At 28.2% G+C, this 57671-nt stretch carries 34 protein-coding genes and 1 pseudogene (1 of these 35 running past the window's edge); 13 read left to right on the top strand and 22 right to left on the bottom strand.

Features of this window, described 5'->3' with window-relative positions:
• Positions 1–95: 95 nt before the first annotated feature.
• Both yihA and V3255_RS02785 read left to right on the top strand, forming a co-directional pair.
• Entirely contained in the window at positions 96–638 is a 543-nt protein-coding gene (yihA, locus tag V3255_RS02790) for a ribosome biogenesis GTP-binding protein YihA/YsxC (RefSeq protein WP_318046497.1), read from the top strand.
• Between the two features lie 60 nt (positions 639–698).
• A complete protein-coding gene (locus V3255_RS02785; RefSeq protein WP_333503710.1) occupies positions 699–1649 on the top strand; it encodes a nucleotidyltransferase in 951 nt (316 codons plus the stop codon).
• Here the strand turns inward: V3255_RS02785 and V3255_RS02780 are convergent, their stop codons facing one another.
• Positions 1650–4265, bottom strand: coding sequence for a cation-translocating P-type ATPase (locus V3255_RS02780; protein ID WP_333503711.1), 2616 nt, complete (start codon positions 4263–4265; stop codon positions 1650–1652).
• Between the two features lie 61 nt (positions 4266–4326).
• Between V3255_RS02780 and smpB the strand changes: the two genes are divergently transcribed.
• Positions 4327–4764: an SsrA-binding protein SmpB gene (gene smpB, locus V3255_RS02775; RefSeq protein ID WP_303438451.1), complete on the top strand. Its 438-nt coding sequence runs from the start codon at positions 4327–4329 to the stop codon at positions 4762–4764.
• A gap of 11 nt (positions 4765–4775) precedes the next feature.
• Positions 4776–5390, top strand: a complete 615-nt coding sequence (locus V3255_RS02770; protein WP_333503712.1) for a thermonuclease family protein — start codon at positions 4776–4778, stop codon at positions 5388–5390.
• A gap of 570 nt (positions 5391–5960) precedes the next feature.
• On the opposite strand, the gene V3255_RS02765 is transcribed toward V3255_RS02770, so the two are convergent.
• The 6 genes from V3255_RS02765 to V3255_RS02740 all read right to left on the bottom strand — a co-directional run bounded on the left by V3255_RS02765 (position 5961) and on the right by V3255_RS02740 (position 13928).
• Positions 5961–7139, bottom strand: a complete 1179-nt coding sequence (locus V3255_RS02765; protein WP_333503664.1) for an IS3 family transposase — start codon at positions 7137–7139, stop codon at positions 5961–5963.
• A 235-nt stretch (positions 7140–7374) separates the two neighbouring features.
• Positions 7375–9675 (bottom strand): ABC transporter ATP-binding protein, encoded by a 2301-nt coding sequence (locus V3255_RS02760; RefSeq protein WP_303438455.1) that lies wholly within the window; start codon positions 9673–9675, stop codon positions 7375–7377.
• A gap of 777 nt (positions 9676–10452) precedes the next feature.
• Positions 10453–11019 carry a YigZ family protein gene (locus V3255_RS02755; protein WP_333503603.1) on the bottom strand — a complete coding sequence of 189 codons (567 nt, stop codon included), beginning with the start codon at positions 11017–11019 and terminating at the stop codon, positions 10453–10455.
• Between the two features lie 9 nt (positions 11020–11028).
• Positions 11029–11868, bottom strand: a complete 840-nt coding sequence (locus V3255_RS02750) for a carbohydrate ABC transporter permease (protein WP_337897087.1) — start codon at positions 11866–11868, stop codon at positions 11029–11031.
• Complete coding sequence (locus V3255_RS02745; protein ID WP_333503600.1) at positions 11852–12775, bottom strand: sugar ABC transporter permease; 924 nt, start codon at positions 12773–12775, stop codon at positions 11852–11854. Before V3255_RS02745 ends, V3255_RS02750 begins: the two co-directional genes overlap by 17 nt.
• Positions 12768–13928, bottom strand: a complete 1161-nt coding sequence (locus V3255_RS02740; RefSeq protein ID WP_333503599.1) for an ABC transporter ATP-binding protein — start codon at positions 13926–13928, stop codon at positions 12768–12770. The genes V3255_RS02745 and V3255_RS02740 overlap by 8 nt, the downstream gene beginning before the upstream one ends.
• A gap of 139 nt (positions 13929–14067) precedes the next feature.
• Here V3255_RS02740 and V3255_RS02735 point away from each other — a divergent pair, with 139 nt between their 5' ends.
• The 5 genes from V3255_RS02735 to V3255_RS02715 all read left to right on the top strand — a co-directional run bounded on the left by V3255_RS02735 (position 14068) and on the right by V3255_RS02715 (position 21281).
• Positions 14068–15900 carry a P68 family surface lipoprotein gene (locus V3255_RS02735; RefSeq protein WP_333503598.1) on the top strand — a complete coding sequence of 611 codons (1833 nt, stop codon included), beginning with the start codon at positions 14068–14070 and terminating at the stop codon, positions 15898–15900.
• Positions 15901–16804: 904 nt separating this feature from the next.
• The gene (locus V3255_RS02730; protein ID WP_044286188.1) at positions 16805–17866 is read left to right on the top strand and encodes a phospho-furanose lactonase; all 1062 of its coding nucleotides are present in this window, start codon (positions 16805–16807) and stop codon (positions 17864–17866) included.
• A gap of 67 nt (positions 17867–17933) precedes the next feature.
• A complete protein-coding gene (locus tag V3255_RS02725) occupies positions 17934–19703 on the top strand; it encodes a PTS ascorbate transporter subunit IIC (protein ID WP_333503597.1) in 1770 nt (589 codons plus the stop codon).
• Between the two features lie 775 nt (positions 19704–20478).
• Positions 20479–20769, top strand: coding sequence for a PTS sugar transporter subunit IIB (locus tag V3255_RS02720; RefSeq protein WP_069099495.1), 291 nt, complete (start codon positions 20479–20481; stop codon positions 20767–20769).
• 32 nt (positions 20770–20801) lie between these two features.
• Positions 20802–21281, top strand: a complete 480-nt coding sequence (locus V3255_RS02715) for a PTS sugar transporter subunit IIA (protein ID WP_333503596.1) — start codon at positions 20802–20804, stop codon at positions 21279–21281.
• Positions 21282–22001: 720 nt separating this feature from the next.
• Here the strand turns inward: V3255_RS02715 and V3255_RS02710 are convergent.
• The 6 genes from V3255_RS02710 to V3255_RS02685 all read right to left on the bottom strand — a co-directional run bounded on the left by V3255_RS02710 (position 22002) and on the right by V3255_RS02685 (position 32174).
• Positions 22002–24347 (bottom strand): MSC_0775 family lipoprotein, encoded by a 2346-nt coding sequence (locus V3255_RS02710; protein ID WP_333503595.1) that lies wholly within the window; start codon positions 24345–24347, stop codon positions 22002–22004.
• Between the two features lie 20 nt (positions 24348–24367).
• Complete coding sequence (locus tag V3255_RS02705) at positions 24368–25180, bottom strand: MAG4940 family membrane protein (RefSeq protein ID WP_333503594.1); 813 nt, start codon at positions 25178–25180, stop codon at positions 24368–24370.
• Between the two features lie 46 nt (positions 25181–25226).
• On the bottom strand, positions 25227–25835 hold the full coding sequence (locus V3255_RS02700) for a hypothetical protein (protein WP_333503593.1): 609 nt from the start codon (positions 25833–25835) through the stop codon (positions 25227–25229).
• 438 nt (positions 25836–26273) lie between these two features.
• Positions 26274–29117 (bottom strand): excinuclease ABC subunit UvrA, encoded by a 2844-nt coding sequence (gene uvrA, locus V3255_RS02695; protein ID WP_333503592.1) that lies wholly within the window; start codon positions 29115–29117, stop codon positions 26274–26276.
• Between the two features lie 3 nt (positions 29118–29120).
• On the bottom strand, positions 29121–31637 hold the full coding sequence (locus tag V3255_RS02690; protein WP_333503591.1) for an RNase J family beta-CASP ribonuclease: 2517 nt from the start codon (positions 31635–31637) through the stop codon (positions 29121–29123).
• Positions 31638–31838: 201 nt separating this feature from the next.
• Positions 31839–32174, bottom strand: coding sequence for a hypothetical protein (locus V3255_RS02685; protein ID WP_258824900.1), 336 nt, complete (start codon positions 32172–32174; stop codon positions 31839–31841).
• A gap of 138 nt (positions 32175–32312) precedes the next feature.
• Here V3255_RS02685 and V3255_RS02680 point away from each other — a divergent pair, with 138 nt between their 5' ends.
• The 4 genes from V3255_RS02680 (at position 32313) to V3255_RS02665 (ending at position 47087) form a co-directional block, all read left to right on the top strand.
• Complete coding sequence (locus V3255_RS02680) at positions 32313–33695, top strand: DUF2130 domain-containing protein (RefSeq protein ID WP_258824901.1); 1383 nt, start codon at positions 32313–32315, stop codon at positions 33693–33695.
• A gap of 1205 nt (positions 33696–34900) precedes the next feature.
• Positions 34901–40942, top strand: coding sequence for an SGNH/GDSL hydrolase family protein (locus V3255_RS02675; protein WP_341516233.1), 6042 nt, complete (start codon positions 34901–34903; stop codon positions 40940–40942).
• A 318-nt stretch (positions 40943–41260) separates the two neighbouring features.
• Positions 41261–44146 (top strand): P97 family adhesin, encoded by a 2886-nt coding sequence (locus tag V3255_RS02670; RefSeq protein WP_341516232.1) that lies wholly within the window; start codon positions 41261–41263, stop codon positions 44144–44146.
• 22 nt (positions 44147–44168) lie between these two features.
• Positions 44169–47087, top strand: a complete 2919-nt coding sequence (locus V3255_RS02665; RefSeq protein ID WP_333503587.1) for a P110/LppT family adhesin N-terminal domain — start codon at positions 44169–44171, stop codon at positions 47085–47087.
• Positions 47088–47209: 122 nt separating this feature from the next.
• On the opposite strand, the gene V3255_RS02660 is transcribed toward V3255_RS02665, so the two are convergent.
• The 9 genes and pseudogenes from V3255_RS02660 to V3255_RS02620 all read right to left on the bottom strand — a co-directional run.
• Complete coding sequence (locus V3255_RS02660; protein ID WP_333503586.1) at positions 47210–48328, bottom strand: IS256 family transposase; 1119 nt, start codon at positions 48326–48328, stop codon at positions 47210–47212.
• Between the two features lie 280 nt (positions 48329–48608).
• Positions 48609–49523 carry a hypothetical protein gene (locus tag V3255_RS02655; RefSeq protein ID WP_333503585.1) on the bottom strand — a complete coding sequence of 305 codons (915 nt, stop codon included), beginning with the start codon at positions 49521–49523 and terminating at the stop codon, positions 48609–48611.
• Between the two features lie 112 nt (positions 49524–49635).
• Positions 49636–50199, bottom strand: a complete 564-nt coding sequence (locus tag V3255_RS02650; RefSeq protein WP_337896401.1) for a hypothetical protein — start codon at positions 50197–50199, stop codon at positions 49636–49638.
• Positions 50200–50667: 468 nt separating this feature from the next.
• The gene (locus tag V3255_RS02645) at positions 50668–51234 is read right to left on the bottom strand and encodes a hypothetical protein (RefSeq protein WP_333503583.1); all 567 of its coding nucleotides are present in this window, start codon (positions 51232–51234) and stop codon (positions 50668–50670) included.
• A 557-nt stretch (positions 51235–51791) separates the two neighbouring features.
• Complete coding sequence (locus V3255_RS02640; RefSeq protein ID WP_333503582.1) at positions 51792–53711, bottom strand: transketolase; 1920 nt, start codon at positions 53709–53711, stop codon at positions 51792–51794.
• A 1-nt stretch (position 53712) separates the two neighbouring features.
• Positions 53713–54276, bottom strand: a complete 564-nt coding sequence (efp, locus tag V3255_RS02635) for an elongation factor P (RefSeq protein WP_044283931.1) — start codon at positions 54274–54276, stop codon at positions 53713–53715.
• Positions 54277–55391: 1115 nt separating this feature from the next.
• Complete coding sequence (locus V3255_RS02630) at positions 55392–56456, bottom strand: DUF3137 domain-containing protein (protein ID WP_341516231.1); 1065 nt, start codon at positions 56454–56456, stop codon at positions 55392–55394.
• A gap of 412 nt (positions 56457–56868) precedes the next feature.
• Positions 56869–57516 carry a LemA family protein gene (locus V3255_RS02625; RefSeq protein WP_044283922.1) on the bottom strand — a complete coding sequence of 216 codons (648 nt, stop codon included), beginning with the start codon at positions 57514–57516 and terminating at the stop codon, positions 56869–56871.
• A gap of 69 nt (positions 57517–57585) precedes the next feature.
• A pseudogene (locus V3255_RS02620) lies at positions 57586–57671 on the bottom strand (DUF3137 domain-containing protein); its annotated part runs 722 nt beyond the window's last position; the annotation flags it as partial.

The following is a 57671-nucleotide window of genomic DNA, read 5'->3' as shown; positions in this document are numbered from 1 at the left end:
ACAATGGTAAATAATCAAAATATTAGAGTTATCACTCAAACTGGTGGTCGTTTTGTTTAAAATTTTATAACAATTTTTAATTCTAAAGTGTTACAATGTGAAAATTTCTTAAATCATGTCCAGAGCAGTGTTTTTCTGAAGATCAATTTGCTTTTATTGGGCGTTCAAATGTTGGTAAATCCTCGCTAATTAATGCGCTAGCAAGGCAAAAAATTGCCCGTATTTCGTCTACTCCTGGAAAAACTCAGCTTTTAAATTATTACCAAACTAGCCAAAATAAGTTAATTGTTGACCTTCCAGGATATGGTTATGCTCGCCTTTCTCATGCAAAGAAAGATCAAATTGAATCGATGATTTTTAATTATTTTAGTAAAAATAGCAATATTTTATTAGTTTTTTTGCTAATTGACAGTCAAATCGGTTTTACTGATCTTGATTTTAGTATGATTGAATTTTTGGTTTCATTAAATATAAAGGTGCAAATTTTAGCTAATAAAATTGATAAAACAAATCAGTCCCAGCGATCAAAACTGTTAAAAGTGTGTAAAAATTTATCACTTGAGTGTTTGAATGTTTCGGCAAAAAATGGCACAAATTTAGATAAAATTCATCAAATAATTAATCAAGAAAAAAATTAACCTATAAATTCATAGGTTTTTTAAATTAAAAAGTAAAACTATTTTTAAAAAAGAGGAAAAATGGCAATTGCAATTATCGCTGAGTACAATCCTTTTCATAATGGTCATATTTATCAGCTTGAGTATGTTAAAAAAAACTTTCCTAACGACAAAATTTACATAATTTTAGGCGGGAATTTCACCCAACGTGGTGAGATTAGTCTCGCTAATTTTGAAACAAAAAGGAAAATAGCACTAAAATATGGGGCTGATTTTGTAATTAGATTGCCTTTCGAATATACAAGTCAAGCCGCTCATATTTTTGCCCAAGGTGCACTAAAATTAATTTTTGACCATAAAATCGACAAAATTATTTTTGGATCAGAATCAAATGATGTTCAAAATCTATATAATTTAGCAAATTTGTGGAAAAATAACATTGATGAATATAATATTTATCTCAAAAAAGCTTTAAAATTAGGTAATTCTTTTCCAAATGCAGCAGCAATTGCCCTTGAAAAAATCAGTTCGCAAAAAATTATTTACCCTAATGATATTCTTGGATTTGAATATGTTAAGCAAATTGTGCTAAATAATTACCCAATTCAAGCATATAGTCTTAAAAGAACTGTTGATTATAATGAAACAACACCAACTGGAAAATTTGCTTCAGCAACATATTTGCGAAAATTAATTAGCCAAAATAAGTCAATTTCTCAGTTTTCGCCAATGGAATTTAGCCAACCAGTTTGTTCGTTAGCCTTGTTATATCCAAAATTTCAGGAAATTATTCGACAAAAGTCGCCTGAATCACTAAGAAAAATTTGACTAGTAAAAGAAGGAATTGAAAATTTATTCAAAAAACATATCGACCAACCTGACTTAGATAGTTTTTTGAGTGCCACTAATTCAAAACGTTACACTAATTCACGCATAAAACGAACAATGTTGTATATTTTATTTAATATTGAAGACCCATCTAAATTTGACGAAAGCACAGTTGATCTTGATTGTTGAAAAAATCAAAATTAATTAAAATTTTTTAAAGTATGTTTTAAAAAATTTTAAAATTTGGTCTAATACAAACGGTGCAAAAATTGTTAAAAGTAACAGATAATTATAATTATTCTTTAAAATAAGATAGTTTGAATTGCTAAAATCATTTTGGGAAAAAACAAAATTTATTCCGGGAATAAAGGAAACAATTAGAATTGAAGTAAAACTAGCTAAAAAACCAAGGTGTAAAAATTTTAGATCTGCAAATTTATATTTAAAAATATTCTCATCGGCGGCAAGTATATAAGAAAGACTTGAAAGGCTAATACTGATAATTAAAAAGGAAAAAGTTTGTGAATTTGTGATTCAAAAACTTAGCAGTGCTAAAAATGAGATGAATATCGCTCAAAACATTATGTTAAAAATCAGTTTTTTGTTAAAAAGTGATTTATTTTCGTTTAAAAAGCTTTTATTCATAACGTTTTTTGAAATATTTGTAAGACCAAGGGCGATTCCCCCGAAAGTTTCAGAAACAACATTTATTCAAAGTATTTGTAGCGATGTAAAAATTTGTTCCTTAAAAAGTAAAGTTGCAAAAATAACTGATAAAAGCATTGAAAAATTAGCAACTAGTAAAAAAACAAACAGTTTTTTAATATTCGCAACAATATTACGGCCAATTTTTATTGCTTGATAAAGAGTTTTAAAATTATCATCGGCTAAAACAACATTTGCAACTTGTTTTGAAACTTGTGAGCCAGTTATTCCCATTGCAAAGCCAACATCGGCTTTTTTTAATGAAGGAGCATCGTTAACTCCGTCACCTAACATAGCAACAACATGTTTTTTTGTCTGTAGCGCGCCGACAATTTCTAGTTTATCTTCAGGTTGAACTCTTGAATAAAGGTGGAATTTTTCAACATTTTCACGTCAAAAGTCATCTTTTTTTCAATCAGGGTTCCCTGTTGCAAGTGATTCTGGACCTAAAATTTCAACATTTTTTGCAATTGTTGCGGCAGTGTGGAAATTATCTCCTGTTATCATTATGGTTTTAATTTCTGCATCTAAAAGATCTTTGACAATTGGTTTAATTTCTTTTCGCGGCGGGTCTTGAAAACATACAAGACCTGAAATATTTATGTTTTTTACATAATTTTCTAGATTTTCATTAGGTTGAAGTTCATTTTCAATTTCACGATATCCAAATGCAAAAATACGGTATCCTAAATTTTGCATTTGGGTTAATTTTTCTTCTAAAATAGGGTCTAAATTGTCTGCCTTTTTAAAAATAATTTCAGGCGCCCCTTTGATAAAAAGAAACTTTTTGTTGTCAATTTCATAAAAAGTAGCTGAAAATTTGAGCTTGGAACTAAAGACAATTTTGTCTAAAAATTTGTGTTGTTTTTCAACTGATTCTTTTTGAATTTCAAAAGTTTTTGCCTTTTGTAAAATTAAAATTTCCTCAGGATCACCGTAGTATTTTTCAACTGACTTATCAAAAAAACTATATGCGGTTGTGTTTAAAACAGCTTGTGTCCAGAAATTTTTTGATTCAATTTGGTGATAATAAATTTCTTTAATTTGCATTTTATTTTCAGTTATTGTTCCAGTTTTATCTGAACAAACAATTGAAACGGCTCCAAGAGTTTCAATTGTTTTTAAATCTTTTACAATAGCATTATTTTTTGCTAATTTTTTAACACCAATAATTAAATTTATAGTAACAAGCGGAATCAAACCCTCGGGAATAAAGCCAATTGCTAGTGAAAGTGATATTATAACTGCATGTTTTGACTGGTTAAAATCGCCATTTTCAACTAAAAATATATAAATAAAAAAGAAAGAAATTGCTAAAAATGCGGCAATAAAAGTGATAATTTTCGAAAATTTAGCAATTTTTTTCTGAAGTGGAGATTCTAATTCGTCTGTTTTTGTTACAAGTGAAGCAATTTTTCCAAGTTCAGTATTCTGACCAACATCTGAGACTAAAATTTTTGCCTGTCCATTTAAGACGCTTGTTCCACTGTAAACTTTTGCGGATTTATCATCCCAATTTTTAAATTCATCTTTAAAAATTGACGTTGACTCACCAGTAAGAATTGCTTCAGATACGGATAATTCTTTATTTTCAATGACAAATCCATCGGCGCTAATTAAATCACCAGAACTAACTTCAAGAATATCTCCTACTAAAATCTCATCAGATTTTAGGCTTATTTTTTTTCCATTACGAATTAGTGTTGAAACTGGCGAGTTAAGATCTGAAATTGCATCTATCGCTTTTTTTGATTTAGTTTCTTGAACCAAAGAGAAAAAAACATTAATTGCAATAATTAAAGCAATAACTACTGGCTCAAGATACGAAATTAATTTAGCTCAAAAAGGCAAATCATGTTCAAAAACCGAACTAATGATAACCGAAATAATAATAACAAAAATTAAAACTAAGGTAAGAGGCTCTTTTAGTTGCAATAAAATACGGAAAAATAATGATTTTTCCGGAATTTTTGGTAGTCTGTTTTCGCCAAAAAAATTTTTTGATTTTTGGATCTGTTCTTGATTAAGCCCCCTTTTTTTGTCAACTTCCTCTAAAAATGTTATTTTATCGGTATTTTTATAGTCAATTTTCTCTTTTTTTTCTTTTTTGATCATTTTTGCCTTTTTTTATATAAAATTATTTTGAATATAATTATATAATTTTTTAGGTTCAAAGATGAAAATTTTAATTGAAAATAAAAGAGCTTATTTCGACTATGAAATAATTAGCAAATTTACAGCGGGAATTGTCTTAGAGGGATGAGAAGTTAAATCTGTTCAGGCGAAAAATATATCGCTTGTAGGTTCTTTTTGTTATTTTAAGGGTTTAGAACTTTATTTGTCAAATGCAACAATTAGCGCTTATAAAGGATCCCGAGGTCAAACTGATCGCTCAAGAAAACTTTTATTACACAAACACGAGTTAAAAAAAATTTTTAAAGAAAAAGTTACACAAAAATTAACTATTATTCCACTTTTTGTTGGTCTAAAAAACCGTAGAATCAAAATCGAAATTGCACTTGCAAAAGGGAAAACTAAGGTTGATAAAAGAAACGCCATAAAAGAACGAGATCAAAAAAGGGAGACACAAAAATTTTTAAAAAATTACTATTAGTTCCAGGGTTTTTGCCACTTTTTTCGCTTACAAGTTGTTATGACTATCTTTCAGAAATTATTTCAGAAAAAACAGTTCCAACTGATGGCTTAAATCCAATAAAAAAACTACCTATTTTTTCTAAAAATTCACGAATTAAACAAGGTTTAACTTATACAACATTTATAAAAAGTGTTTATGACGGCGACACTTTCACCGATAAAAACGGTATGCGTTTTCGAATTTTTGGGATTGACACTCCTGAACTTGAACTTAGCCGTCCAAATCGTTTGATTAACGTAAAAACTATGAAATTTCATGGTTTAAGAGCCAAAAAACGTCTAGAACAGCTAATTTTAAATCGTTGAATTTCATTTGAAATTGTCGGGCATGACCCCTATGAACGGATTATTGTTATTCTAAAAAACGAAAAAGGCGAGATTATTAATATCAAAATGGTTAGCGAAGGTCTTGCAATTCATCGTTATGCCCAATATCAAAATCCTAAAAAAACTTATTATTATCCTGAATATAAAAGTTTAATTGACCAAATTTTAAAAGCCCAACAATCTGCCAAAAAAAGTAAATTTATGCTCTGACAAGAAGATATTTCAACAATTTATGGTCTTAAAAAGTTAAAGAAATAAAAATGAAAGGCAATTACACCCCGAGTTTCCTAGTGTGATAAGATAATCTTAAAAAGTGTCCGGTTTTTTGGGCACTTTTTTAACTTTTTTGGCAAAAGTTAATTACCTATTTTAAAACACTGGCAAAAATCAATTTATGGATAAAACAACAAAAATCATAAAAAAATATAACTGTTATTTAAACTCAATGCAAATAGAAAACTCATTTTTATTTAAATTGAGTTTAAAAAAAAATATGTGAAGTTTTGAAAGAACAATAATTAAAAGCCCTAAATTTATATAGATTTCTAAACGGTTAAATTTAAGGCATTCCATCATATTTAAAAATATAATGGATAAATCGCATTTTCTGATTTTTTTATGCAAAAAACATTACTAATTCCCCCTTAATTCAATATCAAAATTTATTAATTATTCTTAAGTGATGTTTATTATAACATAATTTTTTCTTAGACCAAGCATTTTTTTTTTTTTTGCAAAAGGCTAATTTCAAAATTATAAAAATTAAGATTTTGGCTCAAAAAACACGGATTTTAAACTAGGACAAAGAAAAGTAACAGTTTAATATTATTATAACATCATAGCATATTGCTGTGGTGTTTTTCAATTTAAAATCGATTGAATTCTATAATTGTTGTATCAAAATATATAATCTGCAATTATTTTTTTCAGATCTTCAAAAGTTATTTTGCTATAGTTTAACTCGTTTAAGCATTCACTTTTTATAATTGAAAATCAATATTCAGCCTCCCTATTATCCAAAGAATTTCCTATGCGAGACAACGAAACAGTTCCTCCCATTTTATTTATTTTGTCAATATAGACTTTTGAAGTGTATTGAAATCCATGGTCTGAATGAATAACAAAATCTTTATCAATAGACCTAAATGTCTTTATATTATCCATAACTAAATTAAGATCATTGTTTATAGATAATTTAAAATCTCTGATTTTTTTAGTTTTATGCTCAATTATTACAGACAAAAATACATGGTTTTCCTTAACATCTCTGGGAGCTTTTATATATGTAACATCAGTAGCAAAAATATTTCTATTTAATTTATCATTGTAGTCGCGTTTAACAATATCCGGCAGTGCGAATTTGGTGTTCTTAATTTCGCTCTTTCTTCTTCGTTTTCTAATTTTGCATACTAAATTCAATCTTTTTAAATGTCTTCCAAGACTTCGAGGGTTAATGTAAATATTATATTTTATATAAATATAAGCACTCAACCTTAGGCGACCGTATCTACCTTTGTTATCAAGAAAGGATTTTTTAATTATTGCATCATTTTTGTGCTCCTTTACTTTTATAACTCTAGTTTTAGATTTTGCCACTGATTGTCTACATACATTAAAAATTTTTGCAGATTTGCTGTAGGGAATATTTAGTGTTTTGGCTTCACTAAGTTTTCCTGATTTTGATTTATCTTTGTTGGTTTCGTAATATCTCTTAGCTATTTCTATTAATTCTTCTTTTGTAAATTCGTTTCAATCGGGTTCAATTTGTTTTTTAGGTTTGCCACTCCCTGGCTTTCTCCTTGCACCCTTTTTATCTAATAATTGGTCTTGCATACCATTATTATAATATCTAATAATTTTTTTGATTCTTCGAACTAGTTGATCTCTGGTTATAAAATTTGTATCTGGCGAAATATCATTTATATAATTTATTGTTTGTTTTAATCCAAATTCATTGTAAATTTTATAAATCATATCAAACTCGTCCTTTTTAAAGTGTCTTGACATTAGTATTCTCCTTTTTGTTGAATTTGAAAATTTAAAAAAGCTAACACTTTTGGTGTTAGCCTCCTCCTAAAATCGGACAAAAAAAGCCAACACCTTAGTGTTACTTTTCTTTGTCCTAGTTTATTTACCGGTATTTTTGCATTTTTATATTCGCTAAAAAGTGAATTTTTGCCATCAAATTGATAAACTCAGGATTAAAGAAATAAAAAATGAAAGGCATTTACACCTTTCATTTTTATTTTAATAACTGTTGAGTGGTCTTTTTGTAAGTAATTAACGACATTAAAACATAAATTAGAATAAAAGCAGCTGAAAGTCCGGCTCAAGAGGATAATAAAATCAGGGCTAAATTTTCTTGAGAAGCGGCAGGAAAATCATTGCCAACTATTAAAATATGAATCGATTCCATTGACGGGAAAATGATTACAAAACTTAAAATTAGAACAACAATCGATATCAAAACAATATTTAAAGTATGATAAAAAAGTGTTAATAAAGTCGAACCACCAAGCGATTTTAGAATTCCAATCATTCTCTGTTTTGATTCAGAAATTGTTTTGGCATAAACTAAAATGAACGAAATTAATATAATAACAAAAATTATAAACACTGCAAAAGTAACTTTGTTAACTATCGAAATAATCGCTAAAGATTGGCTAGTTATTACCCGAATTAAGCTTGAAGGTGGAGTAATTCTAAGGTCAAATTTAGCATTTTTTGCCTCTAAATCAAGGTTGTTTTGTTCGTCAGTTGTTGTTAAATAAGCAGTAAGATTGGCTGGTTGGAACCTGGTATAAAATTCTTTGGCATCTTCGTGATAATATAATTCTGAATCTGGCGAGTCAAAAATTCCAACAACAAGTAAATTAAATGTTTGATTTAAAGGTGAGTTTGTTTGAATTATATCGCCAACTTTTAATTTATATTTAGCATTTGAATCAATTGCTGTTGTTGAAAGTAGAATTTCATCGACTTTTCTTGGAAATGTTCCAGTTATTAATTCTAGATTGTTTTGCGGGAAAACTTTTGTGTTTTTTAGCGGAATTTTGAATGGTTCAAGCGCGGAGCTTTGGGCATTTTCACTAGGAATATAGGAGTTAATTTCCTTAAAAAGTTGAGGGTTTTGGTCTTTGTTTTCTTCAACTGTATTTTGCTTAACTAAATTTTCAAGATCTTTAATTGATTGAGTGCTAATAAAAGATGGAAAACTAATTAAATTAAAAGTATCTAATCTGGCAACGGAACTTTTAATTCCATTATTAATTCCGACAATTTTTAGTTCAATTTTATTTTGATTTTCCTCAATTTCTTTATTAGAATCATAAACCAAATGAATTGTTTTTCCTATTGGATTTTCAATTTTAAGTATGTCAATTGCTGATTTTGAAAGGATAATTTCCCGAGAATTTTCAATGAATTTTCCTTCAAAATTAACAAGATCATTTTCAATTCTGTTTTTGAAAAAGCTATTAATTTCAACTTGATCAACATCTCTAAGATTAATTTTTCGATTTTCATAGTGCAAGTTTATATTTGTCGTTGGCCTATTTGCAACAAGCGCGTTGATTGATTCAAGCTCACTAATTTTTTTAATTTCATCCTGGTTAAAAGCAGCATTTGATTTTTTTTCAATTAAGTTTTTGTCAAGTGAGAGCGTATATTTTTGCTGCCGTTCGACTTTTGCCGTTCCAAGATTTAATTCAAAAGCAAAACTAATCGAAAATACGGCCGCTAAAAAAGCTATTATAATTAAAATACTAAGCGTTAATTTTTTGCTAATATCAGCAATAACAAAAATCGGCGAAATATTTAATTTATTCTTATATTGAACTACTTTTGCAACTTTTTTATGTTTAGTTTCGCTAGTTTGTTCAGAATTTTGGTCTTCTATTATATTAGTGTCGTTAATTTTAATAATTGGTGGCTTGTCTTTTTGTAAAAAAATTATTTGATCAGCATATTTGTGAATCATTTCAGTATTATGGCTTATAACCACAACTGTGTGATTTTTTGACATTTGCTTAATTTTTTCAAAGATAATTTGCTCATTTTCTTTATCAAGTGCGGCAGTTGGCTCATCAAACAAAATAAATTCTGAACCCCGATTTAGAGAACGAAGAATTGCGATTCTTTGTTTTTCACCACCAGAGAGATTTTCCATTTTTGTTTTAAAAACACTTTGGTCAAGATTTAAAAAATTTGCATTTTTACTAAATTCATCTTGTTTAAATTTATAACCCAAAATACTTGTCCCAATTCGAACATTGTCAATAGCTGAAATATTTTCAATAAGATTGACATCTTGAAAAAAAATGTCAACATTTGGGTTTTTTAAAACTTGTTGATTTTTATCAAAAAAGGAAATTTGCCCGCTGTCAGCTTTGGCAATTTTGGCAATAATATGCAAAAGCGTCGTTTTTCCAACACCAGATTGACCAGAAATGAACGTTAATTTATTAGTTGGAATATCAAAACTAATGTTATTTAAAATTATTTTTGTTCCGAGTCTTTTTGTGATGTTACGAATTTGAATCATCTTTGCACCTAGATAGCTTTTTTAATATTGTGTATATTTTAATATAAAAAAATTTTTTCAACCAAATTATTTTACTATTTCTTTAAGATTTAGCTCAAAATTTTCTTCTAATTTTAAAGGATGGCTGAATTCAATTTTTAATTTTAGTACAAATTCTTTTTTTCCACGACTTTCCCAGTTTGATGAGATAATCCTAAAAACTGTCTGGTTTTCCGTGCTTTTTTAACTTAAAAAGCAAAATATGAAATATTTAAACTAGCTTTTTTAGTTAAAACACTGACAAAAATCAATTTATGGATAAAACAACAAAAATCATAAAAAAATACAACTACTATTTAAACTCAATGCAAATAGAAAACTCGTTTTTACTTACATTGAGCCTAAAAACAAAATGTGAAGTTTTGAAAGAACAATAACTAAAAGCCCTAAATTTATAGATTTCTAAACGGTTAAATTTAAGGCATTCCATCATATTTAAAAATATAATGGATAATTCGCATTTTCTGATTTTATCATGCAAAAAACATAACTAATTCCCCCTTAATTCAATATTAAAAATTTATTAATTTATTCTTAGTGAAGGTTATTATAACATATTTTTTTCTTAGACCAAACATTTTTTTTTTTTTTTTGCAAATGGTTAATTTTAAAATAATAAAAATTAAAATTTTAGGTCAAAAAACCCGGATTTAGCGGTATTTTTGCATATTTATATTCACTAAAAAGTGAATTTTAGCCATCAAACTGTCAAACTCAGAAAATAATTTTTTTAACAAATTATTTTATAATTTCCTTAAGGTTAAGTTCAAAATTTTCTTCTAATTTTAAAGGACACTTAAATTCAATTTTTAATTTTAGCCCAAATTCCTTTTTTTGGACTGTACAGCCATTTTTCTTTATTAATTGAAGTACCCAGTTCATTTTTTCCAAGTCAACTTCGCACAAATAGTGATAAGAAATTTTAAAATCATCAACCAAACTAAGATTTAAGACTTCAATTGCCGCTTTTTTGTAACTATTTTGTAACAGACCTAGCCCTAATTTGGCCCCGTACATATATCTGACAACAATAATTAATGAATTAGTAATTTTTTTTGTTCTTAAAATGTTAAAAATTTGTCATCCTGCTGAACCTTTTGGCTCGTTTGCATCACTGAATTTACAATTATATAAATCAAAACAAACTGCATAAACAATATGACTTGCATGTTTATTTTCTTGTTGAATTTTTGTTAGTACCGCTTCTGAGTGTTCCTTTGATTCTACTAGAAAACTATAAGAAATAAATTTAGATTTTTTGATTTCTAATTCAAAAACAGCTTCTTTTGTGATAATTTTTTGCATTTTTCAAAATTATTTAATATTGTTTGCCGTTGCATTATTAATAAATTTGGAAAAAATTATATAAGAAAATAACGGAACAATTATTGTAAAAAGTGAGCCTGCTGCTTGAATGTTTTGCAAAAATCCAAGGCTACTTTGACCTGAATACTGAAATCAAGTTGAAATTGTCTGGTATGAGCGGTTTGAAAAAATGTAATTTGGTCATAAAAAGTCGTTTCAAGCTTGAATTGTTGTAAAAATAATTAATAAATAATAGGAAATTTTTATTTTTGGAAAAATTATCAATTTAATCTTTGAAAACAGTGATAAATTGTCAATTCTTGCAAGTAAAAGTTGCTTTTTATCAATTTTGTTAATACTTTTATAAAGGTAAAAAAAGTTAAAAAAGGAAAAAATTTGGTTAACTGTCAGTGCAAAAACTGGCGAATTTGTTACTAATTGATTGCTGTTTAGAATTCTTGCAAGGGGAATATAAGTGCTAATTTCCGGAATAAAAGAAATTGCTACAAAAAGAGAAATAAACGTTAATTTCAGTCTTTTTTTTGCCATTCAAAGTCCAAAAGATGCTAGTGAATACAGGAGAATTCTAAAAAAATTAATGAGCATAATTACTAAAATTGAAGTGGTAATTCCAATTCAAAAATTATCATTAATAGAATTTTTAAAGTTCTCAAGTAAATTTGAGCCTATTTTCAAAGTCAAATTAGGATTATCTTGCAATTCATTAGGCAGCGAAGCATTTACAATTAAATAATATAAAGGAAACAAGAAAAAAATAAGTACTATTATTAAAAAGGAAAATAGCAAAAATTGTAGAAAAAAACTATTTAAATTAAATTTTAATGACATTTTTACCCCTTTTATTTTTAATAAGTTTTGCTATTTTTTTCCATGTTTTTGGTCTAAAAATAATAAAAGTTGAAAAAACTGCTATAAGATAAAAGAAAGTCATTAAACTCACGGCAGATTGGAGTCCTGAATTATCGCTTGAAGATAAAATATATGAAGCAAGAGTGTGGCCTCTATTTAGATCCAAATTTATGTCGCCTGTAATGACATTTGGATATAGCATTGTTGCAAAAATGAAGTTTGTGTAGGCAATAACTAAAAATTGATTGCCAATTTCCTTAAAATAAAGGTTAAAAATCTTATCTTTTAGGTTAATTCTGTCAATTTGTAAATTTTTTTGATATTTTGTGTGAATGCTCGAAATTGCAAAGAAAAAAAGCACTGAATTAAAAGGGATTGCCCTTCAGAGTTGATAAATTAAATATAGTCAAATTAAATCAATTTTATTGTCTCCGCCGACAAATGAAAAATTTAGATTGAGCATTTTTGCAAAGACATTTTTTTGACCAAAAAGGAAAGAAAAAGCTGTCCCGATTGCAAAAGATGAAATAAAAAACTGGGAATAAAGTCCAGTTATTATTAACATTCTAAGAAATTTACTCTTAAGTTTTGAGAGCAAAATTGCAATAACAAAACCTAGAAAAAGTGCAATCGGTGAGCTAATAAAAAATAATAAAGTACTGTTTCTTAGTGCGTCATTAAAATTTGATTTTGCAAATAATTGTCTAAAATTGTCAAATCCTAAATGCGTATTTTGGCCAGATCCAACATTAAAAGAGTTAAATAATGAATCCAGAATCGGGTAGACTGAAAAAATAAAAAGAAAAATAAAAAGTGGACCTATAAGTAAGATTGCTTTTGTATTTTTGTGAAAAAACACTGATTTTATGGACTCTTTATTAACCATTAACACGATTTCCGCCTTTATCAAAAGCAAAAATTTTATCTTTATTATATTCTATTTTTACATTTTGGCCTTGAATATCAATAGGACTTATAATTTCAAGGTCAATATTTTTTTCATTATCATGAATTTGGTAATAAAAATTATCTGCAATATTTTTTTTATAAAAAACTTTTCCATTTGTTGGTTCAGATGTTGATGAAATTTTAATGTATTTAGAACGGATATAATATTCAATTTCTCCCTTTTTTTCAATAAAATTGATTTCTGGCATTCCAATAAATTTTGCAGCAAAAATAGACTGAGGATTTTCAAAAAGTTCTTCTGGATTAGAATATTGCAAAATTTCCCCTTTATTTAAAAGAATAATTTTGTCGCTAATTTTCATTGCATCAGTTTGGTCGTGAGTTACTAAAACGATTGTCATGTTAAATTCTTGTTTGATTTTAAGTAATAATTTAATAGTTGATTCCTTAATTTTTGCATCAAGTGATGAAAAAGGTTCATCCATTAAAACTAAATTATCCCCTTTTATAATTGATTTTGCAAAAGCCACGCGTTGTTGCTGACCCCCACTAATATTTTTGGCTTTTTTTAAAAAAATGTCGTCAATTTCTAAGGCTTTTAACACATTTAGGACTTCTTTTTCGAAATATTTTTTTCTAAATTTTAGGAAAAAAATATAAAATTTTATATTTTTCAATATATAAAAGTAAAATTTGAATTTTTTTATAACCTTTTGTACGCCTAAAGTAGATTTGTTTGAAAGCAAATTTCCGAGAGAGTCGCTAAAATCTTGACTATTTTTATCTTTTTTGAAATTTTCCCAGCTTAATTTTCATACTTTTGAGGTTCATTCAGGCGAATTTTTAGCACTAATCCAAAGATTTTTCTTTACAGAAATTTCTTCATATAAGTTGTTTTTTTGCATTATATAGCCAAAGTTTTTGAATTTTTCATGGTATTCAATACCTGTCTTTACTGGCAAAAAACCTGCTAAAATATTAAGGAAAGTGGACTTTCCTGCACCTGAGGGTCCTAAAATTGTAATAATATTATTTGCTGGTATTTCGAGGTCATTAATTTTAAGAAAAGCCTTTTTATCATACGAAAATATAAGGTTTTTAATACTTATAGCAATTGTTAAGTGATTCATATTAAAAAATTTTACCTTTTTTTCAAAATTTTTTTTGTAAATGTTGTATAGTTATTTTTATTAAAATTATAAATAACTAATATTTAATTATTGATATTTCTGAAAAAAATTTCATAAAATTAGAAAAAGTGAGAAATATATGAATTTTAAAAAATTTTTTAAACCTTTATTACTTCTCTCTCCAAGTCTTTTCTTAGTTGCGAGTGCTTGTGGAGTAAGTGAGAATACAATTGATCCAAAAACTCAAGTTGTTATGACAACAAGTCAAGGTCCTTTTTGACCATTAATTTTTGGACTTAATGTTTATGGCAAAAATCAAAAAGGATTAATCCCTTATTACAACCAAAAGTTTAAAGATGATCCTGATTTTGCGCCAGTTAGACTTGTTTTGGATTTTGAGTCAAAAGCAAAAACTCAACAACAAACAACCGAAAACATTAAAAAATTACTGGACACAAATTCAGATCAACTTCCATCAATTGTTTTAGGGGATTCTTCAACTGCGAGTGTTTTACAAGAACGTAATCGACTTTTAGAAATAACAAGTGATAAATTGAAGCCAGGAATATTCACTGATCAAATTGTAGGAAAATACAATTCATTTAATTTTGGCGAAAATAAGTTTTATAACATTCCTTTTAACGTAAATGATGTTGATGCACTTGGATTTAACCTTGATAATTTACGGATTATTTTTGACTTAGTAAAAAAAGGTGGCGGAAAAGTTGATGAGTCAGCCGAAATTTACAAAAAAGCACAAGAATCAGCTCAAAAAGGAAACTCGACTCCTGCAAACAGTTTTTTTAGCAATCTTGAAGTAAAATCTGCCGAAATTTTCAAAGATTTAAACGTAAATTATGATACTTTTTCAAATATTGAAGAAGCACTTGAGTTTTCAACTAAATTTATTGACGGTGTAAAATTAAAAGCTGATGCAAAAATTGATGAAAATACAGAAAATGCGTCTATTTTTGATATTGACTATTCAGGTCTAGTTTTCCACAAAAATATTATTTCAAAATCAGGTAAAAAATTCTGAGAAGCAAAAGGTAAAGATTTAACTTTTAATATTGCGACAGATATATCCTTGCAAGATGAATTTAAAAAAACTTACGAAAAATTTACAAAAACTAACAAAAAAATCGAACAAAAAGTAGGTCAAAAAAACAAAATTTTGCAAGCGTTTCAGTTTAAAAACTTTAAGAAAAAAGACAGCATTGGTGAATGAGGAAGTCATGATATTCTTCAATATCGTACCGTTTTTGGCTATGTTCCTGGAGTTGGGATTAAGCAATCAATTGACACAGCAACAACCCGTAGCTTATTCGCAAAAAGCAACTCTGAACTTGCCAAAGGTTTTGCAACATTTAATGACGTATTCACAACAAACCAACCATTAAAGTCACGCAAAGATTCTCAATTTTTTGTCTATAACTCAGGTGGATCATCCCTAATTCCAATTAAAACTGACACAGAAAAAATTAATAAAGCAGCAATTAAATTTTTAGAATGACTCTTTACTGGTCAAAATGATATTGACAAACCCGGAACAATGGTCGATAATACTGATTATTTAATGGAAAATACTGGTTATTTCCTTCCTACAAAAGCGGTTGTAACTCAAGAAAAATTGGAACAAGTAAAGAAAAAATATAAAGAATACTATGATAAAATTGTTGAATTTGAATCTAATAACAAAAAAAGTATTGAACTAGTTGGCGAAGATGCTAAAAAAATCGACTGAAGTTTGTATGAAAAAATGGCAAATCTCAGATCAGTTATAATTTCAATGGAATCAATGCTTAATGCTTTTAAAGAAGATGCATCCAAAGTTAAAATTCTAAGTGATAATGGTAATTTTAAAGAAGCAAAAATTTCGGCAACAATTACAGATTCACTAATTGAATCAACAAAATTCGAAAATAGTAAAGCCGAAACTCCTGAAAAATTACTAACCTTAATTAATCAATAAAAACTTAAATTAGCGGTAATTTTAAAAAAAATAGAAATTCTGCTGCTTGTAAAAACTAAAAATTCGCAAAATTTTTAGTTTTTATTTTTTTCTTAAAATAATACGCATTTTATATATTTTCCCGAGTTTCTCAGTTTGGTGAGGTAATCTTAAAAAAATTGTCCGGTTTTTAGCTTTTTAACTTTTTTGGCAAAAGTAAATTACCTACTTTAAAACACTGGCAAAATCATAAAAAAATACAACTGCTATTTAAACTCAATGCAAATAGAAAACTCGTTTTTATTTAAACTGAGCCTAAAAAAATATATGAAGTTTTGAAAGAACAATAATTAAAAGCCATAAATTTTAGATTTCTAAACGGGTAAATTTAAGGCATTCCATCATATTTAAAAATATAATGGATAATCCGCACTATCTGATTTTAGTATGGCAAAAAACATAAGTAATTCCTCCTTAATTCTAATATTCATTTATTAATTATTCTTAAGTGAGAGTTATTATAACATAATTTTATTTTTGACAAAGCATTTTTTTTTTTTTTGCAAAAGGGTAATTTTAAATAATAAAGATTAAGGTCTTACTGTCAAAAAACACGAATTTAACGGTATTTTTTTGATATTTATACTCAATAAAAAGTCAATTTTTGCCATCAAACTGTGCAGCTCAGGAAAATTCCAAAAATTTTTAGTTTTTATTTTTTATTTTTTTGTTAAAATAATACGGATTTTATATTTTCAAAGAAGCTTAACGAAGCTTAATATAGTTATTTATAATCGCAAAACATTTTTTGTTTTGCTTTTTTCACATTCCGTTAAAAAAGTGGTATAATAAAAAATATATTTTAAAAACAAATTTTATTTGTTAAGTGTTGACTTTAAAACTAAAGAAAGGAAAAAAATTTTTAATGCAAAATACGGAAAAATTTTCTAGAACTGTTTTAGGAGATATTTGTCCCTCAGAATTAGGGGTCGTTGACTGTCATGACCATTTAATTAAAAATTATGGTCCTGAAGCTCATGAACACCCTGATTTTGTGATGCTTTCAAACGAAGCTGCAATTGCCGAATCACTCGAATTTGCAGCTCGTGGCGGGAAAACATTGGTAACAATGGACCCGCCAAATGTTGGTAGAGATGTTTATCGCATGCTCGAAATCGCCCAGGAATTAGCTGGTAAAGTTCATATTATTATGTCCACCGGTTTTCATAAGGCCGCTTTTTATGACAAAGGCGCTTCCTGACTCGCGCTTGTTCCAACTGATGAAATTACCAAAATGGTTGTTGCCGAAATAACCCAAGGAATGGATGAGTATAATTATTCTGGCCCAGTTGTTAAACGTTCAAAGGCAAAAGCAGGAATAATTAAAGCCGGAACAGGTTATGGGGCGATTGATCGTTTGGAATTAAAATCACTCGAAGTTGCCGCAAGAGCCTCAATTGAAACCGGTGCGCCAATTTTGGTTCACACCCAACTAGGAACAATGGCTTATGAGGCCGCTAAATATTTAATTGATTTTGGCGCTAATCCGCGTAAAATTCAACTTTCACACTTAAATAAAAATCCTGATAAATATTATTATGCAAAAATAATTAAGGAATTAGGTGTAACTTTGTGTTTTGATGGTCCTGATCGTGTTAAGTATTATACTGATGCAACTCTGGCTGAAAACATTAAATACCTAGTTGATCTTGGTCTCCAAAAGCATATAACTTTATCGCTTGATGCAGGACGGGTTTTATATCAAAAAAACTACGGAATGCTAAAAGGGAAAATGAGCCATGGATTTGCTTATCTTTTTGATCGGTTTATTCCACTTTTAAGACAAGTTGGTGTTAGTCAAGAAGCAATTGATGATATTTTGATTAACAATCCAGCGGAAATATTGACCTTTGATCAGCCGCGAAAATTTGATCCGTCAATTCTTCCTGAGTACATATTGGAACTCAAAAAAACCTTTAAAATCTAGCGATTTTAAATTCTAAATAACTATTTATTAGTTAAAATTTTAAAAAAATTTTAAGAAAGGAAATAAAATGTCGCTTAGTAAAAAAAATAATAAATTACTTTTTGGCCTACTTATTTTCTTGTTTGTTAACCTTTTAATTATCGGGATCACCCTCGGTGTTCGAATGGGTCATAATGGCGAGAGTTTTTCAACCGCCTTGGTTTTTCTTGTTCGAGTAGTTTATCTTGATAACTATTTAAGACAAAATCCACTTTTGCTTGGATCTTTGGTTCTTGTTGGTTATCTTGTTTTAGGCCGTGGTGGTCGCGATGCATTTCTTGGGGCGCTCAAGACAGCTATTGGAGTTTTCCTTTTAGGAATTGGAGCAAGTATTCTAGTTGGTCTGGCTGCTCCAGTTTTTCGCGCAATTGGAGATATTAAATCCGGTGGTGTTGTTCCGCTTGATCCTTATTTAGGTTGGACTTCTGCTGAGAATTTTCTTCAAACAAGCTTTGGAAAAGCAAATAACTTTCTTACCTTAGCATCATTCACCTTCATTGCTGCTTTTATTGTTAATATTTTAATGGTTTTAGCAAAAAGGTTTACTAACACAAATTCAATTGTGATTACCGGACATATTATGCTCCAGCAGTCAACAATTGTTACCGCACTTTTATATGTAATTTTATTCCGTTCAATTCCGCTTCTTGATGATGGGGCAATTTCTACCGGATCTCAGGTCGGACTTGTACTTATTTCAGGTCTGTTTTTAGGAATTTACTGGGCAACTTCATCGGTTGCAACGCTAAAAATAACTAACCTTGTCACCCAAAATGCTGGTTTTGCCGTTGGTCACCAACAAATGCTTACTTTATTTACTAGCTACAAAATGGGTCGCTTTTTTGGAAACAAAGAACACAGTGCTGAAAATCGTAAACTACCTGAGTCACTCAAAATTTTTGAAGACAATATTTTTACCCAAACAATAATTATGCTATTTCTCTTTGCAATTTTATTTGCGATAATTATTGGATACCATGGATTAGAAAGTACCATTAATTCTACTTACAGTGGCTTTACTGGGGCTGCAGAGAAAATCGGAGCTACTTGAAATGGATCATATAGTGGCGCAAACTTTGTTCTCATAATTTTTGGTGGAGTACTCAGAATGATTGCTGCCTTAATTGCAATTATGACTGGTGTTCGAATGTTTGTTACTGAATTACAACAGTCTTTCCATGGAATTTCTGAAAAAGTAATTCCTGGTGCTGTTGTTGCTGTTGACATTGCCGCTACTTATGGATTTTCAATTAATGCCGTTACTTACGGATTCCTTGGCGGCGTTTTCGGACAATTTTTGGCCGTATTTATTACTGTCGGACTTGCTGCAATTCCAGGAAATAATTATTCCTTAGTTGCAATTCCACTCTTTATTACACTATTTTTCAACTCAGGAGCAATGGGAGTTTATGCTAATGCCTCTGGAGGTTGAAGAGCAGCCTTTATTGTTCCGGCAATTATAGGATTTTTTGAAATTATTGTAATTTCATTTGGTCTAAAACTGGTGCAAAATATTGTCGATGTTGGAATTCCTGTTCTTCAAGATAATGCTGGAAATCCAGTTCTTCAAAATCCAGTTACAACCGGATTTTTAGGAATGGGTGACTGAAACCTTTTCTTCGGACTTAGTCTAATTATCGGTCAATTCCACTATGTTTTAGGATGAATTACTGTTTTTGTTGGAATGATTGGCCTAATTCTTTTAGCCCAAGGCGTTGACTCAACAAAACAAACTAAAAAAACATGACTGCAAAAATTACTCAAAGTCAATGTTGATTTAGTTCAAAAAGAGGCCTAATTATTTAGTTTTTCAAATTTTTATACTTTTTGTATAAAAAATCTCGGTTCTAACAAAAACCGGGATTTTTTTATTCGCTTTTTTGTAAAATTAAAATACCCGAGCTTCCCAGTTTGATGAGATAATCTTAAAAAGTATCCCGTTTTGTGGGCTTTTTTAACTTTTTTGGCAAAAGTTAATTACCTATTTTAAGACACTGGCAAAAATAAATTTATTGGCTAAACAACAAAAATCATAAAAAAAACAACTACTATTTAAACTCAATGTAAAAAGAAAACTCGTTTTTATTTAAATTGAGCCTAAAAAAATATATGAAGTTTTGAAAGAACAATAACCAAAATCCCTAAATTTTTAAGATTTCTAAACGGGTAAATTTAAGGCATTCCATTATATTTAAAAACATAATGGATAATTCGCGTTTTCTGATTTTTTTAGACAAAAAACATAACAAGTCCCCCTTAATTCAATACAAAATTTATTAATTCATTCTTAGTGAGATTTATTATAACATAATTTTATTTTAAGCCAAACATTTTTTTTTTTTTTTTGTAGAGGGTTAAATTTAAAATAATCAAATTAAGGTTTTTACATCAAAAATACCTGTAAATCCGGGTATTTTTTGCATATTTTTATTCAATAAAAAGTGAATTTTTGCCATCAAACTGGGAAACACAAGAGATTTTTTTATTTGCTTTTTGCAAAATTGTTATATAATTTTAAAATAGCATTAAAAATTATTTTTGTTTGTCTGTTTGTACTAAAAAAAGGAGTAATTATGTCATTAAAAATTGTTGCTGCATGTGGAAATGGAATGGGAACTTCAATGATAATTAAGTTGAAAGTTCAAAAAATAGTAAAGGAATTAGGGGTTGAAGCTTCTGTTGAGGCTCTTTCAATGGGTCAGTCAAAAGGGCTAACCAATTCAGTAGATATAATTATCGCCTCAAAACATCTTGTTAGTGAGTTTAATCCAAACCAAAAAGCTAAAATTGTTGGTGTAACTAATTTAATGGACGAAAATGAAATTAAAACCGCACTAAGTCCAGTTCTTGAGCAACTTGTTTAGATTTATCTTTTTTTGATTTAGGAGAAAATCTTATGTCAGTTAATTTACTCACAAATTTAATTGAGAATGATTCAATTTTAATTAATCAAAAAGCCCAAACTTGGCAAGAAGCAATTGCAATCTCATGCAAGCCGCTTATTGAAAAAAATTTAATAAGCTCAAATTATGTTGAGTCAATAGTCAACTCAACAATCGAACACGGACCTTATTATATATTGGCACCTTTTTTGGCAATGCCTCATGCTGAAGCTGGAAAAGACGTATTTAAAGACTGTTTTTCACTTGTGGTTTTTGATAAGCCTTTTTATTTTGACCAAGACAGCCGTCCTGTTCAAATTTTAATAACTCTTGGAGCAACAAGTGCTGATATTCACACCGCAGTTGCCCTGCCCCAAATAGTTGCCGCTTTTGAAGATGTTGATAATATTGACAAAATTATTAAAGCTACATCAAAAGAAGAAATAATCGCCATCCTTGAAAAAGTTGATTTTTCAAAATACCTTAATTCATAACTTTTTCTTTAAAATTTGAAGCTAAAAACCCACGAATTTGTGGGTTTTTAGATAAAAAGCCCCTTTGAGTTTCAGCCAGAGGGGCTTTTTATTATTTTAAAGTTGACCGTTTGCAAAAAGAAAAAAAAATGTTTGGTTTAAAAAAATTTTTTGCTATAATTGAGTCACTAAGAATAATTAATAAATTTTGAAATTAGAATTAAGGGGGAATTAGTAATGTTTTTTGCATAAAAAAATCAGTTAGCTCGAATTATCCATTATATTTTTAAATATGATGGAATGTCTTAAATTTACCCGTTTAGAAATCTATAAATTTAAGGATTTTGGTTATTGTTCTTTCAAAACTTCATATGTTTTTTTAGGCTCAATTTAAATAAAAACGAGTTTTCTATTTGCATTGAGTTTAAATAGTAGTTGTATTTTTTTATTGTTTTTGTCAGCTTTTAACTAAAAAAGGTAGTTTAAACATTTCATAATTTTGCTTTTAAGTTAAAATTTAGCCTTTTTTAGTTTGCCTTATTTTATCAATAAGTAGATTTTGGATTCATGAGTGGTAGATTTAAAATTTAGTTTTTTTGCTTTGATAGTTATTTTTTCTGGGTTTGCCAAAAAAGTTAAAAAAGTGCCCAAAAAACAGACACTTTTTTAAGATTATCACATTAAACGGGGAACTCGGGATAAAAATTCAACAGCGAACTTTGTGTTTTTATCTTTTAGTTTTTAACTATTTTGTTTTGCCTTTGTAAATAAGTTATCCAGTCTTACTCGCGAGGATTTATCATCACGAAATTGGAAAAATATATTTGGATCTAATGCCTGATTTCTAATAAATAAATCCTCGATTGATTTAGTGTAATCTCTGTTTTTATAGCCCTTAAATTGTGTGTCAAGCTTTTTAGTATCTTTTCCACTATTATCAACTAAGTTAATGTCTTTGCTTTGATCAATTTGTACACCCGCAGCTTTAAGACTGGTTAAGCTAATAATTTGCTTATTTTGCTCGTCTACATTGATATATTTATTAATACGGTTTGGTGCTATTCTAATATTTCTTTGTGGTTCAAGCAAATATTTCTGATTTAAAAATTTCTCGGCAAATACTTTTTTACCATTTTTGATTTCATATCGAATTGGATAAGCTTCGATGTGAACGTGCGGTGATCAACCACCATTGTTAGTCATTTGTCCAATTGTACCAAAAGTAGTATTTTTTTCTAATTCTTTTGGATTAATCGGACTAGCATCTTTTAGATAAGTTGCTATTCTTGAAGTATTTTTATTACCTTGTTCAACCTGTGCTGTTTGACCTAAAAGTGAAAGTGTATTATTGTCTAGGTGGATAAAAAAGAAAACAACAGCATCTACATTACGCAAATATTTGTCCTTAATTTCTTGGCTAATTTCTAAGTCCTTAACATCAACTTGTAATGCAACGGTAGTTCCAATTCCTTCAGCGGCCCCTTGATTTGGTAAGTAGTAAGCCCCTAGTAATTTTGATTTTGAAAAAGTTTTTAGCGGTAGACCACTTGGTACTAAGACATCTTCACCATAGTGAACGGCCTGAGTTAATTTATTATCAGTGTAGAAAGTACGAAATTCTTTGTAACCACCAGAAGTCACAAAAGATTTACTCTCTTCGTTAATACTGTTACTGATTTCGCCAATATTTCTTCTTTCTAATTCTGGTATATAAACTGAAGCATTATAAGGTGAAAAAATTTGATTTTTATTTAATAATGAGGTTGATGAATCAAATAAAGGAACAAATTTTGGCACTCCAATATTAAAATCGTCAATATCAAAATCTTGGAAAATAGAACTTTTTGATTTAAAGCTAATTTTAGCCTTAGTTGTGTATGGAGCTAAACTAGTATCGTTAGTTTTTTCTAAAATATTAATTTTAATATCAAAAAAGCTATTTTGATCAAAATTAGTTACAAAATCATCTTTATTGACATTGGCAAAATCATAGTTAAAAAAACTAATTCCACCTTTGAGTTGAACTTTTAGATATTTTTTAAATAGTTGCTGGACTTCTTGTTGATCCAGTTGCTTAAAGTCTTTAATTTTATAGACTTTTTCTGTACTGTAAGCATTTTGTCCACTGCCTGTAGTTGTCACAACAGTAACTAAAATAGACTTTAGATCTTCACCTAGCTTTGCATCTTTTAGATAATATTGACTTTTAGTATTTTCAGGAATTTCTACTGTAAACAAATCAATATTTTTTAGCTGTTTATCAAGATATTTAGTTCTAATTAAAGTATCAGTCTCACCTTTGATTTCTTCTTTAGAATTTAAATTTTCTAGAGCGCTATAAATAGAAACATTAGCCTTATTTTTATAGTTAATTTTACTAATCATTTTGGCTTTATTAATATTATCTTGCTTTGCTTTATTTGGAGCAAAACCACTAATTTGTTTATAAATTGTAATGAAATTTTCTCGTTTATAAGGGTTTTGTTTGTCATCGGCATTATAATATCTAATAGTGATAGGAATATCTAAAATTCTTGTGTCATCATTATTTTCTTGAATTTGATTATAGTTTATTTCATAATAGAAATTATTTAAGTCCATATTGATTTGTTTAGCTTTGGATTCTAGGCCTTGCACATCTAAATTTAATTTGATAAAGCGATTTGCCAATTTATTTTGCTTGAAATTTTTGATTTCAACTTTTGCTTGATCTAAAGTTAAAGTATTATTTTCAACAGTTGGTTGAACTATTTGATTGCTAGAATTAATTTGTTGTAAGTCTGAAATATGTGATACTTGAAAGTCTTGATTAATGTTAATTAATTTGGAGTTAGAATTTTGCACTTGATAAGGCACTTTAGCAAACTCTGCTGTTAAAAATTGTTCTAAATTATTCGCTTTAAACAAATCAATATTAAATTGTGGCTCATAAATTGAATAGTAAGGGTTGTTTTTGTTTAACTCTAAATTAGTAGAACTCGTAAATACATTAGCGTCATTGGTTATTCCACAAGAAATAACAACTGAGACGGACAAAGCAGAAGTTAGTACACCTAAAAATAGTTTTTTGTATTTTTTTCTAAACATTTTCTTTCCTTTGTTAGATTTTATAAATTGAAACTTAAGTTTGAAGAACTGGCAATGCCTAAAAATATTAGACTTAAAATCGCAGGTATTAAAATAGTTGTCAGTACGTTAATAATGATTTGCCACAAATAAAGTCTAATATTAAAATTATTAACTTTTCTTATTGCTAAGTAAGGTATGATCACTAAAGTTGACCATAAATTAAAATTGATAAAACCGGTATTGGTGTTAATAATAAAGAAAAATAGCAACAAGATAAATAAAACAATCTGATGATCAAATAAAGTTAAATTTGCGCTAAAAGGAATTCTTGGAACACTCATTAAAATAGAGACAAATAATGAACCAAAAAAGATCTCTTTTTGTAAATAAGTAACAATTTTAGGTGCTTTTTCGACCATAACTATTTTGTGAAAATCTTCTTTATATTTTGTGATGTTTTTCACCATTTTTGTATATAAAAAGAAGGCCAAATAACCAAAAATAACGCCTAAAATTTGACTGCCAAAAATGTAAAAATAACCCTGATAAAGTAATGTTCCTGTAAAAGAATTTGTCAGGCCTTTGATAATTGATTCAAATATGACAATTTGTGGTATTAAAAAGGGTTTAATATCTGAATTTGATAAAAATCCAGAAGTTGCTTGCGCGATAAAAAGTGCTGAAAAAAACGAAAGAGTATAGAGAAAACTTGAAACAAAAATATTTGACTTTAGTTGATGTACAATATGTTTTGATGTCAAAAAGAAAAATATTAAAAGCAGTGATCCTAAAAACTCAATAAAGGCAACTCTAGTATTTCAAAAGACAGAAAGCATTTCAAATTTTGTCATTAGCCAACCTTATAAGTTAATCATTTTTCATAAAAAGTGTCTATTTTTATAGACTTTTTTGACTAATAAGTAGATTTTGTACTACCGTCAATTGTTCTAGAATTTTATTGCTTTTAGTAATCATTGGATTTTTAAGCCCAGTATTTTGAACTAAGCCATCTTTAATTTTGTTAGAAATTTGTGCTATACTTTTGTTTTTAGTTTCTCAGACAAGTCTAGTATTTTGTGATTTAAGAAAATTCAATATTGATTTCAGCCAAATAATAACTGAATTTTCTAAATTGATCGTTTTTAAATAAGGATTTCAGTGAATCTTACTACTGTCTGTTTGTTTTACACTGATTCCTTTTTTGTTTTGTCGGATATTAATTTCTTGCAAATATTTTTGCTCTAATTTTTTTAGTTTTTTAAGATTTTCTTGGTTAACTTGAGATTTAAGTGCCAAAAAATCTTGATCATTTTTCAAGATTTTTTTATAATATGTTACCAATTGATTTTTTCCTGTCAAAGCTTGCATAAATGGTCTTGGCAAACCTTGAGAAGCTTTAAAAAGGATTTTATCATCATTATTACTTTGAACTTTACAAGCAACCAAAAAAGATATAGGAGCTAGTATCATGCTAGAACCTATGAAAATTTTTAATTTTACTTTCAAATATTCTCCTATTTTTTATTAAAAAAGTAGTAAGCAAATAAAATTATAACAAAATAATTATGCAAGTATTGCTATATTTTTCTATTAAATTTTCATTTTGTTAACCAAAAAGTAAAAAATAATCACTTTTTAATATTATATAGTCTCAAGTTGGCATTCTTTTACCACCAGCAAGAATATTGGCTGTGTAAATCCAGTCTAAAAATTTGATAGTTGCTTTATCAATTTGACATCATCAAAATTGCTCTAAAAAAAAAAAAAAAATTATTTTTTAAATTTTAAAAATAATGTATAATTACCTTTGAGCTACCTTTTTAGGTATGGTATGCTTTGGTTATGTTCAAACCGCTCAAATGAACTTCTCTGACTTTGCAGTTGTAGTTAAAGCAAAAAACTGTACCACCAAAATACTTTTTGGTGGTTTTTCTATTAAGGGGCTTATTTAACGTTTAAAATCTTTTTCAAATAAGCGCCAGTGTAGGATTTTTCTACCTTTGCAACAGCCTCCGGAGTTCCTTTTGCAACGATATTTCCTCCCTCTTGTCCGCCTTCAGGACCTAGGTCAATAATATAATCTGCAACTTTAATTACATCCAAGTTGTGCTCTATAATCACGACGCTATCGCCATTATCCACTATTCTATCAAGTACTTTAATTAAATTTGCAACGTCATAATTATGTAGCCCTGTTGTTGGCTCATCAAGAACAAAAAGTGACTTTCCTGTTGGTTTTTTTTGTAAAAATGTCGCTAATTTAATTCTTTGAGCCTCGCCGCCTGAAAGTGTTGTGGCTGACTGACCTAATTTTATATATCCAAGACCAACGTCAACTAAAGTTTGCAATTTTGTTACAATTTTTGGCCAGTTACTAAAAAACTCAAGTGCTGCTGAGACTGTTAATTCGAGAATATCTGCGATAGTTTTACCGTGAAAACGAATTTGCAGAACATCAGGTTTATACCTTTTTCCTTGACAGTTATCACATAAAACATATATATCGGGCATAAAATGCATTTCAATTTTTATTTGCCCATCGCCTTGACATTTGTCGCATCTTCCGGATTGCAAGTTAAAAGAGAATTTTGACTTAGAAAATCCAAGCGATCTTGCTTGCTCGGTGTTTGCGAAAATCTCGCGAATATCATCAAAAACAGATGTATATGTTGCTGGATTTGAGCGAGGTGTCCTTCCAATTGGACTTTGATTGACAGCAACTAGTTTGTCAATATTAAAAAGTCCCCTAATTTCATCACATTTTCCAACACGAATATTTGTCGCACCAAGGTGTTTTGCAATCCCATTAACCAAAATTTGATTGACCAATGTTGATTTACCTGAACCTGATACCCCTGTTATAACAACAAATTTACCTAAAGGAATGTTTATACTGATTTTTTTTAAATTATTTTCTCTTGCTTTTTCGATAATTATAAATTTACCATTGCCACTGCGACGTTTTTTAGGAACTGGAATTGCTAATTTATTAGTTAAAAATTGCCCTGTAATTGATTTTGGTTCGTTTTCAATGTCCTCAAGTTTTCCGACAGCAACTAAATATCCACCGTTTTCACCAGCATTAGCACCTATATCAACTAAATAGTCAGCAGCTAAAATAGTCTCAAGATCATGCTCTACAACTATTAAACTATTACCAATTTCAACCATTTTTTTCAAAGTTGTAATTAATCTGTCATTATCTTTTTGATGTAATCCAATTGAAGGTTCGTCAAGAACATAAAGTACCCCAGTTAATTGCGATCCTACTTGACTTGCAAGCCGAATTCTTTGCGATTCTCCTCCAGAAAGTGTTGCCGCTGACCTGCTTAAATTCAAATATGAAAGTCCAACATTATCTAAAAAAGAAAGCCGATCGCGAATTTCTGAAAGAATTAATTTAGAAACTTGTTGATCAAAATCAGATAAATTTAAGTTCTTAAAAAACTCAATTAGATTTTTAATAGACAGCTGTGATAATTCAAAAATATTATAATTTTCAATTTTTACCGCAAGAGCATAATTATTTAGTCTAGCTCCTTGACACGCGCTGCACAAAAATTCAGACATCATTTTTTTAAATCAAAGACGAAGATCTTCGCTTGTTGTGTCCCAAAATTTACGCTGAATTCGACTTAAAATACCTTCAATTGGGCGAAAATAATCATATCTTTTTCCACTTTCGGAAACTAAGGAGTAATTTATTGATTCTTTTGAGCCATAATTGATAATTTCAAGCTCTTTTTTAGTAAGTTCGTGGATTTTTTTATCAGGTGAAATTTCAAAATACTCAAGCAAAATTTGCAACTCTTGCCATTCTAGTGATTTTGTATTTATCGATTTTCCAAAGTATTTTATGGCACCTTGATTAATAGACAAATTTTTATCAGGAACAACAAGATCAAAATCAGCCTCTAAATTTGTCCCTAATCCTTTACAAGTTTTACACATTCCATAAGGTGAATTGAATGAAAAAAGTCGATTTTCTAGACTGGGCATTTCAAAATCACCTAAAGGACAAGCCTGTAATTTTGAAAATCTAACTACTTCAGAATCATCAAACTCGCAAAGTGCAATTCCTTTTCCCATTTGAAAAGCCAGTTCAAGTGAAGATTGAAGTCTAGTTTCTTCATCATCATCAAGAATAAATCTATCAATAATAACAGAAATTGTGTGTCTTTGTTTTGGATCAAGGTTAATTTCATCTGCAAGATAATATGTAACATCATTAATTTTAAGTCGCAAAAAACCTTGATTTTTAAGATTTTCAATTAAATTTCGGTGCGATCCGCGCTCAGATTGAACAACAGGCGCCATAATCACAATTTTAGTTCCTTTTGGCCGCGACAAAATTGAATTTAAAATGTTGACAATTTTTTGCGGAACAATTTCAGCCTTATGATTAGGGCAAAAAGGCTTACCGATTTTAGCAAATAAAAGCCGAAAATAGTCATAAATTTCGGTAATTGTTCCAACAGTTGAACGGGGATTGTTATGACTTGTTTTTTGCTCAACAGAAATTGTTGGCAAAAGTCCGTAAATAGCTTCAACTTTTGGTTTTTTAGTTCCGCCTAAAAATTGTCGTGCATATGAACTCAAAGAGTCAATATAACGCCGTTTTCCTTCTTCATAAATTGTATTAAAGGCTAAAGATGACTTTCCTGATCCTGAAACCCCAGTAAAGACAACTAATTTATTTTTAGGAATTACAAGGTCAAAATTCTTTAAATTGTTCTCGCTTGCACCTTTGATGTAAATAAAATTATGCGTGTCTTTATTTTTTAACATTTCTTAATTGCTTTCTGTTGTTTGTTTAGGTTTTGAATTTTCAGGTTTGCCAATTTTATCATTCAAATTTTGGCTTTTATAATTTTTTTTGATTGCTAGTGGCTTTTTATGAAAAGTTGCTTGGGTAGAATCAGGGCTTTTAGGGTAAAAAACCGGGCACATTTTAGTGTTGTTAAAGCGTACAGTTTGCTTTTTAACAAAATTTTGATTTAAATTTTTACTGTTTTTATTAAATTTTTTATTATTATAATTTAAGTTTTCAAAATTATCACTATCAGTATTTTTTGAAAAAGCAACAGGATTTTCTTTTATATTTTTTGCAAAAAATTGTTTAGAATTCGCTGTATTTTGATTTTTTCTAAATTTTGGCTGAATATTTTTTGTGTTTAAATTGTCTCCAGAATTGGCTGAATTTGCTGTCAAATAATCAGGTTTTTTTCTTATAATCCGTGTTTTTTTATTTTGAGAAGACTCGCCATTAGCAAAAGTTTTTTCCTGATTTAAGTTAGTCTGAGCCTCATTTTTTACAATATTTTGCGAATTTAATGATTTTTTTGTTATTTTATTTGGAATATTTTTTTGACTTGGTTTGCTTAATTTTTCATCTGTGCTTTTTGGGATATTATAATAATTTAGATTTTTTTTGCTTGAATTATTCGGCTTAACAGCTGTTTTTTCGCTTGAGTTGCCACTTTTTTGTGAATTTGTGCTTGATGACTTATTATTTGGACTTGGTTTTGCGACTTTTTTGTCAACTGGGCTTGCCAATTTTGTCTGGTCTGCTTTATAGTCAACAAATTTTTCTGCCTCTTTTTGTTCATAGTTTGCTAAAAAATCAAATTTTTCGTCAACAAAAATAAATTTTGACAAAATAACCGGATTTCAACGTTTTGACCGATGGAAATATGCACCCAATCTATTTTTTAAAAGTTGCTTTACTTGAGGCATTGATCAGTTTGGATCTTTTTGCACAAAAAAGCGAATTGATGAATAGCTAATTCGCCTAATATCAGCAATAATTGGACTTCCTGTTCGAATAGAAAAGACACCTTTTGTAATAATCGAAATTCTACCTTTAATTTCATTATTTTTTTTATCAAAAGGAACAAAAATAAAAACAACACCGTTTTCACGCATGCATTGACGTTCATTTATAATCCGCGAATTATCACGGGAAATTGTATCTCCATCAATATAAATAGGCTCACACGGAATTTTTCTCTTGGTTTTGCGAACTTCTTGGTTAACAATTTCAAAAACTTCACCATTATCCGGGATTATCACATTTTTTGGACTGACTCCAGATTCAATTGCTGTCTGAGAGTGAGCAAGCGCCATTCGGTATTCGCCATGATACGGGAAAAAATATTTTGGTTTTGTCAGTTGGAAAATTTTTTCATGCTCAGATTTATAAGCATGTCCTGAAGTATGAAGATAACCATCAGGCCCGTTTTCTTTAATAATTGCCCCTAATTTATAAAGTCGATTAATCAAATGCTCAATTTTAATTTTGTTTCCCGGAATTGGCGATGAAGAAAAAATGACCATATCACGCGGTTCAATACTGATTTTAGGGTGTTTTTTATTTGACATTCGGTCAAGAGCAGCTAGTTGTTCACCTTGGGATCCAGTTGTTAAAATTAGCATCTGATTTTCTTCAACACCTGATAAATTTTTACCAAGAAAAGCCTCATCAGGAGCATTAATATAGCCAGAACGCCGACCAATATTAATCCCATTTACCATTGATCTTCCAAAGACAAGAATTTTCTTATCTAATTTAATTCCAATTTCAATTAGTGCCTTAATTCTTGTTAAGTTTGATGCAAATGCCGTAATAATAATTTTTCGACTTGCAGCACGCATATGCATTTCAATATCAGCAAGAATGTCCCGTTCAGAGGGAGAATGGTTTGGCCGCATTGCATTAGTTGAATCTGAAAAAAGTACTGTCAGATTATTTTTCCCGATTTGTTTTAGTTTATCAAAATCTGTGTAATTTCCAATTGGTGTATAGTCAAACCTGAAATCGCCAGTACACATAATTGAACCATGTCTTGAAGTTACCCGAACACCAAAGGCATCAGGAATTGAGTGCTGAGCTGTTCAAAAGTCAACTTTAAAACTTTGAAAATGATAGACATCGTCCTTTTTTATTTCAACAAACTCAATTTCCCTTTTAATTTTATGGTCAACAAATTTGGCTTTTAAATATTCAATTGCAATTTTTGGGGCAAAAATTTTTTTAATTGGAACTTCTTGAACAAGGTAGACAATTCCGCCGATATGATCTTCGTGGCCGTGGGTGATAAAAATACCGCGAATTTTTGCTTGATTTTTTAAAAGATATTGGTAATTTGGAACCATTCCTTTGATTCCTGTTGAAAAAAGGTTAGCAAATTTAATACCAGCATCAATAATTACAATATCATAATTATCTTCAATTACAAGGGTTGATTTGCCGATTTCTTGCATTCCGCCAAGACCAAAAAAACGCGTTGGGTTAGTAGTTAGTGACATATTTTTCCTGTCATAATTATCAAATATTATATTTTTTAAAAGATAATAAATTCTAAATTTATAAAAATGAATTATTTATTATAAAAATGATTTTCAAACTAACAACAATTTTTAGTCCAACCGTTAGACTAAAAATTGGATTGACTTCATTTGAATTTAAATAAAAACAAATTTTAACAAAATTTTAGTTTTTTCTAAAATTTACTTTTTGCAAACACGAATTAGACCTTGATTTTCAAATCCAATTAGAAATTCGTTAGAATAAAATGATAAATTATCCAAAATTTGCTCACGAACATGTCCTAAACCAACGCCACAAATTAGATTTATACATTTTTTATTGGATTTTCTAAATTCAAACATTAAATTTTCAACAATTGCTACTGTTTTTTGAGTGTCTAAACCGTGAAAGTCAAAACTTATTTTATCATCAAAATCAAAATTTGAAAAAATATTATTTTTTTGACTTTGAGTTAAATCTAATATTTGATCCCATTCAGCAAAGTGAATTTCTTTTGATTTCTTTTTAATTTTCATTTCAAGATAATTAGTTTGACTATTTTAATTTAAGGTCGTTCTTAAATTAACTAAAATTTAATTATACCACATTTTTAATTTTTTTATTCAATTTGTAAAATTTGCCTATTTTTAAATATGTGTTAAAATTAATTTGTTATGGAAATAAAGAAAAACAATGAAATAAAAGTCAAATTAATTAATAAAGAAACACTAACATACCAACTTCTAGAGGATGCCAAAAAAGGTGATTGATTTTCCCTTGTAAGTGAAGTTCAAAATTATATAGACGATCAAACAAAAAAGAAATTAAGTGAATATACTGTCCAAATCCGCAACGATATTTATGCAAATGATCTTGAAATTAAAAAAATAAAAGAGGAAAATAAAAATCTTAGAGAGGAAATTGGAAAATTAAAAGGCCAAAATGATAAGGTAAAAGCAGACTTAAGTTTAAAACATTCGGAAGAAATTACTCAAAAAGAAGTTGCAATTGCTGAAATGGAAGGGACAATTAAACAATTGCAAGAAAAAATTAAAGGTATGGAAGAAAACCAGGATAACATTATTAAGAAAAAGGAAGCAGATCTTTCACTTGCTCAATCTAAAGTAAATGAGCAATTTAAGCAAGATACTGAGAAACAATTGCGAGAACAATTGCGAAAAGAAATAACTGAAGAACAAGAAAAAAGAATTGCTGATGCAAAAACATGATATGAAGACTCCCTTAAGGCAAAAGATACCGAAATAAACGACCTAAATGATGAATTAAATAAATATAAATATAAAAATATTAGTTCAAAACAAATAGGAGAAAATCTTGAAAACTGAATTTTAGAAAGGTATAGAGACGTTTTCCCTTTTGGTAAAGATGACAATGATTCAGTTGTTGTTGAACTAAAAAAAGATACTGTAAATATTAAGGATGAACCAGGAGAAAAAGCAACAAAATCCGACTTTATTTTTACAATTAATGATCAAAGTCGCAATGTTGAAACAAAAATCATTTTAGAAGCAAAATCTGAATCAAAAGAAAAATCTGGAAAACAAAAAAACAAAGATTTTTTCAAAAAAATTGAGGCAGACCGTATAAAGAAAAAAGCTAGTTATGCAATTTTAGTAACAGAACTCGAGCCTGAGAAATATTTTACAATTGATGTTGCCCCTAATTATGAAAAAATTTTCATTTGCCGTCCGCATTTTTATTTAGCACTTTTAATGCTTTTAAAATCAATAATTCTAAAAGAAAATAAATTAGAGATTCAAAGTCAAAGTCTTGAAGAAACAAGTAAAATCATTCAAAAGTTTGATGAATGAAAAGAAAAAACACTAAAAGCATCAATAAACAAAATTAACACTAAAGCAGAAAGAAGTAGATCATTAGCAGAAAGAATTATCAAAGATGCTGGCGAAATTCAAGAGAACCTTAATAAAATTGTCGAAACCTATTTAAATAATTTAACACAAAAAATTGATGCATTTAAAATTACTAAAATAACCGAAAAAATTGACAAAATTAATAAAAATAACCCCAATTTATAATCTAAAAACATATTAGTTAGTATCAATTTTGAATCCATGTAGTTAAAATATTTTTTTTTTTTTTTTATATAGTAATTAAAAAATATGTTATAATGTGTTATACCTATTTCTATAAATACTTTGAAATAGGTATAACATAAATGGGGGTGACTCTGGTTTTGACAATTAAAAAAATTTTTTGGATGCAGTGGTTTGGTAGACCATAATACCATGTAAATCTAAACGCAAAAGATTCAATTAAAGCTAAAGACTATGCAACATTTAATTACGCAATGATGAATACCCAATTAAATTTTGCAACACTTTAATTCATAATAAAACCTATCAGTTTTTTATTTCGATAATATAAATAACATAATATATCTTCCTTAATTCAATATATTAAGTTTTCCCTGTAAATACTAAAATAATTAGTAAATATTTGTTTTTGGTTTTCGAATACATTTTAAAATACAGGACTATTTAACTCCTTTGATTTATTAATTCTTATTCTTTAATTCTTATTCTTTTTATTAACTTATTCTTTAATTCTTATTCTTTTTTATAAATTATTATATTTTTATACCTTTATAATTAGATTTTTTAGTTTAAACTGTCGACTCCACTAAATTATTTTAATTGGATCGGGGTTCGAATCCCCGCACCTCCACCATATGAAAAAACTCCGTTAACCGCGGAGTTTTTTCATATCAAATAATAATTAAAAATATTTGATGAATTAATATATTAATTTCAGACCATTCAAAAAACGATGTGTCAAAATAAAATAATATAAATTAAGGGTTAAAAAACTAAATACATCAAAATTGCTAAATCTAAAGACTTAAAAATCCCAATTTTGCATTTTTTAGACAAATTTAGTCAAATTTAAACGTCTATATGACAATAATTCAATAAGAAATTGACAAAAAAAACTTTGTAAAATGTGCAAAAAATTTGACAAGCCCCGTGGCAAAAACAAATCTTGAGCAAACCAAAAAAAGAAATAGAAATTAAGGATCTTTCTGAAAAAAATTAACAAATTATAAAGAAATAACAGCCCAATTTAAAATAAAATATAGAAAAAAGATAATTATCTGATTTTTTATGTTAATTTAGTGTATAATTTAATTTAATTTTTCTAGTTTGCTCCTTATCTAATTGGACCAATCTAATCGATTTGTATTAAAAAAATCTGGAATAACAAAAAGAAGTGGGGTAAAATGATGAAAAAAAATATCTCCAAACCTGATTTTACTAAGGCATTCAAAATATTTTTAAGTTTTGGCACTTTATCTCTGGCCATTTCTGGAATTACTTTGATTGGAATAAAAAATCGCGATAAAACCGAGCACATCAATATACCAATAACCCATTCAGACCAGCAAACTGAAAAACTTTTAGACGAAATTAACTATTTATCAATAGGTGATTCAATTTCTGCTGGTTTTAATTGAGATTATTCTGTTGACCTCCGCGGAAAAATTGATGAAAACAACAAAATTAATGGACTTTCATATCCAGCTTTTTTTGCCAGTTTCATTCAAAAAATAAAACCAAATGCACTTAAATCCTTTGATAATTTAGCGCTTTCTTGAACAACAATTAGCGATTGACTTTACTTACTTAATCCCGAAAATCAATTCTATAAACATTCAGATAAGACGCATTTTAATTTTAATTATCATTTAGACAAAAAATTAGACTCACCATATGGACAGCAGATTCGTGAAGTTTTTGGTGATTTTAATTCAAATAGCTATCCAAAATTATATAAAAAAATCAAAGATTCTAATTTGCTGACTCTTTCATTAGGTGCAAATGATTTAATGGAATCCATTGATTTTCGCACAATTGCTAAGCCGATGCAAAAACTTGCTTCAAAAGGTGAGGCAAATTTTGAATTTGCTCAAAATATTGAAATTGCAAACCAAAAAATTTATAGAAATTTACAATTACTAATTCAACGTTTGCGAGAAATCAATCCTGATTTACAAATAGTTTTAGTTGGCTATAATTCTTTATCTTCAAAAATCATTAAATTTTTTGAAAAAATGCTCACTAACGAAATTGGTGTTCCGGAAAATTATGCTGATTCAGTAATAAAACGTTTGAATTCAACAATCAAAAAAGCCGCAAAAAACCAAAAAGTAAATTATGTTGATTTATACAATGAATCAATTTGACAAAATAAAACCTCTGAATTCAGCACAAATGACCTAGATATACACCCATCAACTAAGGGTTATAAAAAAATGGCCCAGGATTTGTTGTTTAAATTAGCTTTTGAACAAAACCTAGAATTCAAAAAAGAAGCAAATACTAAATTAAACTGAGATGAAAATTATGTCCAAAAAGACGCTAATTATTACCGTCGAATTCTAAATTTAGGTCAAAATTCAGAAATTTTGAGGGCTTTAACGGTCGACAATTCACCTGAAAAATTTATTTCAGAAAATTCTGAAATTGAAGAGTTAACCACTCAAAAAGTTAAAAAACCTCAGGACTCGCCGATAGAAAATTTTGTAAACGTTATACTAAATAATAATTTTGGCGCATTTTTAAGCCGTTTTATGCAGTTAGCCGTTCAAAATAATTCAAGCGTGCAAAAAATCTTAACTGATTTTTGGCAAGAAAACCAAAAATCAGGCGCTTCTTTTTCCGAAATTTTGCAAAAAATTTACTCAAGTGGCTTTTTTAGCAAAATTATTAACCGTTTTCAGACTTATGTTCAAGATGTAATTGACAAGAAAAACTGAGAAAAAGCAACAATTTCTGGCCTTGTTAATTATATTTTTGCTGATTTTGACGAAAAACAAGTAATTGATGTTTTAAATACTGTTGTAACTTCTGAATTTGCCGATAAAAATCCTGAAAAAATTAAAGAATTAATTTTTTCATCCATTTTTGGCCAAACAATAGTCCAAGATTTGCTAATAAATAACATTATCAAAATTGACCTTAAAAATAAAGAAGACTTAAAAGTTGTCTTTACTTTTGACTCAATAAGAAAATTATTTTCTAAAATAATTACTGACTACCATAATCGATCAAGCGAATATAAAAATTCACAGAATTTTCACGAAATAATTCGCACTTATTTAGAAAATCCTGAAAATGACAATGATAATGTTATTTTTATTCGCAATTTTATCTCTGAAACACTAAAACATCATGGATCTGTTAAATTATTAGTGTCAATTATTAACGATAATTTTGAGTTTAATTTGAACGAGGCAGATCAGAGTGCGATTGTTAATCTTTTAGTTTCAATTGCCGATGTTGTTGTTCGCACTAATGTTTGGGCTAAACTAAATGATCAAGCAGCAAAAAATTTCTTAGGTGTAATTAAAGGAATCAAAACTACTGATATCGCTGAAAATATTGCCTCAATTTTTTCAGAGCAAATTTATACAAATTATTCATCTTTTTTTAAAGATTCCAAAAATTTACTTGATTTATTTCACGAACTACTAAGTTTTGATTTGAGTAAAAACCAAATTGATTCACTAAAAAAATTACTCACTAAATTCTACCCAGTTTTAACAAAATTTGACATAACTAATTTTATTGATGATTCAAACCCTAATTTTGTCAGTTTTTCATTCTTTTTAGATTCGGCTAAAGATTTTTTGTCTTCAAATTCATTTAAACCACTGGCTGACATTGTAAATCAAGCCATTGATGATTTTTTAGTAAATAAAAGCATATATCAGCAAATTGACAACTTAAATCGTTTTGGTTTTCAGTTTTTAGCTAATAATTTGCCAAAACTTGAGGAAAATATTTACGAATTTATCGCCAAAAATGTAGAAAATGGCGAATTTTTAACCAATCTTAGTAGTTTAATTTCAAATTCATTAAGCTCACAAGGATTAAATGAAAAATCAATCGAGACTTTTACATCAATAATTAAACTAATTTTTCAAGATTTTCGAGATAAATATCTACTTTGAAAAGAAGACAATACAAGCCCAACTGATAATTTAATTTTTACCTTTGTAAAGGCAGCCTTAGACAATTTTAAAGCTTTTACTAAAGAAAATTTTGACGAATATAATTCAGCAAAATTGCGTTTTGAAGAGGTCCAAAAACAACAAAAAGCAATTGAAATTGCACAATATTCTCACAAAATGGCTTCACTTGATGAAACATTATCCTTTCAAAATTTTTCATCATACTTTTTAAATAATTTTTTTAGTCAAGAAACAATTTACAAACTTTTAAAAAATCTTGCAAGTCTTGATTTTAAAACTAAAATCCCAGATGGCAATTTAGTTTCATTTTTCAAAAATCTTTTTGGACAATCATTTTTACACAAACAACTTCTTGAAAAATTAAACCAAAATAGTTTTTTTAGCAAGCCTAAAATCCAAAATTCGCTTTTAAGCATTTTAACAAACTTTTTTGAATCAGAGCAAGTTGACAAATTACTTTCTGAACTTATTAAGTACTTTTTTGACGAAAAGAAATTTGTATTATACCCAAACTTTAATTCACTAGTTGAAAATTTTATCAAAGAAAACACTTCGCTAATTGAGGAGGTTTTTAGACTTTTTTTAGGAGATTCTTCAACTTGAAATTCAATTTCTGAATTTTTAAAAATAATTTTGCAAGAGTACAACTTAAAATTGTCAGATAATTCAGTTCAGACAATTTTAGATTTAGTTCGTGATATTTTTTCAAAATTGAAAGATTCAACTTTAGATTTTAATGATCAAACAAAAACTCATTCGCCATTAATAATAAAAGCATTAATTTCAATCATATTTGATGCAATTTCGGGTAATTCTACCCCTAAAAAACCGGTTCTTGAAACTTTATTTGACAGCTTTAGTGTCGATATTGCAAATAATTATTATTCAACAGAGCAAACAAATACTTTAGATAATAGAGAAAATCAAGGGAAAATTACACAAGATAGTATTTCAACTTTGATTTCTGAAATTATTAGTAGCACCCCAATTTCTGAACAAATTCGTGCTGGTCTAAAAAATGTTCCGAAAGACTATCTTGACAATATTCTTCCAATTTTTGATTGATTTTTAAAATCACCAGAACTAAAAGATTTATTTAATTCCTACTTTAAAATAGTTGCAAAAGCAAAAATCCAAAAACCTTTAGATAATTTTTCACTTATTAAAACATTATTTGAAAAACAATATTTTAATAAAATTATTGGTGATTTTATTGTTAAATTAGATGAAAAAAATGACACTTTAATTGATAATTTTGGTGAACTAGCGGGAAAAATATTTGAAACTAAATTCGAAAAAACTGAATTCCAGCCACTTTTTAAATTAGTCAAGGAAATAATACAGAACAACATTGATAATTTTTACAAGAATGAAATTGATCCAAAGCAACTTTTGATTCCCGAAGCAACCACCGTTAATGTAAGTCAGGATTTTTCTGAAGAACTAGCAAAAACTCAACTTTTTAGTGATACAGAACCTAATGTTGCCCAAAATTCTACATCACCAACAGCTTCTAGCGAAATAATCTCGCCCAAATCCGAGCCAAATTATACAAAAGATAATGCATTACTTACAAAGTTTATTTCAATTTTAGGCAAGTTCACTAGCGGTGATTTTTCAGCTTCAGATTTAAATTTGCTTTTAGAATCTGAAATTGCAAACGAAGAATTTATTGTTGAACTTATTAAACAAGTTGCATCAGTTTATAATAAAATTCAAGACTCTGAAAAAAATGATCTTTGAAAAGTTATAACTAAAATTTTCCAATCTAAGTTTTTTAAAGATAAAATTAATTCCTTAGCTATTGGTGATGTAAGTAGTTTTTCATTGTTTAGCAATTTGTCAGAAGAAAAAAGACAGGAAATTGAGCCATTACTCAAAGAATTGTTGTTGGAATTTTTACCAGATTCTGCAAACAAAGCTTTAATTTTTAGACTTTTGAGCTATATAAATAAAAATCCAATGGTTTTTAAAGGTGTAAAAACTTTCTCTTCACTTTTGGCTAATTTTTTAAATGATAAACCATCAACCCAAAACAACCAAAGTCAGGACCAATCTGAAGTACAAAATAATAGTGAGTTTTTAAAATCATATTTATGATACGTGGTACATTTTTTAGTAAAAAATGATAAATTTTCTAATTTAGTGATTGACGTAATTGCTTCATATTTAAAGCTAAATTTAGATAATAAGGATTATTCTGGTTTTACAATTGAAAATCCAAGAGAAACGCTAAAAAAATTTTTAAGAGAATTTATTGGTTTAGGTCTTGAAAATCCCCTTATTTCTGGCATTCTGGATCAAATTGTTGATGAAATTAAAAAATCAGATACTAGCCAACAAGCAAAAAGTTTTTTTGAAACCTTATTTAATAAATTAGACCTTTCAAAAGTTCTCAATCTTGATTTAGTTGTCAAAATTGAACCAAAAATTGGCGATTCTACCCAAGAAACTTCGCAGACAGAAACCCAAAACTTGATAAATGAGACAAATTTATCAATAAATACACCAAAAGGTCAAAAAATATCGACACAGTTGTTTGCCGAGTTTTTTGATACACTTTTCCTCACATCACCAAAATGAGATTCTGCAAATAAAAATAATAACTCTCCAATTCTAAATGAATTAAATACAATAAAATACACCGGAATTTCATTAAAGGAAGTTTTTGGATCTGGCGGAAATGGTGGGTCAGGCGGAAATGGTGGATCTGGTGGGTCAGGTGGAAATAATGGATCCGGGGGAAAAGATTCTCAATTAGACGCAATTTCTAAGTTATTTCACAAAATATGGTATTCTGAAAGCGCAAAGACAAAAATATCAATTCAAAATTTTAAGAGCACTCCAAAAGGAAGATTTCTTTATAGATTAGTCCTAATCCTTCTTTTTTATACATACGAATCAAGAATTTCTCAGCAATGATCTTGAGTTCGATCCTCAGCATTTTACGGTGGTTTTTTGTCTTCCTATACTGCATCTGAAGTAATCCGTGCATCACTACAAAGTGGTGAACAATCTAATAAAAACAATACAAAAGATACCGATTATAAAAATTTCATCGATAATATAATAGGTAATCCTGTTGAATCCAAAAGTTGATTAGGTGGAACAAATTGGTATACAACTTCGAACGTAAAATTAAATGATATGCTAACAATGATTTATTATAATTTAGAAGGTAATCGATTTTTTAAAGATACCGGCCAACCTAAATTAAGAGACCAAGTTTTACAACAAATTCATGACGGAACTTATCCTGAAAATTATGAAAATCCAACTAGAACAAGATAAGTTTTGTTTGATTTATAGTTAATTTTGTGTAATAAGTAATTCATTTTTTAGTTAATTCTGGATGAATTCGTCCTTTAAAACTTATTTTATAATTATCGTATAAAAATCAAGATCCCTAATTAATCAAGACTTTTGTTGGTTAGTGTTTTGCACTTTTAAGGACTTTGCTCACAAATTCTTTCCTATGATAAAAGTAATTATTTTAAAAATTTAAAAAAATTTTATTACAAAAAAGTTTCTTTATTCACTTATTTTGGGAATTTCTTTCCTTTTTTTTTTTTTTTGTTAAAATTTTTTATAGAATAAATAGGAGGAAAGGTGACGAAAAGTACAATCACTAAAAAACTACTAACTAAAAAAAATATTTTTCTTTTAGGGCTAAGCACTATTGCTGGTGGAGCAATTATTGCCGTTCCGCTAGTTGTTTTTGCAAATTTAGAACTAAAAAACCCACGAATTGATGTGCAAAACCAAGCAAAATCAATTTCTTTCATTAGTATAAAGGATAAATATTTAAATGCTAATTCAGACTATTTAGATCTAAAAAAGAAACTTTTGAACGACGATAACACCAAAAAAACTGACATTGATTTAACAGATTTTTTTGATTTTTACCAGACAAATAACTCTAGCATTCCCGTTAATTTTTCAACCGATCATAATTGAAAACCTTTCAAACTAGAAATTTTTGATATCAAACCTGATGATAATGAGCAAACATTTGAAGTTTTTTGGCGAGTTTCACAAAAATTAGATGATAATAAAACAGCAATTTCTGACTTATTTAAACAAAAAGTTGCTTATAATTATGTTCCAGATTATTCACTTTCTAATTTTTCAACTTACTCAGAAGACCAGCTCAAGAAATTAAGACCTTACACAGATAGTGAGGTTAATTTTTCATTTAAAAAAGAATTAACAAGGCTAATTTCAGTTGAAGATTTCCAAAAAGAAGTTAATACCGCAAAAAATGAGAATGAAGCTAGAGAAATTATTAGTAAATATTTTAACCTTGATGAGACAATTTCGCAAATTTTTAGCAATAAAAGCTTTTACTTTGAGTCTGAAAGTGGTATTCAAAAACCTCGCTATGATATAAATTTGGTAAAAGATCAAATTATAACTGATCGATATTTAGTAAAAACAGCAACTCCTGGGGTTTATAAATTAACCTTTGTTGCCCAGTTTTCTTCTGATTTTTCAAAGGAAATTGCCGCTGATATTAATAAGAATTCCAAATTTTTCCTTACAACTCAGCTCAATTTAAGTAATTCTTTCCTTGATAATTCAATTAGTGATGACATTGTTTTAAGCGAATTTTCTGATAGTGATTATTTTGCAATAGATAATTTTAGTCAAAATAATTCAACTTTAATTACAGGGTGAGATTTTCTAAATTATTATAATAATGAAATTTTTGCAACCAAAGAAAATCGCGCCGATTTTCTTAATTCACTTATTGAAAAAATGGTAAAAACACCACTAATATCAAAAATTAGATTCGAAAATAAACTAGCAAATTTAGATTTTAACCAAATTTCAAAATTTTTAGATGTTCAAATAAAATTAGATACTGAACAAGTTAATTTAGATTTTAAAGATAACAATGTTGTAGCCCAAATTAATGGTGATATTGTTATAAAAGATAAAAGAAATGATAAAATTGTTGCTACAAAAAGATTTTCTCAAAGTATTAAAAATTTTGAAATATTAGCTCAAAATGACCCTGATTTTGCAGCATTAGTTGACAAAAGCGGTTTGGTTATTGAACCAAAAACCCAAGTGCCAACAAATCCAATAGGAATTCCAAAAGACGAATTATTAGCGCTAATTGAGTCAAATAATTTCGATAAATTAAAGAAAGTTCTTCAAAATTCTCGTTATTATGGTTTTAGATTTGACGAAACTCAACTAAAATCAATGATTGATAGTTATAATTTACCAACTGTTGAAGATTTAATTAAGAACTCAAATGTCGATGATGCAGCCTCTAAAGGGATAACATCAATTTATTCTAATTACTTTAATAGTGATGAGAAAATTTCACAATTTTTGTCATTTTTATCAAAACAAGACGTTAGTTTTGTTGCAAAATATTGGTTTGATTATCTTAAACATTTTGGATTAATAGAATCTGGATCAAACTGGCCGGAAAATTCTAATACTAATGAATTATTTAAAAAATTAAGTGAAATTAAAATTAAGCCTACAAAACAACCGCGTGGTCAAATTGATGAAGAAGGTGAGCTAAAAGTTTGACTTTTTTCATTTAACTATGGCTTTTTAGATTTAAATAAACCTCTTGAAAATGGCTTTTATATTAGTGATGAGCTTGAAAATACGCTTAATTTGATGAAAACAAATTCATCTTTTAGTCCTGAATATTTTATAAAACAGATCGAATTACAATCAAATCAAAGCACTCAACCTAATTTTTCAAGCACAGATGGTAAAAATAATATTGAAAATCTTACCGATTTTCTTGCAGCTTTTTATTCATTAGCTTATTCAAAACAAAAGAGTCAAAAACTTTTTACTGGTAATTTTGGTAAAGATTTTAATTATAAAATTCAATTTAGTCTGGAGCCTAATTTAGCAAATGTTGATGCTTTAGAAAAATCAAATGACCAAAATTTAAAAGTAAAATATTGATACAATATTGGTCCAGTTGATAAAAATGGTGATCTAGTTAGCGTTATTTATCAAACAAAAAAATCAGAAATTGAACTAAAAATCAATTCTGAGAATAAACTTTTAAGCGACCAAGTTGATAAATTAGATGAAATTGCCTCAACTTTTTCACCAAATTCACAAATAGTTTTCTTAACTAAAGAAGATTTTGAGATTGTTAAAACTCAAATCAATCTCGCTATCTCAAAATCAAAGGAAAACGAGCCAGTATCTGTTGATAAAGAAGTAGAAAAACTACCTTTTACTAGTTATTTAACCTTTGAACACAAAGATATAGATTTAGGCTTTTATGTAATAAAAAAACCAAAACAGACTGAAACAGACACAACAGCAACACAAACTACTACCGACACTGATATTACCGGTGTACTTGAGAAAATTCCTAACACTGGAAACCGGATTCAACATAATTTATTTTTATACCTTTATGATAAAAATAATCCTAAAAATTTCTCAAGTCAACCTATCCGCGTTATTATCATGGAGCATACAACTTCTCTATTGTTAAAATAGGAAAATTATAAAGGAAATTATCATGAAAAAGATTAAATTAAATCATATAATTTTTGCAATTATTGGAGTTAGCGCGGTCGTTAGTGTTTCTGCCAGTGTTCCGTATCTAATCTCCTTACAGTCAAAAAATTATAATTCAAAATTATCGGAATTTGACGAGAAATTAGCTAATGCTACAAATCTAAATGTTAATTCAGAATTTAACACGACCGAATTTGACAGCCTAGTTGCTAATTTAAAACTTAAGTCAAAATTTGCTAAAAAATTAAGTGCTTCTGATGCACTAAATTTGCATTTTGATAAGGCATACAATTTTGACTTAAATAATGCAATTGACTTTAGTGAAATTAGTCAAAAATATCCAGGCCTAAATTTCAGATTGGTTGTTCCTAGAAGTCAATCAGAAGTAAAAATTGAGTCAAATAAAATAAAAAATCTTGCTGTTAATATTTCAAATTCAAGTAAAAGCATAAATTATACAGCAAGTTTTGACTTAGATTTTTCAGATCATGATAAAACCTTGAATTTTTCAGCCCAAAATTTGAGTGCATCAATTAGTCTTCTAAATCAAGATTTTTTAGAAGGAAAAACCGCAACTGAAATTGCTATTTTGTTTTATAATGAATTTAAGGAAAATTTTAAAGAACTAAAAAATTCAAGTTCAGCATTATTTGCAACATTTTCTAAATTTGGCGGAATTTCCTTTAGTATAAATTCTGAACCGGTTTTTGTTTTTCCTTCCAATTTTGAAATAAAACCTGATTTACAAGATGAAAAATTAATGTTCACAAATATTGACGATGTTAATAATAAAATTGATTTAGCATTAACTTTATTTGATAAAAAAACACAAAAAAGTAGCAAATTAACACTTAACTTTGTTGATGTCCCTAAAAAGAATGACCAAAAAAAATCTTCTGAATTTTTAAAAATTTTTAAGAAAAATTATAAATTTAACTCAACTATTTCGAAACATTTAGCACAAAACAATCTTAGCGTAGCAGAATATTTTACTCAAAATCCTCAAAGTTTAAATCTTGAGCAGTTTAGTTCTTGATTTACTTCAAATTCAAGTTCAAGTTCAACTGAAAATGCAAGTGAAAACGATAAATTTCTAGAAGAAATTAAAGATTTAATACCTAATTTTAGCCCAAAAAGTGTCACTTTTTCAGTAAAAGAAAACAAAAATGATCCTAAAAATTCTAATATTGTCAATGTTGGACTAAATATTGAAGGTAATTTTAGTGATGGAACCTTGCTTCCTTTAGGTCTAAAACTTGGCGAAGATAACACTTATACTTTCAATTTTGAACTAGAATTTGATACAAACGAAGAAATTTATGGTGCACATTTTATAAATGCAATTGAGAGTTTTGACAAACAAGGATCAGAAAATATTGACAATTTAAGCTTTGAAATCAAGAAAGACTTGCCAATTACAGTTTTTGCTTCGACAATTGATGATAAAATCCAACCTTTTTTAAATAAACCTTACGATATAAAAAATATAACAACCCAACTAGCCCCTTTTTTCGAGGCTCTTAATTTTTTTGCAACAAAAAGTAATAAAGTTAATCAAACTCCAATAACTTCAAGCACTGATGACACTGCTGATCAGACCACTGAAGGTTCAGTTACTTCTACGGCTGTTCCTGCAAATGTTAGCGCTTTAGCGACCTTATTCCAAGAAACATCAGAATCAAGTTCGACTCCCTCGAGCACAGATTCAACTCCTACAGCTCCAGAATCAGCTCCTTCGCCAAGTCCAGATACAGCTCCAACTCCTAATACAACTACTTCTCCAAGTCAACAATCTTTATTAGGTGATTACCTAAGAAAACTTTTTGAAAACCTAGAAAAATTCGATTTTCCTGAAGGTACTTCTGTCTCTATTTCTGCAAATCATCAAGATGAGACTTATGAAATAAATCTTAAAATTAAAACCCCTAATGGAATTGAAAGAAATTTAACAGTTGAAATTGATGATGTAAATCAAGATAATAAACTTTATAAATCTTTCTCTGATAGCGTAAAAACACACCTATTTTTAGATTGAAAAACTAATGTTGAAACAGAAGAGGAATCTTTAGAAGATGGTCAAAAACAGCAAGTTGTAAAATCAATTTCAGCCGTTAATAATCCAAATTTTAGATTTAAAATAAATCCGGCTCCTTCAGATAAATCAAAAGAAAAAGTTCATATTAATGAACAAGAACAAGGTATTTATCTAGCTGAAGGCGGGATTTCCTTGGACAAAGCTGCAAACAGCAACACCGATCTAAAATTAGAAGAGGGTACTTCTTTCCTTTATGCTTTTAAACCAAGTAAAATGCCCAAGACAGATTTTCTCCAATATTTTTTACTAAAAACAGGTGAACAAGCAAATGATTTTAACTTAGTTATTGAAAAAAATCGCTTTTTGGACGATGTTTTTGAAATTGGCGCTGATTTTGTCCCTAAACCGCCGTCTAAAGCTTTTAATCTCAATAAAGAGGGATTTCAAACAACATATAATGGTACAATTATAGTTCACACTGATGAACGTATGAATATTGGAGTGGCATACCAACCAGAAAATCCTCACTCAGATTTTCAAGATTTTCTTAATAATTCTGAATCCACTATTATTTTAGGCGTGGATGTTCAAAAAAAAGATGGCAAATCCATTATTAACATGAAATTTTATTCTACTGAATCTGATGATGCTAAAAAACCGAGATTTACCTGAAGTCGCGAAATACCAACTGGTGCAAAGATGAATTTTGAAAAAGGTTTTACTTTTGGAACCACAAAATCAAAAATCCAAGAAGCTATAGACAAACTACCACTTCCAAGATCTGAAACCGGTATCACCTTTAAAGGTTTTGTTTTATTTAACACACCTCAAACTGAAGAAGAATATAATAAACTTTTTGAAAAATTTAGATCTGAATATGTCTAATCACAAATTTTAATCATAAAAAAGCCTCGTAAAAACGAGGTTTTTTTATGATTAAGCAACAAAATTTAGGGAGTATTCATAATTTTGTGTTTCAAATTTTTATGGATTTTTCAAATAGAAATCTAATTTAATTTTACATTATTTAATCGATTAGGGAAAGTAATTTCTAATTGTTTTTTAATTATGTCTCAATTTCCTACCTGTTTTTGTCATTTTTTAGATACGTTTTGGAGCGTTAAATAAGTTATTTTTGAAAGGGAATCAACACTTTGAATTTCGCCATTTGTTTCTGTATTTTGCTTAATTAATTTAATCACTGATTTAATTGGATTTGTCGTATAAATTGATTGCCTTAATTCGTTTGGATATTTAAAAAATGTCGTTAATTCAGCGAAATATTCATGCCAAGACTTGATAATTGAAGGATATTTTTGGCCTCATTTTTTCGCAAATTCATCAAGATTTTGCATTGCAGATTCTTGATTAATGGCTTGATAAATACTTCTCATATCAGAGGCAAAGTCTTTTTTGTCCTTGTAAGAAACTTTTAAAAGCGAGTTTCTAACTTGCTGAACAACACATTTTTGAATATCTGTTTGCGGGAAAACCGCTTTAATTGCTTGACTAATTCCGCTTAGATTATCGCAAGGAATTATTAGAACATCTTCCAGCCCGCGAGCTTTTAGTTCGCTAAAAACATCAAGTCAATTATTTGCTGATTCGCTATTTTTAATCCAAAATCCTAGTGCTTTTTTATAGCCCTGCCAATCAATTGCAAGAATAACATAAACTGATTTTTTGACAAAAACACCGTTTTCTTTAACATCAAAAAACATCCCATCGATGTACAAAATTGGATAGAAATTCTCAATTTTTTGCGATTTTCACTTTTCAATTTCAGGTAATACTTTGTCAATAACTGAGGAAATTCAAGCGATACTTACTTCTTTTTCATAGATAATTTTTATTGCGTTAGCAATATTTTGATATGGTAACCCTGATGCAAAAAGCGAAATTACTTGCTCTTCGATATGACCTAAATTTTTGCTTTGGCTGCTTTTTTCATAGTCTAAATGTTGGTTTAATTCTACCTTTGATAGTTCCTGAGCAAAAGCTTCAAATATAACCGAAATTTTGTTGCGAGAATCTTCTTTTTTGTATTCTTCAGAATCAACGTATTTTTTAGCAAATTTTTCAATTTCTAACTCAAATGGGGATAATTGTTTTTGCTTTTTTTTCATATTTTAGTCCCTTATGATAAATTTTATCAAAACAGATTTACCTTAAAACACAAAATATTTAATATTCCCAATTTTTCGATAAATCAGATAATTATAGAGAAAATTCGATTATTAATTTATTTATTATACATTATTTATGGTTATTTTTTTAACTTTTTTAGCGTTTCTAGCTTACTTTTTTACTTTTTTTGAATTGTCCAAGAATTATTTTGAAAGATAAAATGGATCTAAACTAGAAATAATAAAAAATGACTGATTTATCGCCTTGTTTTCAGAATCATTAGCTCATACTTTTAAAAATGGCATCATAGCCCAAAGGTTTTATAAAATATACAGTTGCTAAAAAAGCAAGTTGAACAATATGGGGAAAAGAAGAAATCAATAAAAATCTTTTAAATTCAAGATCAACTATTATAGTGGCTCTAAAAAATTCAATGCCTAATCAAAATATGAATAAAAGTAAACCATAATCAATGACAAAGTATATAAAATGGATAAAAAGAAAAACTTTTCAGTATTTTTCATCAATTTTTAATGTTTGATGTTGACTATTAAATAAAAAAACTTGCAAAACTATTTGGGCATAATATCTAGAAAAAATTCTACCAGGAATAAATATGTTAACTCTACTTTCAAATGTTGCCAGAATATTTTTTATAATTTTGTTAGGATCATTTTTATCAGTTTTACTTACCCCAGATCTAAAGTAAGTTACACGCCCTACAGCAAAATTATAATATTTATTATAATCAAGGTTAGTTAAAAAATCAAATTTATTTTGCGGATTTAGACTGCCTAATTTTTGTTTTACTTTTTTGGCTAAATAAAAATGGAATACTTTTTGCAAAAATCCACAAAAATACGAATATGGAATATAAAAAATTAAATAAGTGCTTATTTCAAAAGCGAGTGTAATCAAATAATTATTAAAAATTTTAAGATATGGTTCTCTTAGAAAATCAATATTAGGACTTAAAATTAATGCTAAAACAACTACAAAAAAAGGAAGCGAAAAACTTATCAAGTAAAGCAGTACAAGTAAAAAATAATGCTTTTTTTGCTTATTAGGATTAAATTTAAAAACTAAAAAAGAAAAAAGTCTAAAATACAAAGCGTTAGTCAAAAACGGCATTTTTGAAAATTTTTTTGGTATTTTAAGATTTAGAAATTTTTCAACTGTTGATCAAAAGTTCATTTTAAATTTCCTTAAATAAAGTAGGCTAATTTATATAAAAAGTCTAAAAACTATATTGATTTACTTATAATTTGCCTTTTTTAAGTTGCTTAAAACTCAATTAAAGTAATTTTTAGCTTTCAAATAGTCAATATGTTACTCACGTCTTTGGATGATAAATAAGTCTAGGAATAAAACTATAACCTATCGCAGGAAACATTAATGGTATAATAAAAATAGCATTACTTTCAAAAAGTCCTTTATAAAGATCCTCAGTATTTGACTTGCTTCAAAGAGCATGTCCAAAAAACGCTCATATAGAGGCTCATGAAAATATGAAATGTAGTGTTGTAAAAATAAAATAGATTATTAAAAAATATTTTCATTTTTTTTGATTGATTTTTAATTCTGAATTTTCAGAATTAAACAAAAAAATTTGCAAGATTATATGAGAATAATATCTGGCTACATAGCCTTGAAATCAGTCATGAGTGTGTATTGACTTAATAATATTTTCAACATTTTGATCAGGATTATATCAATTTATCTGTTCAAAATAAGGTGAATAAAGTTTTCTTTGACACGCAAATTTATAATATTTATCATAATCAAAGTTAGTCAAAAAAGCGAATTTATTTTCTGGATTTAGTTGGCCTAATTTTTGTTTTACTTTTTTTGTTAAATAAAAGCTGAACATTTTTTGTAAAAAACTACAAACATATGAATATGGGAAATAAAAAATTAAGTAAGTAATTATTTCAAACAAATGTGCTAAAAAATACGTGTTGAAAATTTTCAAATAAAAAGATCTTAAAAAATAACCATTATCACTTACACTTAGTGCTAAAACAAGCACAAAAAAGGGAAACGGGTAAGTTATTAGGCAAAGCAAAACAAGAAAAAAATAATGTCTTCTTTGCTTGTTAGGGTTCAACCGAAAAACTAAATAATAAAAAAGCCAAGAATACAGAAGATTAGATAAAAACGGGATTTTCGAAAATTTTTTTGGTATTTTAAGATTTAGAAATTTTTCAACTGTTGATCAAAAATGCATTTTAAATTTCCTTGAATAAAATAGGCTAATTTATGAAAAAATCTAAAAACTATATTGATTTACTTATAATTTGCCTTTTTTAAGTTGCTTAAAATTCGATTAAAGTAATTTTTAACTTTCAAATAGTCAATATGTTACTCACGTCTTTGGATAATAAAAAAGTCTAGGAATAAAAACATAACCCATCCCAAAAAACATTAATGGCATAACAAAAACGACAGTACTTTCAAAAAGTTCTTTATAAAAATCCTCAGTATTTGACTCTCTTCAAGTAACATATCCAAAAAACAGTCATATAGAGTATCATGAAAATATAAAATGTATTGTTGTAAAAATGAAATAGATTATTAAAAAATATTTTCAGTTTTTTTTATTGATTTTTAATTCTGAATTTTCAGAATTAAACAAAAAAATTTGCAAGATTATATGAGAATAATATCTGGCTACATAGCCTTCGCGGTATCATCCATAATTATTTATTGACTTAATAATATTTTCAACATTTTGATCAGGATTATATCAATTTATCTGTTCAAAATAAGGTGAATAAAGTTTTCTTTGACATGCAAATTTATAATATTTATCATAATCAAAGTTAGTTAAAAAATCGAATTTATTTTCTGGATTTAGTCCGCCTAATTTTTGTTTGACTTTTTTTGTTAAATAAAAGCTGAACATTTTTTGTAAAAAACTACAAACATATGAATATGGGAAATAAAAAATTAAGTAAGTAATTATTTCAAACAAATGTGCTAAAAAATACGTGTTGAAAATTTTCAAATAAAAAAATCTTAAAAAATCACCATTATGAGTTAAACTCAGTACTGAAACAAGTATAAAAAAAGGAAATGGGTAGCTTATTAAGTAAAGTCAAACAAGAAAAAAATAATGTCTTCTTTTCTTGTTTGGGTTCAACCGATAAACTAAATAATAAAAAAGTCAAAAATACACAAGATTAGACAAAATCGGAATTATTGAAATTTTTTTTGGTATTTTAAGATTTAGAAATTTTTCAGCTCTTGATCAAAAGTTCATTTTATTAATTAACCTAATGAAATAACTGTTTGGAAAAAATCTATTGCAGATAGTGTAATTTTTTTTACCATCAGGTTTGTTTTTCTTATTAAATTGTTAGTTAAATTTATTTTTTCAAGGGTAAAAAACTAATTTTTATTAGAATTTTTTCAAAATTCAAACAAAATAACAGTGGTAAATTAATATACTAATTAAAAAAATTAGTCAATAATTTTTTTAATTTTTTCAACAAGATCTTTACTTCGAAAGCCAATTTCATCAAGAATGTCTTCTGCTGGGGCTGACATTCCAAAGGTATCATGACCAAAATTATATTTTGCATGTGCTTTTCAACCAAAAGTAGAAGCTAATTCAAGTGAAATTGCAAAATTTGGATCTCAAATTGGTGTGTTTTGTCAATTTGATAAGGATATTAAATTGAGGTCTAATTCTTGAGCGACTTCTTTTGCTAGCCCTAACTCGCTACCGGTGGCAATAATTGCTCATTTTGATTTGCCTTTTTGAGCTAAGTAGGCTCCAAGTTTGAAATTATCTTTTGATTCAGCAAATGATTTGATATTTTGGCGAGTTAAAATTATTGCACAAGGTTTATCTTTGTTTTCAAGAGCAAGTTCGTAGGCTCCTTTTAGTTCATTTTCATCACCAGGACGATAGACAGCAAAATTAGGAACTGATCTAAGCATTGCAAGTTGTTCAATTGGCTGGTGAGTCGGTCCATCTTCGCCAACCATTAGTGAGTCATGAGTAAAAATGTAAGTTACTGGCAATTTCATTAATGATGAGAGTCTTAAGGCAGGCTTTAAATAGTCAGCAAAGACAAAAAATGTTGAAACAAAAGGACGTAAAACTGAATGAAGCGCAATTCCATTTGCAATTGCACTCATTGCAAATTCGCGAACACCAAACATTAAGTTTCGACCTTGATAATTTTGGTCACTAAAATAACCATCTGAACCTTTTGCTTTTGTTGAAACTGATAAATCAGCTGATCCTCCGATTCAATAAGGAACTTTTTTGGAAATATGGTCGAGAATTAAAGACGATGTTGCCCGGGTTGCCTGGTTTTTAGGAAGGTCTAAGTCAATTTCTAAATTAATATTTTGGCCTTTTTGTAAAAATTCTTCAAGTTCTGGCGAAATTTTAAAAGCTTCTTTTTTAGCCCGGGTCCTTTTTACAAGTGTTTTTTGCCAGTGCTGACTAACTTCTGGGTCAAGATAAAAATCTTCTTTGTGTTTTCATTTAAGATTTTTCTTTAAATTAACAATGTCACCTCCTAGTGGAGCGCCGTGAACTTCGGTAGTGTTTTGTTTAGACGAACCTTGACCAATAACAGTTTTGATTTCAATAAAACTTGGTCTTTGGGAAGCTTTTGCCTTAGAAATTGCTTTGGAGATCAATTTTACATCATCTTTTGGCACCAATTGGTAAAATAAACCTTGAGATTCAATTCGTTGTTTCATATTTTCGCTAAAAACAACACTTACAGGTGAGTCAAGTTGAATATCATTTGAGTCATACAAAACAATGAAATTTTTAAGTTTTAAATGTCCAGCTAGTGAAAGTGACTCATAGGAAATTCCCTCTTGAAGGTCGCCATCCCCGCAAATTACATAGGTGTAGTGGTTAATTTCTTTGAATTTTGCATTTAAATGTGACTGAGCAAGGGCAAGTCCAACAGCCATTGCAATTCCTTGACCAAGCGGGCCAGTTGTTGCCTCAATTCCAACAGTGTGACCATATTCTGGATGTCCAGGTGTTTTTGAATTTTTTTGCCGAAAATTCTCAAGATCTTCTTTTTTTAGCAAACCTAAACTATATAAAAGTGAATAATAAAGCGAAGATGCATGACCTGCAGACAAAACAAAACGGTCGCGATTAATTCAGTTTGGATCACTGAGGTCAAAATTTATATGATCACGAAAAAGTGCATAAATCATTTTTGAAGCACTAATTGCAACACCAGGATGACCAGAATTTGCCCTATTTATTGCTTCGTTACTGTGAATTCTTAGAGAATTTACACTTAATTCTTCAAGATATTTAAACTTTTTTTTGAATTTATCAACTTTTTCTTTAGATTCCAATTCTGCTGCATTAGTTATTTTAGTGTCGTTAGTCATTTTATTGTCCTCCTCTTGAAACATATTTTCCTTCTTCAGTTGAGACAACGATAATTTCGTCTTCTTTAATAAATAAAGGAACATCAATTTCAAAACCAGTTTCTAATGTTGCCCTTTTTGTTGGATTTGTTGTTGTATTACCTTTTACGGCATCAAATGTTGAGGCAACTTTTAATTCAATTTTTGGCGGAAGTTCAATATCTAAAATTTCATCATTAAATTTACGCAATTTTACCTTAACACCTTCAGATAAAAAATTGAGTTCTCAGGCTATTTTTTCATTATCAATACTAATTTGCTCATAAGTTGAATCATCCATTAAAACACTATTTTGACCTTCATTATATAGAAAAACCATTGTAATTTTGTCAATACGAGCTTTTTGGACTCTTTCACCACCTGAAAATGTTTTGATAGTGGTAGCTCCTGAGCGAAGATTTTTAACTTTCGCTTTTACGTTCGCTTGTCCGCGACCTTGTTTTGAATGTTGAGCTGAAATTACAACAAAAATTTCACCTTCAAATTCAAAGGTGATTCCAGGTCGAAATTCATTAACATTAATCATCTTACCGCCTCCTAAACTTGAAATAATAGCTATTATACCATAAAATTGCATTTTAAAAAGCGATTAAATTTAAAAATATAAAGTATATTAAAATTTAAAACAGCAAAAAATACTATAAAAACAAGTTTAGTAATTTATATGCTTTTTTGAGTGTATTTTTTTAAAAAATTTGGTAAGTATAAATCTGACTAGAAAAGTGGGAAAAAATTTGTCTATTTAGTCTTTTTAATTGATTTTTAATCGCACTTTAAATTAAAAATCAATTAAAAAAAATTGAAAAAATGCTATAAATTATAAGGTTTTTTACTTTTTGCTTATAAAGTCGAAGTTTTTTTTCTGAGTTTGACAGTTTGATGGCAAAAATTTACTTTTTAGTGAATAAAAATATGCAAAAATACCCGTAAATCCTTGTTTTTTGATGCTAAAATCTTAAGTTTTATTGCTTTGAAATTAACATTTTGCAAAAAAAAAAAAAAATGTTTGATCTAAAATAAAATTATGTTATAATTAAGTTCACTTAAGAATAATTAATAAATTTTGATATTGAATTAAGGGGGAATTAAGAATGTTTTTTGTCTAATAAAATCAAACAGTGCGAATTATCCATTATATTTTTAAATATGATGGAATGCCTTAAATTTAACCGTTTAGAAATCTACAAATTTAGGGCTTTTGGTTTTTGTTCTTTCAAAACTTCATATTTTCTTTTAGGCTCGACGCAAATAAAAACGAGTTTTCTATTTGCATTGAGTTTAAATAGTAGTTGTATTTTTTTATGATTTTTGTTATTTTATCCATAAATTGATTTTTGCCAGTGTTTTAAACTAAAAAAGGTAGTTTAAAGATTTTAAATTTTGCTTTTTAGTTAAAATTTTAGTTTTTTTAGCTTGCTTTATTTGATTAATAAGTAGATTTTTCTTTCATGAGTGTTAGATTTAAAATTTAGTGTTTTTGCCTTGATAGTTATTTTTCTGAGTTTTCCAAAAAAGTTAAAAAAGTGTCCGTTTAACCTTCTTAATTGATCTTTTAATGATATTTTCAATTAAAAAATCAATTAAAAAAATCGAAAAAATGCTATAAATTACAAGTTTTTTTTGAGAATATTATGTTTTTAACTACTCCAAATACAAAGTAGCATAAATAAGACACAAAAGATAATACAAACTGTAGGTGTCAAGCAAAAAATTGTTGAAAATGTGATTAATAAAGTCATCTGGAGTTTTTATGTATGTTGGAAAATCAACATACATAAAATTTCAGTCACATTTGTAAGTAAAATAGATCGCATTTCCTGAAGATTCAATAGTAACATCCAAAACTTTAACGCCATCACGGTCAAAATATCTTTTTAGTGAAAGTTCCATTGCAAGAGGCGTATACATTTTTCTGATTTTCAATCTGTCATTTGATTCTGGATTAAAAATCTGGTTAAATTCTTCGTTTTCAAGTTTGATTTTGTCTTTTTGAGAAAATCATCCCCTTGGTTTTAGAAGTTTAAAATCGAATGCCTTTTCACCTAACATTGAAGTATCAATTTTTAAAATTCCAGTAAAACTTTCTCTTGTCACAGTTTCTTTGTTTTTTCTTTCTTCTCATTGTCAATGGACATTTGTAAAACTAACATGGAATTTTTCATCAATTAATAATTCTTTCAGAGGTCTAACTTCACTAATTCAGGCCTTTGATGAGCCAATGATTTCAGCAGGAGTAAGATCGCTAATTTCATTTCTTGAAATTAGAATGTTGTTGCTAATTTGGTCATTAAAACCTAAATAATCCATTCCTTTATCTAAAATTGAAAAGGCAGCTTTGTAAGCAACTTCTGGCTTAAAACTATCTACGACGTCTTTTGAAATTTCATCTGTGATTGATCTAATTTGCTTTTTTTTGAGTCTTAAGTAATAAGTAGAAGCAATTGCAATTATTCCGGGAATAGCTACAAAAAGCACGCCAGTAAAATTTTTATAGTAAGTGAGATGAACAATAATAGCAATCGTAGTTAAAACGGATGAAATTGACAAGACAATATTAAGTGTTTTAGCCACACTTTGTAATTTAGCAAGCTTTTCAACAGTCTTTGAATGTTTTTTCTTGACAATTTCGTCTAATTTGGGAAGAAATTCCTCTTTTGCCTTGTTTTTATAGTCTTCAAATTTAAAATAATCACTTATTATTTTCATTTTTACTCCTTGGGCAATTTTAAAAGGAATTATTATAAAAATACTCTTTTTTACTCTACACTTTTTGGTTATTTTTCAATAAAACAGCTAAAAAATGCTATAAATTACAAGGTTTTTTTATTTTTTACTTATAAAGTCAAAGTTTTTTTAGACTTTTCAAATGCGGTTTATTATTAGTTTGCCTAACTCAAAATTAGTGGACTAATCTAACTTATATTAATATAAAAAAATAAGACAAATAATCTCAAAAAATCTGAAGAACTAATTTAAGCAAATATTTCTTAGATTTAAAAGGATATTATTTGTCTAAAAGTACGTTTTTTAAATTTTATATTGTTTTAATTGTAAATTTATTGAGAAATTATGTCTGTTTTTAAGATGATTTTTTGCTGTACTAATTTTTAATAAGAAATTAAAAATCTTTAAATGATACATCTTGACGATTTTGGTTGCTTGTGCTAAACATTGGGTAGGTTGTTAAATTCATCGAAGATGCAACAATTGAAGAAGGAAAGACAAAAATTTCGGTGTTAAAAGAATTAACATTGCTATTATAAAGTCTTCTTGCGGCAGCTAACTCTCTTTCTAAATAGGAAGTTTGCTCAATTAATTCTTGATAAATTTTTGATGCTTGCAATTCTGGGTAATTTTCACTTACTGCAATTAGTCTACCAAATAATGAATTGTTTAAATTTTCAATTTCTTGAGCATTTTCTATGTTTGATTTTAAACTTCGTAATCTTGTAATATCGCTTAAAATTGATTTTTCATATTCACGATAGGAACGAACTTGGTCAGCTAATTTCAATAAAGTTGCACTACGTTGCTCAAGTTGAACCTCGATTGTACCTGCTGATTCATTGATTAAATTCTGTTGGCGCATAAAATTATTTTTTTGCGAAATGTAATAAATTGGGCCAATAAATAAAAATAAAGTCCCCAAAGTTCAAAATGCAACTTTAGCCGCTGTTGAAACAGTCGGTTTTTTGGAGTCATTATCAATTCGAGGTTCAAATCCTTCGATATTTCCAGCATTTTTAGGGTTGTATAAATTTGACATTTTTTTCCTTTAAATATTAATTAAATTACATATTATACCATATTTTTTTCAAAAACATCATATTTTTGACTAGTCCAAATACAAAGTAACGTAAATAAGACACAAAAGATAATACAAACTGTAAGTGTCAAGCAAAAAATCTTTGAAAATGTGAT

The organism is Mesomycoplasma ovipneumoniae (genome assembly GCF_038095975.1).
Lineage (GTDB): Bacteria > Bacillota_I > Bacilli_A > Mycoplasmatales > Metamycoplasmataceae > Mesomycoplasma > Mesomycoplasma ovipneumoniae_C.
The sequence above is the reverse complement of the archived record's forward strand: the minus strand, read 5'-3'. Positions and strand labels throughout refer to the sequence as shown.